The following is a 57,671-nucleotide window of genomic DNA, read 5'->3' on the forward strand; positions in this document are numbered from 1 at the left end:
GCGGGCCGCGGCGTCGGCCGGCGACGGGTCGCCTGCGCGCTGGCGGCGGCACGCCCGTCCGACCCGCAGGCGGCGGAGACCGTCGCCGAGAACTGGCTGATGGGCGGCTACGCCTTCGACGCCTACCGCACGACCGCCGGCCGTACGGTCTGCGAAGAGCTGACGATGTGGCGCTGCGACGCGCGTTCGGTCGAGACCGGAGTGATCATTGGGGAAGCGGCGAACCACGCACGCGACCTCGTCAACACCCCGGCCGGTGACCTGGTGCCGCTGGATCTGGCCGCTCGATGCCAGGACCTGGCCGACACGTACGGGTTCACCGTACGGCTCGTTCAGGGACAGGAACTCATCGACGGTGGCTTCGGCGGCCTGCTGGGCGTCGGCGCGGGCAGCGCGCACCCCCCGGTGCTCATCGAGATCGAACGCGGGCGGCCCGACCTGCCCCACGTCGCCCTGGTCGGGAAGGGCATCACGTTCGACTCCGGCGGGCTCTCCCTCAAGTCCACGAGCGAGATGCTCACCATGAAGGCCGACATGTCGGGCGCGGCGAGCATCATCGGCGCGCTGGTCGCGCTGGAACGACTCGGCTCACCGACCCACGTCCGTGCCTATCTGGCGTGCGCGGAGAACATGCCGGGCACCACCGCGATGCGGGTCGGCGACGTCCTTCGCCATCGCAACGGGCTCACGACCGAGGTGGTCGACACCGACTGCGAGGGTCGGCTCGTCCTGGGGGACGCGCTCGCGTACGCGGCCGAGGCCGCCCCGGCGGAGATCATCGACATCGCGACGCTGTCCTCGAGCTCCGGGCTGGGGCCGGACATGTGGGCGGTTCTCGGCACCGACCCGGGCATCGTCGAACGCCTGCTCCAGGCGGGTGCCGCCTCCGGCGAGCCGGGGTGGGAGCTCCCGCTGTGGGACGCGTACGCGAGCCGGCTGCGGTCCGACGTCGCCGACATCCGCAACTACGACCTGAGCATCGTCACCCCGTTCGGCGCGATACTCGCCGCGCTGTACCTGCGCCGGTTCGTCACCGGGGTGCCGTGGGCCCACATCGACCTGGCCCTCACCGTGATGCGGAGCGAGCGCACCGCCGCCTGGAGCACCGGGGCGAACGGCAACGGCACCCGTACCCTCGCCCGCTACCTGGCGGACCGGCCGGGCTGACCCTCAGACGAATCGGCACCGCGGCGCCCTACGGAGGTGGCATGGAGAACACCAGGGTCGAGGGACCCTACTTCGACGAACTGCGCGTGGGGCAGGTCTTCGACGCCGCACCGTCGGTGACCTTGACCGACGGCGGCGCGGCGATCCACCGGGCGATCGTCGGGGACCGCCTCGCGCTGGCGCTGGATGAGGATCTCTCCCGCCGTGTCATCGGCTCACCGGGGTTCGCGCACCCGGCCCTGGTCTGGGACACGGCGATCGGCCAGTCGACGGTCGCGACCCAGCAGGTCGTGGCGAACCTGTTCTACCGCGGGCTCGTCTTCCGGCGCGCGCCGGTCATCGGCGACACGCTTCGTACGGTGACCCGGGTCGATGGCCTGCGGCAGAACACCCGGCGTCCGGGCCGCGCGCCGACCGGGCTCGCCGCGTTGCGCATCACGACGGTCGACCAGCACGGCCGGGCCGTCCTGGACTTCTGGCGGTGCGCGATGCTCCCCGTACGTGACGCCGGCCGAACCGACCTGCCCGTTGAGGATCTGGCCTCGGTCGGCGTGTCCGACGTCGACGGGCCCGCCGGCGAACTCGTAGCCGGGTGGGATCTCGCACCGCTCCGGCGGACGGCCGGCGCGTCCCGGGCGGACGGTCTCGCGGCCGGGACGATCTATGAGGTCACCACGGGTGACGTCGTGTCCAGCGGGCCTGAGCTGGCGCGGTCGACGCTCAACGTCGCGAAGGTGCATCACGACGCCGAGGCCGCCGGCGGCGAGCGCCTCGTCTACGGCGGCCACACGATCGGACTCGCCCTCAGCCAGGCGGCCCGCGCGTTGCCGTCCCTCGTCACGGTCGCCGCGTGGCTGTCCTGCGACCACACCGGGCCGGTGCGCGAGGGCGACACGCTGCGCAGCACCGTCGAGGTCGAGGACGTCGGCGCGCTGCGGGACGGCGCCGTCCTGGCCCGGCTTCGGTCACGGGTGCACGTGGTGGAGGATCGCCGTCCAGTGCTCGACTGGCGTTACCTCGCGGTCGTCGCGTGACGGGTACGCCGGCGCCGGCCGCGATCACGTGGCTCTTCGTGCCAGGGGATCGCCCGGACCGCTTCGACAAGGCACGCGGCAGCGGCGCTGATGAGGTGATCTGCGACCTGGAGGACGCCGTCGCCGCGCACGCCAAGGATCGTGCCCGTGGCGACGTCGTCGGCTGGCTCGCCGCCTCGGGATCGGCGTGGGTACGCATCAACGCACCCGGCACGCCGTGGCACGCGGGCGACGTCGCGGCGCTCGCCGGACTGCCCGGACTGCGCGGCGTCGTCGTACCCAAGGCGGAGACGGCCGCGGCCCTGCACGCGATCGGCCACGGCGTCCACGCCGACGTGATCGCCCTTATCGAGACCGCGGTGGGCGTCCACCGGGCCCACGAGATCGCGGGTGCCGAGGTCGTACGGCGGCTCGCGTTCGGCTCCATCGACTATGCCCTGGACATCGACGCGGACGAGTCGGACGAGTCGCTCATGCTCGCTCGCGCCACCCTCGTCCTCGCCTCACGTGTCGCGCGCAAGCCGCCGCCGATCGACGGGGTGACCATGAATCTCACCGACGCGGCCGTCACGGAGGCCGCGGCACGGCGGGCTCGACGCACCGGTTTCGGCGGTAAACTCTGCGTTCATCCTGCCCAGCTCGTACCGGCCGCGATGGCGTTCCAGCCGACGCGGGAGGAGCTGCGGTGGGCCAAGGACGTCCTTCGCCGGGCCGCCGAGAGCGGGACGGGCGCGTCCGCGGCGGACGGCGACATGATCGACAGGCCGCTCCTGGAGCGCGCGCGACGCATCGCCGGACACGCGGCGGGGCGCGGCACAGTCGTATAGCCGCACCATCCGCCTGCCGATAATTGGTCCGCGCACACGAGACGCCGACCCGCTGCCACGCGGTCTAATCGGTACCCTCACGCCCACGCCGACGTGGAACGACTCTCGGATTAACAGCAGAGGAAACCGTTGCCATGGAGCTCTTTCGCACCCGCGTCACCGCGGCGGCCGCCACAACTCTGACAATGCTCGCCGCCGCGGCGTGTGCGGGCGGGGGAACGTCAGGCTCGTCCGGGAGGCCGGTGAGCGGCGCCTCACTCACGGTCGGGATCGGCGCCGCCCCCGGAAACCTCGACCCGCAACGCTCGGTCAACGGCCCCAACCTGCTGCTCGGGATCTTCGCCTACGACACCCCCGTGACGCTGCTCGACTCGGGCCGGCCGGCGCCGCAGGTGGTCACCTCATGGAAGCCGGGCAAGCGCTCCTACTCCCTGACGGTGCGGCCGGGCGTCACGTGCTCCGACGGCAGCCCGATGGACGCCAAGACCGTCGCGGACAACATCAACTACGTCGCCGATCCGAAACACGGCTCGCCGATGGCCGGTGTGGCCGTGCCCTCCGGTGCCACCGCCAAGAGTGACGCCGCCGGGGTCGTCCACGTATCGCTGCCCTCCGACGCACCGTTCTTCATGCAGAACCTCGCCGAACTCCCGCTGGTCTGTCAGGCGGGTCTGCGGAACCGGAAGATGCTCGCCGGCGCCAGCAGTGGGTCCGGACCGTACGTCCTGTCGAAGGCCGTCCCGGGCGACAACTTCACGTACACACTGCGCAAGGGATACACGTGGGGGCCCAACGGGGCGAGCACGAGCGCTGTGGGAATGCCGGAAAAGTTGACCTTCAAGGTGGTCACGAGCCCGACGACGACGGCGAACCTGCTGCTCAACGGCCAGCTCAACATCTCGCAGATCTCCGGCTCGGACACGACGCGCCTGAAGTCCGCAGGCGTGTTCTCCGCCGGCTCACAGTTCATCGGGCAGGAACTCGCCTTCAACGAGTCACGCGGTGAGGCCGGATCCGACGTCGCGGTACGCCGGGCGCTGATCGCCGACCTCGACCTTACCGACCTCGCGAAGGTGGACAGCGGCGGCGGCGGAAAGCGGGCGAACGGCCTGATCGCCGATCCCAAGATCTGCGCTGGCGACACCATGACCGGCAGCGTCCCGAACTTCGATCCGAACCAGGCCAAGGCGATGCTGGACCAGGCGGGCTGGGTCGCCGGACCCGGCGGGATCCGGCACAAGGATGGCGCGGCGCTGTCCATCTCCCTGATCTTCGCGAACGAGGAGCCGACCACTGCGGCGACCGCCGAGTACATCGCCACCCAGTGGAAGAAACTCGGCGTGGACGTCAAGCTCAACGAACAGTCGTTCGACCAGACGTCGGCGGTGGTGTTCGGCAAGGGGGCGTGGGGCGCCACCCTGATCGGTCTCGGCGTCAGCAATCCCGCCACCCTGGTGCCCTTCTTCTCCAGCCCGTCGCCCACCGCAGGGAACAACTTCGGACATTTCGCCAACGCCCAGTACGATGACCTGGTCCGCAAGGCGGCTTCACAGGACGGCACCGCCGGTTGCCCGGACTGGAACGCCGCGGAGTCGGCGCTGTTCAAGGACGCGGACATCACCCCCATCTCAACCAAGCCCCTTCTGTACTGGGGAAAAAAAGCAAAATTCCAGGTCATCGCGCACGTGCTAATCCCCACCTCGATCCGCGCCCTGGCGGGATGACCACTCTCGTAGGCACCCCGGCGAGTAAGTGGAGACACCGGACGGAGGGATACAGGTGATGACCCTGAGAGACTGGGCGCCGATTTCCGGCGCCCACTCGTGGATCGCCTTCCTCGCCCGGCGCTCTGTCCGGTTTCTGGTGTCGATGTTCCTGCTGGTGACCGCGTCGTTCGCGATGGTGCACGCGCTTCCGGGCGACCCGGTGCGCGACGCCCTAGGCGTGAAGGCCGCGCCGGACGTCATCGCGGCCACCCGGCACCGGCTGGGGCTCGACCAGTCTCTGTGGCGCCAGTACCTGCACTACCTGCACGGTCTCGTCACAGGAGACTTCGGCGAGTCATTGATCAGCAGCACGCCGGTGCGCAACATCATGGCGCAGCTCGTGCCGTCCACTCTGGCGCTGGGATCGGTCGCCTTCCTCGTGGCGATCGTCGTGTCGATTCCCCTGGGTGTCGTGGTGGGCATCGCGGCGCGGGACGGCAGGCGCCGCGGCGTGCATCTGACCTTCGCCGGGGCGACCGGTCTGCTGCTGTCGGTGCCCGACTACGTGCTCAGCGTGGGCCTGGTGTTCGTGTTCGCCGTGACGTTCCGCGTGTTCCCGGTGGCGGGACAGAGCGGCCCGTCCTCCTATGTCTTGCCGGTCATCGCGCTGGCCACGGGGCCGATCGCCTACCTCGCCCGGATCGTCCGGGCCGAGACACAGCGGGTGCTCGCCGAGGACTACATGCGAACCGCACGGTCCAAGCGACTGCCCCGGCGCCTCCTGTACGTACGGCACGCCGTTCCGAACATCCTCACCGCGACGCTGACCGTCAGCGGGCTCATCCTGGCCTCGCTGCTCGCCGGCACCGTACTCGTGGAGGCCGTGTTCGCCTGGCCCGGCGTCGGCCACGAGCTGGTGCAGTCCGTGCTCGCGACGGACTTTCCCGTCGTCCAGGCGACCGCGCTCTTCTTCGGCTCCGCCGTGCTCCTGATCAACCTCGCCGTCGACATCATCATCGCGCTCGTCGACCCGCGCTCGACTATCCGGGAGAGCTGATGTCCCGTCCCCGCCGGCCGGGCATGCCGCGCAGCGCGCTCAGCCTGATCACCCTGGTCCTGCTCGTGGTGCTGGTGTGCGTCGCGGTGGTCGCCCCGCTGATCTTCGCCGGCCAGGCCAAGAGCATCGACGTGAACGCCATCCAGGGCGGCATGTCGGGCCGCCACCCGTTCGGCACCGACGCTCTCGGCCGAGACATCCTGGCCCGTACGCTCGTCGCCACCCGGTTGTCCATCTGGCTCGCGCTGCTGGCCACCCTGCTCGGCACGCTGTGCGGCGTGATCGTCGGATCGCTGCCGATCATCGTCGGCCGCCGGCTCGGGCGCCTGATCGTGGCGGGCTTCAACCTGCTGGTGGCCTTCCCCGGCCTGCTGCTCGCACTGTTCCTGGCACTCGTCTTCGGTGTCGGCGCTCGCGGTGCCGTACTGGCGTTGGCGGTGGGGATGGCGCCGTCGTTCGCGCGGCTCACCCACACGACCGCGAGCGGCATCGCCAAGGCCGACTACGTGTCGGCGGCGAAGCTGCTGGGCGTGTCGCGCCGCAGGATGCTCCTGCGGCACGTGCTGCCGAACATCGCCGAGCCCCTGGTCGTGAACGCGACCAGCCAGGTCAGCTCCGCGCTGCTCAGCCTGTCGGCCCTGTCCTACCTGGGCTTCGGCGTCCAGCCCCCGGCCTTCGACTGGGGCCGGATGCTGTCGGACGGCCTGTCCAGTATCTACACCAACCCAGCCGCCGCCCTGGCGCCGTGCGTCGCGATCGTCCTCGCCGGCGTCACCTTCGTGCTGGCCGGTGAGCTCCTCACCCTGCTCGTCGCCGGGCACCGGGCCGCCCCGCGCCGCCGGGCGGCGGCCGTCACGGCGAGCGGCCCAGGAGACGATCTGCCCCCGGCCGGCCCCGGCGACGTACTGCGCGTCGAGGACCTGACAGTCGGCTTCCCGTCCGCAGGCGCGCCGCTGGTCCCGGTCGCCGGCGTCTCCCTGAACGTACGAGCCGGCGAGATCGTCGGCATCGTCGGCGAGTCGGGTTCGGGCAAGAGCCTCACCGCGCTGGCCATCGGTTCGCTCGTCGCGTACCCGGGCACCGCACACGCCGCCGTCCACGAGCTCGGGGGCAACGACCTGCGCGGCATGCGACCCGCGGCGCGGGAACGCTTCCTCGGCACCTCGCTGGCGATGGTCTTCCAGGACCCTCTGTCGGCGCTGAACCCGGCGATCCGCGTCGGTCGGCAGCTGGCCGAGGTGTCCGAGGTCCACGGAGGCCTGCGCCGTGACAAGGCGATGGCGCGTGCCGTGGAGCGGCTCCGATCGGTACGCATTCCGGCGCCGGAGCAGCGCGCCCGCAAGTATCCGATGGAGTTCTCCGGCGGCATGCGGCAGCGCGCCGCGATCGGCATGGGCCTGATGGCCGAGCCGCTCCTGATCATCGCGGACGAACCCACCACCGCACTGGACGTGACCGTACAGCGCGATGTGCTGACACTGCTGCGTCAGGTCAGCGACGAGCGGGGCGCCGCCGTGCTGTTCATCAGTCACGACATCGCCGTCATCGCCGAGATCGCGTCGCGCGTACTGGTCATGTACGGCGGTCGCGTCGTCGAGGACCTGCCGGTGACCGCTCTCGCCGACGACGCCGCACACCCGTACACGCGTGCGCTCGTCGCGAGCATCCCCGACATGACCACGGACCGGGCGCTGCCGCTGGCGACGATCCCCGGCCGGCCGCCGGACCCGTCGGCCCGGCCGGACGGCTGCTCGTTCGCGCCGCGATGCACGTTCGCGGACGACACGTGCCGATCCACCCGGCCGCCTCTGGCCGAGACGCCGGACGGTCGGCGCGTTGCCTGCTGGCATCCACGAACTGAAGCGGACGACGCGGACCCGACGGTGATCGAGTTCGGCGCGGAAGGCGGGCGATGAGCGTTCTCGAGGTATGTGACCTGGTCGTACGGTTCGGGACCGGAAGCCAGGCGATCACCGCGGTGGACGGCGTCAGCCTGGCCGTCCACGCCTCGTCGGTGGTGGGTCTCGTCGGTGAGTCCGGATCGGGAAAGTCCACGCTGGCCAAGGCGATGGTCGGCCTGGCCCCGATCAGTTCCGGCGAGGTCCGGTGGGACGGCGAGCCGATCCGCACCACGGGCCTGGCCGGGCGCCGGGCTGCACGCGACCGCCGGCGCCGGGTGCAGTTCGTGTTCCAGGACCCCTACGCGTCGCTGAACCCGCGCATGAGCGTTGGCGCCTCGATCGGCGAGGGCGTCGCCACGGGCGGCCGGGCCGCTCGCACCGCCGAAGTGCGGCGGCTGCTCGATCTCGTCCGCCTCGATCCCGACTGCGGGCGGCTGCGGCCGCGGCAGCTCTCGGGAGGTCAGCGCCAGCGAGTCGCCATCGCGCGGGCGCTGGCGGCTCGCCCCGAGATCCTGATCGCCGACGAGATCACGTCGGCGCTCGATGTCTCGGTCCAGGGCGCGGTGCTGAACCTGCTGCGCGACATCCAACGCGAGACCGGCGTGGGCGTGCTCTTCATCTCCCACAACCTCGCGGTGGTGCGCTACCTCGCCGACACCATCGCGGTCATGCACGAGGGCAGACTGGTCGAGTCGGCCCCGTCCGAGGACATCATCACCGACCCCCGCGACCCTTACACCCAGAGGCTGCTCGCCGCGGTCCCGTCCATCCGGCCGCACACCCCACTGGATCAGCCGTGAACCGGGTCAGGCCATGATCACGATCAGGTCGTAGCCGCCCTTCCAGCGCGCGACCGGTTGGAGCCGTATCAGCTCAGGTCGGGGGTTGGCTCGTGCCAGCCGGACACGGCCTGGATCGCGGCGCCGATCGCGAGAAGCCGCCAGTCGGAACCCACCGCGCCGATGAGCTGTGCCCCGACGGGCAGCCCGTTGTCGGCCGGTGTGACAGGCAGGCCCAGTGCCGGGGTGCCCGCCGGTGACCAGCATCCGGTGAACCGGTTGATGCGCCGGCTGAGGGCCACGAGGTCGCCGGCGGCGACCGGCGGGGCGGTGAACGGTGTCGCGGGCGTGATGACGGCCGTGACCTGCTCGAACGTGGAGTTCACGGTCTGCCGCCAGGCGTCGGTGACACGGGAGGCGAGTCGTTCCTCCTCGGCCGTGACGCTCCGGCCGAGCAGCATGCGGTCGCGGATGCCGTTGGTCAGCCTCGGGTCGTCCCAGTAGTCGCGCAGCGTTCGGGCCGCCTCGGCGTTCTGCAGTGCCGACATGGCGTCGGGAACGTCTGCGACGCCGGGCAGCGTCACGGTCCGCAGGCGTGCACCGTGGCCGCGCAGGAGCAGCAGGACGTCCTCGAAGCCGCGTGCCACGTCGGGCTCAAGGTCGTCGAGGAAGTACGTCGCCGGCACCCCGACCGTCAGGCCGTCGAGCGTCAGACCGTCGCGCGGCTCTTCGGCGGCCAAGGCGGGCAGGCCGGTGAGCGCGGCGAGCAGTCGGCGCAGGTCCGTCACGCGGCGGGCCATCGGGCCGACGACGTCGAGGCTCGGGCTGAGCGGCGTCACCCCGTCCACCGGCACCAGGCCGTGACTCGGCCGCAGGGTGCCGACCCCGCAGAACGAGGCGGGGTTGCGCAGCGATCCGCCCGTGTCGGTGCCGAGGGCGGCGTCGACCAGCCCGGCCGCCACCGCGACCGCCGAGCCGCCGCTCGACCCGCCGGGGATCCTCGACCGGTCCCACGGGTTGCGGCACGATCCCCACGTCGGGTTCTGGGTCGTGGCACCGAAGCTCAACTGTTCCAGGTTGGTCTTCGCGACGATGACCGCGCCGGCGGCCCGCAGCCGGCGTACGGACTCGCTGTCCCGGTCCGCCGGCGGCCGGTGCGGGGGCCCCAGCCCGTCGGAACGGATCGTTCCGGCGACGTCCATGTTGTCCTTCACCGCGACCGTCCAGCCGGCGAGCGGGCCCGGGTCCGGCGCCCGGTCGATCCGCGCGGCCTCCTCGCCGGCCTCGGTGTGCACCCAGGTGCAGGCGCGCAGCCGGTCGTCCAAGTGCTCGATCATGGCCAAGCTGTGCGCCACGCGAGCTCGCGCCGTCGCGGTGGTCATGCGGTCTCGTCCCGCGCGGCGTCAGCGGGCGTCGTACTTTGAGTGGTGCCGAACGCTCCGTCTCGTGCCAGCTCGGCGATCTGAGCGTCGTCGAGGCCTACCAGGTCGCGCAGCACGTCGTCGCGGTCCTCGCCGAGCTCCGGCGCGCGGCGCGGCGCCGGCAGCGGCCACCATCCGCGCCCCGCGGTGCGGACGTGCCGGACGGTGCCCCAGTGCGGATGTGGGGTCTCGACGACCAGCTCGCGGTGCCGCGTCTGCGGGTCCTTCAGCGCCTCCTTGAGTGTGTTGACCGGCCCGCACGGGACCCCGGCCGCGTTCAGCCGCGTGACCCACTCCCCGGTCGTCCGGGTACGCAGCGCGGCGTCGAGCAGCGGGATCAGCTCGTCGTTGTTCCGCTGCCGGGCCTCCAGGGTGGCGAACCGCGGATCCGCCGCCAGCTCACCGCGGCCGATCGCCTCGGTGAGGCGGCCGAAGAACTTCGGCTTGGCGCAGGCGAGCATGAGCCAGCCGTCGGCCGTGGGAAAGGCGCCGAACGGAACGATGGACGGATGCGCCGAACGCGTCCGCCGCGTCGTCTCGTGTCCCTTGGTGAGGTGCCAGGTCGCGGGGTAGGAGAGCATCGCGACGGCCGTCTCGAACAGACTCAGGTCACAGTCGCCGCCGACGCCGTCGCGCCGGGCGACGTGAATGCCGGCGAGCAACGACATCGCCGCCGCCAGCCCTCCGCAGTAGTCCACCAGGGACAGGCCGCTCTTGGTCGGCGGCCCGTCGGGCTCGCCGGTCAGCTCCATCCAGCCGGCCAGCCCCTGGACGACGTAGTCATACGCCGGCTGTTCGCGTCGCGGGCCGGTCATCCCGAAGCCGGACAGCGAGCAGACGACGACGCGCTCGTTGTACGGGGCGAGATCCTCGTACCGCAGGCCGAGCTTTTCGGGCACGTCGCCACGCAGGTTGTGCAACACGCCGTCGCACTCCGACACGAGCCGGTGGAGCACGTCCCGCCCGCCGTCGACCGACAGGTCCAGCGCGATGCTGCGCTTGTTCCGGTTGAAGCTCTGGTAGAAGAGGCTGTCGTCCTCGCTCTGGAACGGCGGCACGTGTCGCCCGATGTCACCGCCGGTCCGCGCGTCTTCCACCTTGATGACGTCGGCGCCGAGCTCGGCGAGGTGCAGGCTGCCGAACGGACCGGCGCCGTACTGTTCGATCGCGACGATGCGGATGTCGCCAAGTCCGATCACAGACTGCTCCTAGCGTTGATGAGTGCCGAGGTACGGTGCATCTCGTTGCGGACGACCATGATCGCTTCGTCGACGCCCATTCCCGGGCGGGCCAGCAGCAGGTCGGCCGCGACGCCCATCGCGACGTTGGCCGCGGTCTGGGCGGCGCCTTCGGTCTCGGTGCACGAGCCGCCGCAGTAAGCGGCCAGCCCCACCGCCTTACAGGCGAGCAGGGCCTGGACCGAGGCGTCGAGGCCGCCGAGGTCCGGCAGCTTGACCTGGAGCATGTCCGCCGCCTCGGCGGCGGCGAAGGCCCTGACGTCCTCCAGCGTGTTGCACCATTCGTCCGCGACGAGCTGCACCGTCGAGCCGTGGCCGCGCAGCAGCTCGCGAAGCGTGGACAGGGCGCGGATCTGCTCCTCACGGGACCCCGCGTGCACCGGCTGCTCGACGCGCAGCGTGAACGGCGCCGCGATCTCGCCGAGCTCGGCGAGGAACCGCGCGCACGCGTCGAGGTGACCGAACGTCTCTCCGATGGTGCCGTAGCAGTCGAAGTGCAGGATCGGCTGGTAGCCGCCGTCGTCCCGCTGGTCCAGAATCCGGTTTCGTACCCAGCGGACGTAACGCTTGAGAAGCGCTCCGTCGTCCCCGACGAGCGTATGGGCGTTGTTGATCAGGCCGTGCGGGAGCTCGTCGACCCGGCGCAGGATCATCCGGTCCACGCCGTCGTGCCGGTTCTCGCCGCACTGCGCGAAGATGGGGACCTCCTGAAAGGCCGTGGCCGTCTGGTATTCGGCGGCCACGGTCTCGGCGAGCGTCCACCGGCGGGCGTGCGCCGCTGCGGCGAGCAGCGCCTGGCTGACGCCGTACTCGACGGACACGGGGAGGGCCAGCCACCGCAGCCGCTCGCTGGACTCGCGGAAAGAGTCCGCCGTCACGCCCTTGAAGGCGCTGTGCAGCACGGGCCCGTACCGGGCGCAGGCGTCGGCGGCGTCGAGGACCGGCTCGCGGCCCGCGGTGCCGGCGTACTGCACCGTCACGCCGGCTCCGCTCACGACCGTGCCGTCATCCAGCGAGACCAAGATGCCGATCGACTCGCTCGGCTGCCGGATCCGCCGGTAGCCGGGAGTGCTGGGCGGGCCCGCGTAGAAGTGCCCGTCGCGCGTCGCGCCGTGCCGGATCGCCTCCTGATCGTCGGTGGAGAAGGCGCCGAGCCCGGCGACGCACAAGATGCCGTCGATGTTCATCTCAGCCCGCGAACCTCTCCACCCACTCGACCACGCGCCGGTTGTAGTCCAGCCGGTGGGAGGGCCGCCCGTTGACGACGAAGATGTGGCCGCTGCCGGGGTAGATGACCAGACGGGCCGGTACGCCGCGCTCGCGCAGCGCGGTGTGCCACTGCTGGGCCTGGCCGAAGGGCGAGCGGATGTCGTCCGCGCCGTGCAGGACCAGCGTCGGTGTGCGCACCTTCTCGACGGTGGTCAACGGCGCCGACGCCGCGTAGCGCTCGCGTTCGGCCCACGGCCGTCCGCCGAACTCCGACACGCTGAGCGCCCGCCGGTTGTCGGCCGTCCCGGCCGTACTGGTGAGATCGCAGATCAGCCCGCCCGCGACGGCCGCGGCGAACCGGTCGTCGCGGCTGGTCAGATAGCAGGTCATGTATCCGCCGTAGCTGTAGCCGGTCACCGCCAGCCGGGCCGGGTCGGCGATCCCCTCGGCGACGAGCGCGTCGATCGGCTCCAGGAAGTCCCTGGCGTCCGCCACGCCCCACGCTCCGGACGCGGCGGTCAGGAACCACTCGCCGTAACCATCGCTGGCGCGCGGGTTCACCAGCAGGACGCTCCACCCATGTGCGACGAGCTCGTGATGGTAGAGATGCACCTCGTCGAGGGAGGGGTGCCAGGCGTTGTGGGGCCCGCCGTGTACGTCGAGCAGCAGCGGCTGCGGGCCCTCGGCGTCCGGGTCGCGCATCAGCCAGCCCTGCACCTTCGTGCCGTCACTGATCGTGAATTCGCGCTCGACGCGCTCGAACGGCTCGACGCCCTCCAGCGCCGCGCCGTGGTCGGTGTGGACCGACTCGGCGCCGGTGGCCAGGTCCACCGTGACGATCTCACCGAACGACGTCGGGGTGCCCAGCACGAAGGCGGCCCGGCCGGCCGCGACCGAAAGGCCCGCGACGTTGCTTCCGGCGCTGGTGACCACCGGCTGTGGCTCGCCGCCCGCGTCGCTGACGGCGTAAAGGTGTGTACGGCCTCGGTCGCCGACGCAGAACAGGACGGTGTGCCCGTCGCCGGTCAGTTGTGGCAGTCCCCCGGGGTAGCCGGGAAAGCTGAGCGAGACGCTGCGGTCCAGTGGCGCGGCGAGGTTGATCGTCTCGCCACCGTCCAGCGGGACGCGCAGCAGCGCCGTGCCACCGTCCCGTGCCTCGGCGGTGGTGCCCGAGACCAGCAGGGCCTCACCGTCGGCCGTCCATCCGACCGCCGCCGCCCAGCCACCCTCGGTGCCGACCAGCCGCGGTGTCCCGCCGGTGGCCTTCGCGTCGATCACGTGCGCGGCCACGTTACGGGTCAGGTCGGCGTCGGCTTCGATCGCGGCCGGGAACGCCAGCCGGTCACCGTCCGGGGACCAGGACGGCCGGCCGGCGTTCCAGTCACCGTCGGTGACCCGCCGGCACTCGCCCGAGGCGAGGTCGAGGACGTGCACGTGTCGGCGCGTCGACCGCACCAGGCCCACGCCCTCCGCGTGGTAGTCGAGGCGGTCGGCCACTATGGGTTCCCGCTCGCGCCGGGCACGCGCGGCGTCATCCTCTCCGGGCGTGGCCCTCGTGTCGACCGGCGCCGAGAACGCGATCTGGGTTCCGTCCGGGCTCCAGACCGGATCGCCGGCGCCGAGCGGAAGCGCGGTGAGCCGCCGGGCGTCGCCGCCGCTCGCGGGCAGCAGCCAGATCTGCGCCGGGCCCTCCGCCGCGCGCAGGAAGGCGAGGTTCTCCCCGTCGGGTGACCAGGCAGGTGAGGAGTCGGACGGCCCGTGAGTCAGGCGGCTGGGCGCCCCTCCGCCCAGGACGACCCGCCACAGATCGCGGAAATTCACGTCGGCGTCGAGGTCGACGCGGCGCAGCACGTAGACGACCTGCGTCCCGTCGGGCGACAGTGCCGGCTGTTCCGGCAGCGCGATGGCCGCCAGATCGTCGATCCGAAGGTGCCGTGTCATGGGGACTCCTCTACGTCGGTGTGCCACCGCGCCCGTGCCATGGCGGTGGTGAGAGCCGATGTCACGGCACCGATGCTGGCACGCCGTGCGGCTCGCGGGTTCGTCCGCGCACACGAGCCGGACCGGCCCTGGCTGGTCACGGCCACGAAGGTCACCCGGCCGGCGTGATCACCGGACCGTTCGCCTCTCGTCCATCATCAACCGCAGCTGGAGCATCATCGTGAGGCGCGTTTCGGCGTCGGCCAGATCGATCTGCCCGACCTCGACCAGCCGGCGGAGCCGATAGCGGAACGTGTTGGGGTGGACGTTCACCGTCTGCGAGGCCGCGATGACGTCTCCGAACGCGTCGAGCCAGGCCCGCATCGTCTCGACCAGGCTGGTCCGGTGCTTCTCGTCGTAGGCCAGGAGCCGGGCGATCGGGCCGGTGAGCGGATCGCCACGCTTGGCGATCAGGTCGGCGAGCTCGATCAGCGACGCGTCGAAGCCCACGTCGCCGATGCACGCCACACGCTTGCCCGTCCGGTTCGACAACATGACGCGGAGCGCGCGGTCCGCGCCGTCACGCGACCGGGACAGGCCCGAGGCGTCACTCGTGACCGCGCCGATGCCGATCACGGCGCGCGCCCGTGCGCCGGTACGGTCCAGGAACTCGGTGGCCAGCCGGGCCATCCGGCGTTCAGCGCCGTCGAGCGACCCGCTGACCGGGACGATGCCGTAGGCCACGTCACCCACGATGGCCGCCGCCGAGCCGGGGTGCGCCGCGGTGAGGTGCATCGCGAGCGCGTCCCCCATCCGGTGGCGCTCGGCGACGCGGTCGGCGTGATCCGCCGCCGACGAGCCCGGGTCCTCGGCCAGGGCGAGCGCGAGCACGACCGCCGGCTGGTGCAACAGCCCGAGCCGGCTCGCGGCCTGGGTCGCCTCGGGCCCGCCCTCCAGCACGGTGGCGACCAGGTCGGCGCGCAGCCTCCGCTCGACGTCGGCGCCCGCCCGGTGCCGGAGCAGATGCAGCGCCACCAGCTTGCCGGCGTCACGGAAGGTCTGCGCGCGCTCCTCGGACAGCGGCTCACGTACGGCTGCCCAGATCGACCCGAGGATCTCGTCGCCGGCGCGGATGGCCAGCGAGACCCGCGGCATCGTGAACCCCTCCAGGCCGCTTTCCGGCGGCTCGACGAACAGCGGCTGGTCGGTGCGGTACAGCTCGCGGAACACGCCGCGTTCCTCGAGGTCGCGGGTGCGCGCCGCCGACACCTGACGGTTCAGGATGGTCCCGATACGCGAGGGGTCCGCCTCGTCCTGGCGGCCGGAGAAGGCCAGGACGCGTGAGCCTCGGTCCTCGATCGTGATCGGCGCGTCGAGCAGCGCGGCCATCGCGTTCGCCAGCGCGAACAGATCGCCGGACGGGATGCCGCCGAGCATCTCGGTGCTGGTCTCCCCGAAGTCGTCGTACGCGAGCAGCGACCGCAGCATCGAGGCGAGCTGGACCCACGAGGCGCCCCGGGTGAGGCCGAGGACCGCCACCTTGTTTCGCCGCGCGGCGGCGGCGATCTCTTCGGTGACACGCATCGGGGCGCGGAGGATCAGGCCGGCGCAGCCCCTGGTCCCCATCTCGTCCAGCAGCGCGACGACGTCTTCTGGGTCGTTGACGCCGACGCCGAGTACGAGGGCGTGGCGGGGCCAGGCCGGCTCGTCGAACGGATCATGGATGATGATGCCGTCGATGTCACCGGGCTGGTCGGCGTCGCCGCACAGCAACTCGAGCAGCGTCCGGCCGAGATCCTCCAGGACCCGCCCGAGGCTGGCGCGTGGATGTTCCGTCACCGAGGCCAACACGACTCGGACGGTAGCGAGTCCGCGACCGGCGGAACCGGTCCGATCCGACGAATTTGCGCTACGGGTTGGTTCGCCGGAACAAGCAGGCCCGGGACCGCGGTGCACGGGGCGTGCACCACAAAACGCCTAAAAAGAGACATGCCACACAATATCTCTATCTCTGCCTGTGACGGCGGCCAAAGGGGCCGCCGACCAGGAAGATCAGCTCACAGCTCGATCCACTCCGACGACGTCGTGACGGCGTCCAGCAGCCCCGGGATCGGCGCCACGCCCAGTCCCGGACCGGCCGGTACGTCAAGGTGGCCATCGTCGAGGACGAACGGCTCGGTGATGTCCGTGGTGTAGAACCGGTCCGAGCCGGAAGTGTCCCCCGGCAGCGTGAATCCGGGAAGGGCGGCGAGCGCGACGTTCGCGGCGCGGCCGAGACCGGTCTCGACCATGCCTCCGCACCAGACCGGCACGTCGTGGGCACGGCAGACGTCGTGGATCCGACGAGCCTCGAGATAGCCGCCGACGCGGCCGGACTTGATGTTGACGATCCGGCACGCGCCCAGGCGGATCGCATCGGCCGCCGCGCGCGCCGAGGTGATCGACTCGTCCAGGCAGATCGGGGTGCGGATCAGGCCGGCCAGGTCGGCATGGCCGAGGATGTCCTCCTCGGGCAACGGCTGTTCGATCAGCACCAGGTCGAACGGGTCGAGCCGGGCGAGCCGGCGCGCGTCACCGAGGGAGTACGCCGCGTTGGCGTCGACCTGGAGCATGACGTCGTCCCCGAAGCGCTCGCGCACGGCGCGGACCGGCGCCACGTCCCAGCCGGGCTCGATCTTCAGCTTGATGCGCACGTAGCCCGCGTCGAGATATCCGCCGACCGTGTCGAGCAACGCGTCGACAGAGTCCATGATCCCTACCGACACGCCGCACGGCACACGCCGGCGTACCGCGCCGAGCTCGCGGCTCAGCGGCATACCGCGGGTGCGCAGCTCGGCGTCCAGCACCGCCATCTCGAGCGCCGCCTTCGCCATCCGGTGGCCGTGGAACCGGGAGAGCAGCGGGCCGACTCCCTTCGCGTCCAGCGTTCCGTCCAGGTGACCCGCCTCCGCGACGGCGGGAATGAAGAATCGGCGGAGCACGTCCACGGACGCCTCGACGTACTCGGAGGAGTACAGCGGATCGGCTGGGGCGACACACTCGCCCCAGCCCTCCACGTCGTCCGTGACGGCCCGCAGCAGCAGAGCGTCTTTGATCCACTGTGTCCCGAACGAGGTCCGGAACGGCGCGACGAGCGGCATCTCGATCCGGCGCAGCTCGATGGCCCGCAGCCGCACGCCGTACTCGCCGCCGGTCACCGCACGCCCCTGTGCGCGGGACCGGAGCCGGGACGGCCTGACACATGAAGGCCGGACGGGACGCCGGCAACCCTGCATCTCATGGGGATCTGACTTTCTGTGTGAGGCTCGTCGCGCGCCGGCGCGGAAGGTGCCCGCGCCGTCCGAATTCGATTAGACCCGGTCCCCGCCGGTCCGCGCGCCGTCGATTCCGACGAATCGGCGACCGGCGGTTGGTGCCGCCCTCCGACACCACGGACACTCCTGCGGAGCCGCGCAGCGGTTACTCGCGCACGCGGGTCAGCGGGATGTTCGCGTAGGTCGGAGGCGCCGAGCCGAGATCGAGCACCTCGCCCATGGCGGACAGGTACAGGTGCGGCCCGATCGCCGTGAGCCGGAGCGCGATGGCGTCCTCGTCATCGTCCAGCCGCCCGATGACCGGCGATTCGCCGTCCTGGAAGATCCGGTACGTCGCCACCGGCACGCCCCAGGCCGCCGCGACGTAGGTTCCGGCGTGCTTCGGATCGAGCGTCGACGGTGGTGTCGTGGCGGCGTCGTTCCGGTAGCGGACCTGCCCGTCGCGCAGGGTCTGCAGGTAGCGCACCCGGCCGTCCGCGTCACGGAGGAACCGGAGGCGGTCGCGCCGGGCGTTCCACAGCGTCATCGCGTCGGCGCCGGTCAGCGTCGCCTCGCTCATCTCCGCGCCGCGGAGGCGGAGCCGCCCGTTCTCGGCGAGCACCCGCACCCGGTCATCCAGCCGCCCGACGTACTCGCCCGCCAGCGCGCCGAGGTCGGCACTGCTCGTGTCGGCACCGCTCGTCTCGCCGCCGTCGTTCGGCGCGGGTGCCACCCTTCTGGTCGGCGCCGGGGCGAGCCACTCGACGATCCGGTGCGCGGTCTCGTTCTGCAGCGAATGGTCGAAGGAGTTCGTGAGCATCACGATGCCGACGTCAAGGTCGGGGACCCAGCACAGCTGCGCCTGGAAGCCGAATCCCGACCCGCCGTGGTGCCGCACGAGCACGCCCGGCTCCCATTCGTCGGCGTAAAGTCCCAGCCCGTACCCGAAAGACTGGCCCGGCGCGGGATAGGCGATCCGGTACTGCTCCTGGAGCAGCGCGCCGTCGAGCAGGTCCTCCCCGTCCCGCAGATGGTTCTGGACGTAGCGAAGCGCGTCCGCGACGCTCGTGTAAAGTCCGCCCGCCGCGACCATCGGAACCTTCACCGGAAGGGGCTTTCCGGCTTCTTCGAATGGCTTCCAGTGTCCGATGGCGCGCTTTTCGTCGGCCTCGATCACGTCAAGGTCGAACGTGGACCGCCTCAGCCCCAAAGGCTCGAACAACTCCTGGCGGACATACTCCTCGAACGGCATTCCGTGGGTGCGCTGGATTATGTATCCGGCGAGATCGATACCCAAATTCGAGTACTCGTGGTGGTGGCCGACCGGAAAACGCAGCCAGGTGTCGCTGATGCTCTGGCAGTGCGCCTCGAAGTCGCCTTCCCCGATCGAATAGTTCGACCCGATGGGCGCCTCATGGGTGAATCCTGCGGTGTGGCTCAGCAGATGCCGCAGGGTGATCTTCGTGGCCGGGGCGTTCTCGAAGACGCTGCGTACCGTGAACTCCGGCAGGTAGCTCGTTATCGGCTCGTCAAGGTCCAGCTCCGACGCCTCCACCGCGAGCAGCACGCTCGTGGCCGTATAGAGCTTGGACGTCGACTGCACACTGAATCGCGTCGAGGTGTCGATCGGCGTTCCCTGATGGCGAGCCGTCGTCCCGAATCCGGCACACCACAATATTTCCTCGGAATCGCAGATACCCACCGCGGCTCCGGGAACATCGTGTTGCTCCAACGCGTGCGGAAGCGTCTGCTCGAGGTTGTTGACCAGGGCGTCGATCCTCGGTGTCACGTGCGCTTCTCCCGTCCGGAGGTGGAGATGGTCACGATAGCGATCGGCGCATTGCACGGTTTGTTCGAGAGTACATATCCAGGACGTCCGCTTTGGCGTCCGCCACCACCTGGTCGGTGCCCGCGCGGTGGTTCGGACGCCCGGACGAACGCGCCGCCGGATCCTGTCCGTACTCACGACCATCGGGCCACGCCGGTACGAGAGCCTGGCGCGGTCGATGCGGTCACACGCGACCACGTGAACACGCGAACGGGTGAGGCGTCATGAATGCGCTGCACGAGATCGATCCGGCCTTCCGCGCCCTTCCCGCGCGCGTGCTCGCGGACGCCGCCCTCGGCCGGGCACGAGAGCTCTCCGCCGAACACGCCGACTTCCGCCTCGAACGCGTACGGACCGGCCGGCTGCGCCTGCGCGACGGCCACCTCGAATCCTCCTCCGACGAAGAGGCCACCGGCCTGGCGGTCCGGGTGGTGCACGAGGGCACGTGGGGGTTCGCCGCCGGCATCGCGCGGACGGCCGGGGCGGCGCGGGCGCTGGCCGAGCAGGCGGTGGCGACCGCGCGCCTGAGCCGCCCGCTGCGCGGAGATCCGGTCGAGCCGGCCGGCGAACCGGTCCATGACGACGTCACCTGGATCTCCTCCTACACGGTGAACCCGTTCGACGTACAAGAGGCCGAGCGGGCCGAGAGGATGGCCGAACTGTCTCGGCGGCTCCTGACCGCAGACGGCGTCGACCATGTCGACGCCGTCCTGACCCAGGTCATCGAGAACAAGTTCTATGCCGACACGGCGGGCACGATGACCACCCAGCAGCGCGTACGGGTGCATCCGGAGCTCACGGCGCTCACCATCGGCGCCGGCTCCTTCTCCACCATGCGAACCCTCGCTCCGCCGACCGGCCGCGGCTGGGAGTACCTGACCGGCACGGGCTGGGACTTCGACGCCGAGCTCGCCGAACTGCCCGAGCTGCTGATGGCGCATGCGACGGCGCCGAGCGTGGAACCGGGCTCGTACGACCTGGTCATCGCCCCGTCGAACCTCTGGCTGACGATCCACGAGTCGATCGGGCACGCCACCGAGCTGGACCGCGCGCTGGGGCATGAGGCCGCCTTCGCGGGGACGAGCTTCGCGACCCCCGACCGGCTGGACTCGCTGCGCTATGGCAGCGCGGCGATGAACGTGACCGGCGACCGCACCGCCGGGCACGGCCTCGCCACCATCGGCTACGACGACGAGGGTGTGGCGGCCCAGCGTTTCGACATCGTGCGTGACGGTGTGCTGGTGGGCTACCAGCTCAACCGGGAGCTGGCGCGGGCCGGCCGGTTCGGGCGGTCGAACGGCTGCGCGTACGCCGACTCGAGCGGGCGCGTCCCGTTGCAGCGGATGGCGAACGTGTCGCTGCGGCCGGCCCCGGACGGGCCCTCGACGGAAGAGCTGATCTCGGGGGTGGAGCACGGCATCTACGTCGAGGGCGACCGGTCGTGGTCGATCGACATGCAGCGGTTCAACTTCCAGTTCACCGGCCAACGATTCCACCGCATCGAGCACGGCCGGCTGGCCGGGCCGCTGCGCGACGTCGCCTACCAGGCCACGACCACCGATTTCTGGGGCTCGATGGAGGCCGTCGGCGGCCCGGCCACGTATGTCATGGGGGGTTCCTTCGGCTGCGGGAAGGGCCAGCCGGGACAGTCCGCGCCGGTGTCGCACGGCTGCCCCGCCGCGCTGTTCCGCAGCGTCAACGTCCTCAACACCAACAGGGAGGGGGGCCGGTGACCACTCACGCCGGAAACAGAGCGGTGGACAGCGCCCAGGAGCTCGCCGAGGCCGCGCTCGCGGAGTCCGCCGCCGACGGCTGCGTCGTCGTGGTCGAGGAGCACAGCGAGACGAACCTGCGGTGGGCCGCGAACGCCCTCACCACCAACGGGCAGGCACGGACCCGCTCGCTCACCGTCATCTCGACCTTCGAGCGCGCCGACGGCGCGAGCGCGGGCGTGGTCACGCGGGCCGTCACCACGGCCCGCGAGGTCGCGGATCTCGTCCACGCGTCGGAGGCCGCGGGCCGCACGGCCAGGCCGACCTCCGAGGCGAGCCCGCTCGTCGAGCCGTACGAGCACGACGACGACTGGGCCGCAGCCGCCGCCGAGACCAGCGCCGCGGTGTTCGAGGACCTCGTGCCCGCGCTCGGCGCGGCCTTCGGCCGTTGGCGTCGCGAAGGCCGGCTGCTGTTCGGCTACGCCGAGCACCAGATGAGCTCCTGCTTCCTCGCCACGTCCACTGGCCTGCGGCGACGCTTCGACCAGCCCGACGGCCGGCTCGAACTGACCGGCAAGTCGGGCGACCTCACCCGCGCGACGTGGTCCGGGGCGCACGTCCCGGACTTCGCCGGCGTCGACGTCACCACGGTCGCCGAGGCGCTCGGACAGCGCCTGGACCAGTCGCCGGAACGCGTCGCGCTGCCGGCCGGACGGTACGAGACGATCCTGCCGCCCGCCGCGGTCGCCGACCTGATGATCTGTGCCTACCAGAAGGCGTCCGCCCGCGACGCCGACGAGGGACGCAACGTGTACGGCGCGGGCGGCGGCAGCCGCATCGGCGAGCGGCTCTCCACCTTGCCGCTCACGTTGCGCTCCGACCCGGCCGAGCCGGGCCTGCGATGCTCGCCGTTCGCCATCATCACCGCACCGGAGAGCGGCATGGAGTCGGTGTTCGACAACGGGCAGCCGGTGTCCGCGGTGCCGTGGATCAGCCGGGGTCACCTCACGGACCTGGTGCGCACCCGGTCGTGGGCACGGCACACCGGTTCACGGCCACGCCCGAGGGTCGGCAACCTGATCCTCGACGGAGGCGGCGACGCGACGCTCGAACAGATGATCGCCACGACCGAACGCGGGCTCCTGCTGACCAGTCTGTGGTACGTCCGCGAGGTCGACCCGCGGACCCTGCTGTCCACCGGCCTGACCCGCGACGGCGTGTACCTCGTGGAGAACGGCCGGATACGCGGCACGGTGAACAACTTCCGCTTCAACGAGTCGCCGACCGACCTGCTGGGCCGGCTCACCGAGGCCGGGCGGAGCGAGCACACGCTTCCCCGGGAGCGCAGCGACCGCTTCCGGCGTACGAAAATGCCGGCGATCCGGGTCCCCGACTTCAACATGTCGACGGTCAGCGACGCCGTCTGACCGGCGGCACGTGCTGACCGGCGCGCGTGTTCGTCAGCGCCGGACGATCGTCCGGTACGCGTCCGGGTCGGTCACGCCCTCGGTGACGAGCAGCAGGACCGTACGGTGGCGGCCCGACGACAGCAGCCGTACGCCGGCCGGGTCTTCGGCCAGCACCGCGAGCCCGGCCAGGCTGGCCGCGCCGCTCTCCCCGGCGGCGATGCCTTCGTCGGCCAGCCGTCGCATCGCGTCCATCACCTCATCGTCGGACACCGCCACTGCGGCGCGCACCCCACCGCGCAGCACCGGCCAGGCGACACGAGACACCTCGCCGCAGTTCAGCCCCGCCATGATCGACTCGTGCGGACCGGGCACCGTGACGGGCCGGCCGGCGGCGAGTGATCGCCGGACGCAGTCCGCGGCCCGCGGTTCGACAGTGACCACGTCGCAGCCCTCGCCGCGCGTCAGGTTCCGCACCGCGGCGGAGGCGAACGCGCCCACGCCCGCCGGCACCACAGCCAGGTCGAACGCGGCCGGCTCCCCGGTCGCCTCCGCGAGCTGGGCGTACGCCTCACGAAAGATCGTGCCGTAGCCCGCCGCGACCGCCGAGGGCACCGTCTCATAACCCGGCCAGGACGTGTCGGAGACGAGGAGGTGGTGCGGATTCTCGCGTGCGTCGGCGGCGGACCGGCGAACCGTGTCGTCATACGAGCCGTCGACGACCGTCACCTCGGCGCCCTCTTTCTTGATCACGGCGATCCTCGCCGGCAGCATCCCGCTGGGAACGTAGATCCGGCAGGCGATCCCGAGCCGCCGCCCGATGTGGGCGACGGCCCGCCCGTGGTTGCCGTCGGTCGCCGTGGTGAGGACCATGCCGGCGGGCAGCGACCGCGCGGCGGCCGCGGTCGCCTCGAACCGAGGCGGGACGGTCCCGCCGCACTTGTCGGCGACCACGCGGTGGATGGCCCAGCTCGCGCCGACGACCTTGAACGACGGGAGGCCAAGCCGCTCCCGCTCGTGTTTGACGAAGACGCGCCTGCCGTCCTGGCCCGGCAGAGCGATCAGTGGCGTGCGCTGGAAGCCCGGCATGGACGCGTGGAACGCCTCGATCTCGGCGGCGTCCGGCGCCGAGCCGGGCGCCCGTCCTCCGGCCCAGGCGGGGTTCACCGAGACTCTTTCCACCGCAGGCACCTCCATGAGCGCCGCCCGCGCGTCGGCCGGCTGTCGTCGACAGCCAGCTTCGCATTCACAGCCCAGCAGGATCTTCGTCGGCCGGCCCGAATCGGCGTCCGGGCTTTGGTCGTCCGGTCCGTGCGCACCCTGAGGCAGACCGTGATCAGTATGGGGTGCAACGAGTAAGTCGCTGATCTGCACGAACGGGTGAGTTTGTAGACCAACTCGCAGGTTCGAGTTCTCTGGGGGAAGCGGATGGGAACCGGTCGGGAGCAGCGGGATCATGGTGGTCAGCCACATGAGATCCGCAGCCGATGCTCTGTCGACTGCCGCGAGCGGGTGTGTTCTCGCGCCCGTGGCACGGCGGCCCTTCCGACCTGATGGCGGTGGTGTCAGGTCGGGGTCGCGGCGGTCGCCCTTCCAGGTGTAGTGGCCGCCGTCAGGGTTTGTCGAGGTGTAGTCCTTCTTGGCCGACACGCCTCTGGCGGATGTGGCGATCGGTCTGCACCGACGCCCGGCCATGCCCTCATCGTAGGAGGGGGCGTGAGATCACTGTGGCGCGCCGAGTCACGCGCCGGTGCATCCCGCGCGCGCCGAGGGCGGCGTCAGCGGGTCATGAGCGTGCGCAGCCGGCCGGTGAGCTAGTCCTGGAGATCGACCAGCCCCTCGGTGTTGCCGAGGTAATTAATGTAGCGGTGGTGGCGCAGGTCAAAGGGTACGTCGTCGGGCGATTGCGTGATGAGCACGACCTCGCGACCCAGGGTGTGCGATGCCGGCCTCGTAAAAGACGTTCGCGTTGCGTCCGGTCAGGTCGCAGACGACGACCACGGGCCCGCATCCACGGCGGGAAGGCATTCGCTGGGGCGGACGGCCCTTCGTTACCGCGGCCTGACTCGCCTATGCGTTGAGAGCGCTGGAGTTTGGGGGACGTCCTCGGACGGCGTCAGCTTCGAGCGAAGCGATGCAGGGCGTCGAGCACGGGCAGCGCTAGCGTGCTCGGGTGGTCGGTGTCGTGCATCAGATGGTCCACTCCCGGCAGCACCACTCGGCCCGGTCCACCGGCATGCGCGTGACGCAGGGCGGTCTTCAGGGCGTTCGTTGTGTCACAAGGGACCTGGACGTCGTTCGTGCCGCACGTCAGCAGCACCTTGGTTCCCGGCCGGAGTGCGGCGGCGGTGTCCGGTGGGTAGACGGCGTCGTCGCTTTCCACGAACCGGGCGTTCGGTCCTTGGAACGCCTCGAAGAGCTGGGCGATCGGGGAGGGGAGATCGGTGGTGTCGACCGGTCGGCGTTCGCGCAGAGAGGTGACGGCGGCATCAATGGCCGCGTTGACAGTGCGTTGCTGCTCCGGTGTGAACTGGCCCTGCCGGGTCGCTTCGGCGATCTGAGCTTTGAGTTGGAGCGCGACCAGGTCCAGCATGCGGATCGCCTGTGGTTGCAGAAGCGCTAGGCCGGCCGGGCGCGGGCGGACGGTGCCGCTCAGCAGCAGTCCCGTCATCGCGCCCTCGCTGTGCCCAACGACAAGCAGCGCGTGCGGGTCGGTCTCCGGCTGATCGCGCAACGACTCGTAGGCGGCCCGTGCCTGGCGGACGAACGCCGGGTAGTCGAGTTCCTCCGGGTGGTCTTGGTAGGCGCCGAGCCCGGTGCGGCCGGTGCCGTACTTGTCGAACCGCAGCGTGGCGATTCCGTCTTTGTCGAGCGCATCGGCCAACTGCGCCAGGGTGTCCGGTGAGGACGCGGGCGGTTGGTCGCCGTCGCGGTCGGTGGGTCCGCTGCCGGGCAGCAGCAGTGCTGCCCGCAGCCGTTGCCCGGCGCGATGCTGGGGAACGTGCAGGGTGCCGTACGTGGTCGTACCGTCGGCCGTGAAGACGACCTCGCGGTCGGCGGCACGCACCAGACCGGGCGTCGCCTCGGCCGGAGTGGCGGTGACGACGGCCAGCGCCACCACGCCCGCTGCCAAGTGGCGAAACATCGGCCTACCTCCTTTCAGCGAGGGTGCTCTCGATCAGGGCGACAGTCGCGCGGGGGTCATCGACCTGGAGAACCAGGCGCGCGTACTGCTCGTCGGCGAGTTCGATCACGAGAGCCTTCGACCGATCCTTGACGTCCCAGAAGACCTTTTCGCCATCCTGATGAAATGTGCCCGCGATGATCACACCGGGTACGTGGGAGCCCTGCGCGCGGATTCCCTTGGGTTCGGTGGCGATACCGGGGTCGACGGTCGCGCCACGGACGTTGGCCAGCGGGATGGTCAGGCTGCCTTTGAAGGCCCAGAGCTTGTCGAGACCCTCGATCACGACGACGAGGTCGTCGCCTTCGATACGTATGAGTGCCATGTCGGTTTCCTTTTCAGGTCAGAGGGTGGAGGCATTGGGCCAGCGCGGTGGTGGCGTTGTCGGGGTTGCCGCGCAGGATGATGCCCAGCGCGGCGGCCGTGAGGGCGGCCGCCAGGTCGGTGGAAACGCCGAGCGCGTCGGCGATCGCCTGGTCGACGGCGGCCAACGCGGCCTTCACCTCGGCGGCGACCTCCTCGTCGACCGGTGCGCGTTCGGTCGCCGCGAGTAGAAGCAGGTCGAGGTCGGCCGACGTGACGAGCCGCAGCGCGGCCGCGGCGTCCGATGCGCCAGCAAGGGCGTCGAGCAACGGGCGGACGTCGTCGACGAGGTGGCGGCGCAGAGCGACCAGGTAGAGGCCGCGTTTGCTGCCGAACGTCTTGTACAGGCTGTTGCGGTGCACGCCGAGGTGGCTGACGAGGTCGTCAACGGACACGCCGTCATACGCACGTCCGCCGAACAGAGCCACGGCGGCACGCACCGCTTCGTCCTCGTCGAATGCTCTTGGCCTGCCCATGATCACTACAGTAGACAGTTGAGGAACGATCAGTCAAGAACGATCGTTCCTCAATCGCTGTCCCCCTCCGAGGCCCGGCCTTCCAGCGGTTGCGGGACGGTCCCGAGACTGCTGCGCCGTGTCCAGCCACTTTGAACCGGTCGGCTCGATCGGTCCAGGGCCATGCCGGATTCTTCGTTGTAGAGGTAATCGGGTTTCGGTGTGATCAGGCCATGCGGCGGCGGATGTACGAGGGGGCGTTGTCACGGTGTTCCCGTTCGGGGAGGCCGGAGCGGATCTTCGGGTTCGATGCGATGTGATCATCTGCCCAGAAGTCGATGAGGTCGGGGACGCTGAGGTCGTGGAACATCGGCACGTCGCGCAGCCGGCGTCCGGTGGTCAGCATCCATGTGGCGGTGAGCGCCATGGCGATCACCCGGTCGTCGGCTGTGTGGGGGCCTCGGACGTTGTCGGCGGGCGGTAGCGCCTCAGGAGGTTTGGTGCGCGGTTCTTCATTCTCGGAATCGCCGATATTGGGGGACGCCATGATGTCCGTGGTCGCGGTCTTGGGGAGGACCGCGTCTCGGTGGAGTGCGTGAGAGATGGTGAAGCGGCACGCGTGTGGAAGCCGTTGCCGTCTTCGCCGACGCACCCGTGACCTGCAGGGCGAAGCGTGTGTGGATGAAGGAGACATCGATACTCCGTGGGCGGTGTACGTCGTTAACGCCGCCGACGATGGCCCACCGCCCGGACCCTTCGTGTGGATTCAGTGCCTATCCGGAATAAACGGGATACCGGCGGAAGATGACGGACGTCTGTCCGGTTTCGTCCGAGCTGTAACAGCACATCGGTATGTGTCGTATGCAACATCCGGTGGCGATGGAATCGGAGACGATGACCCGCGCGCTGAAACGCGGAGGATCCCTCCGTGCGGCCATGCCGATGTAACCAAGTGCTTATCCTGTGTGCGGTTCTGGAAGGCACTCCCATATCGGGCGAAACAAAAAACCGGCTTGATCACATCCCGGTCCAACGATGTCGGACCGGCCGGTATGAGGCGTTTTTGCATGGCAGTATGCGACGCGTCCCTGTTAACACCGAAGAAAGATGATCACTATGAGCCCAATGTGCGGGTGCGATGAGTAAGAGCGCCAACGACCGCTGGCAGCGGCAGATCCTCGAGAGCGTAATCAGCGAACTGTGGCGTCTGTATCTGCAATCCGGTCGACCGGCGTACCAGGAGATGGAGGCGATCGCTGAGAAGACCGACGGAATACGAGACCTCCCGCACAGCACGATTTACGACGTACTGAAGACGAAACGCCTCCGGCTCCCCGACCTGCAGTTCGTCATCGCCTTCGTCACGGTATGCCGGGTCTACGCCGCACGGATCGGTGTGCCCCTTGACCAACTCGCGACGGTGGAGGACTGGCGACGACGGTGGTATCTGGCCTCCCGCGCATGCACCGATACCGCCCCCTGGCCCGTCAATGCCGTGGACATCTTCGAACTCGAAGCCCAGGCCGCCGCACGGGACACCAGCCGCCGCGCTCGGACCCCGTGGCCATCACTGCGAGCACGGGCGGAGACGCTCGCGGCCCCGGCCGGCCTGCACCCGCGACAGGGACCGGGTAGCCGGGCGACCTTGCTCGCGATGGCTCGGCATACCCGCACGATGAGCTGGTGGCATCCCTATGGCGACGTCGTCGCGGACTGGTTCACGACCTACCTGAGCCTGGAGCCGGCGGCCGACCTCATCCGTGTGTACGAGACCCGCCACGTCCCTGACCTGCTTCAGACCGACGAATACGCTCGCGCCATGATCCGGTACGAGCACCCGGAAGCGGGCACGAACGAGATCGACCACCGGCTCGAACTGCGGATGCGTCGTCAGCAGATCCTCCACCGCCCCAACGCCACCACGCTGTGGGGCATCCTTGATGAGGGTTGCTTTCACCACCCTGCCGTTCCCCGGAAAATCGTGAGGCGCCAGGTCGAACACCTCCTTGGCGTCGCCCAACAGCCCAACATCGCAGTCCAGCTGATGACGGGCGGCCTGGAGGCTTCTGCCTGCGACGCTATAGCCGGTGGCCCCATCGCGACCCTGCGTTTCCCTCAACCCGAACTCCCGGACATGGTGTATCTGCCCCAGAATGATCACGCGCTGTATCCAGACAAGCCGGACGACATCGACCATTACACTCAGGTCTTGGACCGTCTGGGAATCGAGGCCACAAAAAGGACCGCGATCATCACCATCCTCAACCAGCTCCTCACCAACCTCTAGGCCAACACCGCGTACGCACGACACCGGCCGACCTTTCAGAAAAAGGGGTCACGGTTCCCGATGGAACCGTCACCGTCCCAGCGGTCACCCCCACCTGATGGAGGTAGCCGTGGACAGCCAAGACTCCGACTTCCCCTGGCACGAGGCAGAAAAGGACCTGATGGCGGGGATCGACAGCTCGGTTCCCCATTCGGCCCGCATCTGGAACTACTGGCTGGGCGGCAAAGACAACTACGCCATCGACAGAAGCACCGGCGACCGCTACTGCGAGATCTTCCCCGGGATCGTCGGGATCGCCCGCGCGGCCCGTATCTTCCACACCCGCGCCGTCCGCTACCTGGCCGGCGAACGGAGCATCCACCAGTTCCTCGACATCGGCACCGGTCTGCCCACCGCCAACAACACCCACGAAGTCGCCCAGCAGACAACCCCCCACAGCCGCGTCGTGTACGTCGACAACGACCCGCTGGTCCTCGCGCACGCCAACGCGCTCCTGACCAGCACGCCACCAGGCGTAACCGACTACATCGAGGCCGACATCCGTGAACCGGACGCGATACTGCGCGCCGCCGCCGACACCCTCGATTTCACCCGGCCGATCGCGCTCATGCTCATGGGCATCATGGGTCACATCACCGACGACGCCCACGCCTACTCCATCGTCGGACACCTCTTGGCCGGGCTCCCGCCGGGAAGCTTCCTGGTACTACGAGACGCCACCAACACCGACACGACCTTCGGCGGCGCCCAGGAGCTCTACAACCAAAGCGGAGCAGCGCCCTACAAGCTTCGCAGCCCCCAACAGATCGCCCGCTTCTTCGACACCCTCCAACTCATCGAGCCCGGCCTGGTCACCCCGCTGGAATGGAAACCCGATCCAGGCGAGGAACCAGTCCGAGTAGAAATGGCCTGCGGCGTCGGCCAAAAGAAATGAGCCCAGCACATGCTGTGCGTACGGTCCTGGAGTTCGACGCCTGACCCGCCGCGCACCGCGGGCCCGCGCCCTACCTCGCCGGTGACACGGCGGTCGCGAGGAACTCCCGGAACGACACCGGCGGGCGCCCGCGATGGTTCAGAGGGCCACGACCGAGCGGGTGAGGTGCACCGGGAGGTCGGCATCGCGGCCTACGGAGGCCGCCCAGGCGACCGCGTGGCGTTGGAGGAGTACGAGTTCGGCCAGCGGCTCCGTGCCGCCGTGGTGGACGCGTGCCCCCGTCGCCTCGATGGCGGTGATCTCCACGGCCGACAGCGGGGTCATCGCCCACACGAGGGTGTCCGGTCCGGCGACACTGATCGGTCCGTGACGGTACTCGCCGGTCGCGTACGCCTCCGCCCACATGCCCGCGGACTCGCGGCACTTCAGCGCGGCCTCCTGGGCGAGTGCGGCGGCCCATCCCGAGGCGAGGACGACCAGTTGCCGGGGCAGTGTCTCGGTGACCTCGGCGTTCACCGCCCGCTCGCCGCTGTCGACGAGTTCCGCCTGGGCCCGCGCGCCGAGCTGGGCGCGCAGCAGAGCCAGCAGAGTCGTCGGAAACCGGGTCTGCACGACGCTTCGCTCGTCGGCGTACGAAAGGTCGACGATGTCGGTGGCCAGAGAGGCGATCGGCGTGTCGAGAGCGCCGAGTACGGCCGTTATCGGGGTGTCGTCCCCGAGCCGCCGCAGTGCCCGGTGAACCTCGGTGGTGGTGCCCGACCGGCTGATCGCCACCACCCGGTCGTACGGGCGGAGCACCTCGGGCAGCTCCGAGGCGATGACGGCGTCAGTCGGTCCGTGTCCGCGCTGCTCACGTAGCCACGCGTACGCCGCGGCGACGTAGTAGGACGTGCCGCAACCCAGGACGAGGACCTTCTCGCCCGCCTCCGGCAACCCACCAGGCCCGGAACGGCTCTGCGCCTGGGCGCGGATCCAGGAGCCGGGCTGGCTGGCGATTTCGGCAGAGGTGATCCGCCCGAGGGCTGGTGCGGTTCCGGGCATGTCAGAGTTCCCCTTCTCTGGGACGTCGGTTCTGGGGGTCGTGGCCGTCGACGGTGCCGAACTGGTCCAGGAGTGGTGCGTGCGCGACGACCGCGGGCACCTCCACGACGGCCGTGGCCGGCAGATCGGGAAGCCTGCCCTCGTTCGGCAGGTTCACGGCCGGTTCGACGATGTCCCGGTCGCCGAGCAGGGCCGCGGCGATGCTCACGGCGCGCTCGGCCTCCTGACCGGAGGAGATCTGGAGGGGAACATCGCCGTTCGCCTGGGCTCGCGGGTCGTCCCAGAACCGGCTCTTGTCGTCGATGTACTCGTGCGTCATGTCCTGGCCGCCCCGCAGTCCCCACGCCAGCTCACCGGAGCCCGCCGCGGACAGGTATCGGAAAAGAACTCCGCGACATGACGGTCACCCGGCGCGGGGTGGCGACCGAAGGTTCGCATCAGGCCGGCCGAGACCGCGGCGTGGACGCCCTCGGTGCGCGAGGACGGGGCGTCCCGGCCGCCGGCGTGGGCCTCGACGAGCTCCCGCAGCCGCGGGTACAGGTCGGTGCCGCCGGACCGGATGTCGAGCAGCCGGCAGAGATGGTCGAGGCCGGCGTACACCGCGTGTACGTCATCGGGACCGACGCTGTCGCCCACGGTCTGGCGGATCCCGTACCGCGCTGGGATCTCCAGCTCCGCCCGCCATCCGCCGGCCCCGCCGACCGCGATGGTCGTGATCACGAACCTCGCGCCGGGCAGCGCGGCGCGCCGGTCCGTGTGCGCCTCGATCCGTACGCCGTGGCCCCGCCGCACCGCGAGCCGGCGGCCGATCGCCGTCATGGTCTCGGCGGCCTCGCCGTTCGTGTCCACCAGGTGCACGGTGTAGTCCTCGAACGCCGGTGCGGACGTGAGGTCGCGCAGGAGCCCGGGCGTGAACACCGTGCTGCCGGCCCCGATGAGCACGAGTCCCCGGCCGGCCGCGCCGCGGGCCGACCGGGTCACTTCACGCTCCCGGTCAGCAGGCCGTTCACGATGTAGCGGTTGAGCGTCAGCCCGATGACCGCCGGCACCACGATGGCGATCACCCCGGCCGCGCTGAGCAGAGTCGTGGGCACGACGTGCTGTCCCTGCAGCGACTGGACGACCACGGTGAGCGGCTGGGTCGACAGGTCGGTCGACAGGACCAGCGGGAAGAGGAACTGCGTCCAGGAGAAGAGGAACGTGATGATCGCCGTCGAGATGATGCCAGGCAGGGCCAGCGGAAGCAGCACGTGCCAGAGGATCTGCATGCGGCCGGCCCCGTCGACCTGGCCGGCCTCCTCGATCGCGGTCGGCAGGCTCACGAGGTAGTTGTGCATGATCCACGTCGCCAGCGGCAGGAAGCCGGAGACGTACACCAGCACGATGCCGGTGTAGGTGTTGACCAGGCCGAAGTCGCTCATGATCCGGTACAGCGGGATCAGCGTCGTGTACGCCGGGAAGGCCATCGTGGCCAGTACAGAGTAGAACAGCAGGTTGCGTCCGCGAAAGCGCATCCGCGCGAACGCGTAGGCCGCCAGCGTGGACAGCGCCACGGTGACGATCGTCGCGGCGCCGCACTCGACGAGGATGTTGATCGTCGACCGGCGGATCTGGTCGGGGACCGTTCCATCGCTGCCGAGCAGAGTGATGTAGTGCTTCAGCGTCGGGGTCGGCGGCACGTAGTGCGCCGGTTTGCTCCCGGCCTGTGCCTCCGTCTGCAGGCTGGTGTTGATCGTCCAGTAGATCGGCACCAGCGACCACAACAGGATGAACGCCACGCCGATCCAGCGCGCGCGTATCCGGAGACGCCCGCGGATGACACTCACAGCTCCACCGCCCGGTACACGAGTTTGACGACGCAGAATGACACGACCAGCGTGACCAGCGTGACCAGCAGCGACAGCGCGTACCCCTCGCCGAAGTCCAGGTTCTGGAAGCTGACGGAGTAGGTCTGCACCATCACCGACGAGCCGGTCGGCGCGGCGCCGTTGAGCACGTACGGCTGGTCGAAGACGTTCAGGGTCGCGATCACCGCCTGAACCATGGCCACCGCGATCCCCGGGCGGGCCAGCGGCAGCGTGATCCGCCGGAACGCCCCCCACGCGGAGCATCCGTCCAGGCGCGCCGCCTCGTACAGGTCACCGGGGATGTTCTGCAACGAGGCCAGCACCAGCAACGCCGACAGGGGTGTGATCTGCCATACCTGGACGATCTCGATCAGCGCGATCGTCTGCCAGCGGTTCCGGCCGAGGAAGACGTGGTAGTGATCGACCAGGTGGAGCGAGGTGAGCACGCTGTTCAGCAGACCGGTGTTGGCGTCCCAGATGCCGGTCCACACGATTCCCTCGACCACTCCGGGCAGTGCCCACGGCAGGATCAGGACCGCGATCAGCGCCGCGCGGCCGCGGAATCTGTGCTGCAGGGTGATCGCCATCGCGATGCCGAGAATCGTCGACAGCCCGACGCCGATCACCACGTAGACCAGCGTGTTCTCCGCGGTGATCCGGAAGGTGTGGTCGCCGAACAGCCGGCGGAAGTTACCCAGGCCGGTGAAGCGCGTCGGCGGATCGAGGCTGTCGACCCGGAAGAACGCCTCGATGATCGTGAAGGCCGCCGGTACCAACGCCAGGCCGACGATGAATATCGCCAACGGCGAGACGAGCAGATAGGGGAGCGGATCGAACCGGCGGCGGCGACGCCGGCCGGTCGGCGTCCCCGCGGGCGGGGCCGTCACCGGGAGCGTATCGAGTCGTGGTCCCGTCATGGAAGACACCTCGTGGTCGCGAAGTACCCGGTCACCCGCCGTTCGCCAGCCGGTTCGCGGTGCCGGCGATCGCCTTGATCGCGGCATCGACGGTCAGTGAACCCGTGGCGGCCGAATGCAGGTTCGTGTAGACGGCGTTGGAGAACTGCGGGTACCACGTCGGCGCTCCCGCCGGGAACACCGGCCGGGCACTGGACTTGAGCATCGCGCCGAGCGAGGAGCCGCCGATGAGCTTCCCCTTGGCGGCGAGCTGGTCGACCACGCTCAGCCGGGACGGGAAGTTGTAGCTCGGCAGTGCCTTGTCCGGCCCGTTGAGACCCGCGAAGTCGGCCTGGTTGGCGCCTTCGGTGAACCACTGGATGAACTTCGCCGCGGCCTGGGGGTGCTTGGCCGTCCGCGGGATGCCGATGCCGTCCGGGTTGCTGAGGTTCGGTCCCGGGCCCGTCACGCCCGGAGTGCGGAGGTAGTCGACCTGTTTGACCACGGTAGAGGAGGACGGCACCTCGTACAGGCTGCCGATGTTGCCGGAGTAGTCGCCGAAGACGCTCGCGATCTGGCCATGCGCCATCAGCTTCTGCTGGCCCTGGCTGTCGGTGACGTTGATGTTGCCGGGCGGGACCAGGCCCTGCTTGAACGCGTCGACCATCCACTGCGCGGCCTTGTACCCGGGCGAGTCAGGGCTCGTGAACTGCGGTCTGCCCTGGCCGTCGAGGATCGTCCCGCCGAACGCCCCCGTCGTCTGGTACCAGTACGTCGACAGACCTTCGGCGGCGGCGAACGGGATGTTCAAGGGGTACTGGACGACGCCCTTCGTCTTGATCTGTTTGAGGTCCTGGGTGTACTGGTCGATCGTCTTCGGCATGGTCGTCACGCCGGCCTTGGCGAACATCTTCTTGTTCACGGTGGTCACCAGGAAGGACGCGTCGAACGGGATGCCCACGACGTGGCCGCCGATGGTGAACGAGGACAGCTGCGGCATGTCCGCGGCGAGCGACTTGGTGTCGACGTAGCGCTCCATCGGGTAGAACCAGTTGAGCTTCCCCAACTGGCCCACCCGAGACCAGTCGACGTCGGTCGCGTCCGCGAAGTACGTCTTGGCGGTCGATCCGGCCGCGATCTTCGTCTGAAGACTGTCCCAGTCGATGTCGGTCCACTTGACGGTGATGCCGGTGGACTTGGTGAACGCGTCCAGCGAGGCCTTGGGCGGAGACGGTATGGCCAGGGAGACATTGATCGTCACGCCGCTGGTCGCGGACGAGGCCGCGCCGCCGCCGGAGCACGAGGTGGCGAGCAGAGCCAGACATGACAGCGTGCCGACCACCGCGGCGGGTCTGGCCTGTCGAATGGAAAGCATGGCTACGCCTCTCTTCCAAAAGACGACCCGTCGCTGCGGGTGCCCGGAACCCCGCGTCGGGCGGTGGTTCGGCACCAGCCGGGCCGGGAGGCTCGCGGACGAGACGGACAATCCGATCATCGTCCGTGAGCATTTCGCGCAGTATCTGAACAGTCTGCTGCGCGTGTATCGATCACTATGCTTGATGTGGCAGAGACTTTGGCAGCTTGTTCACCGGGCGTCAACAGTCCTATTCACAAAATTTCCCCGTTATGGGCGGATGTTCGCGCGCCTCACCGGGTACGCGCAGTTTGCATGCAGCCAGGGCATCTAATGCGCAATCTGATCGTTCGTGCGCTAGCCTCGGGGCATGCGACGCAACCAACGCATCCACCAGATCCTGTCCGCGATCGTCGCGCACGGGTCGCTGGAAGTGCCCGAGCTCGCCGAGCGGTTCGGTGTGTCGCATGCGACGATCCGGCGCGATCTCGAGGTGCTCGAACAGCAACGTCTGGTCAGCCGCACCCGTGGTGGTGCCACCACCCACGCCGCGTTCAACGACATGCCGCTGAGCTACAAGACGACCCAGGACCTGGTCGAGAAGCGCAGGATCGCGCATGCGGCCCGTCGGCACCTCGCCGGCGCCCGGGTCATCGGCATGACGGGCGGGACCACGGTGACCGAGTTCGCGCATCTGCTGCTGGAGTCCGACGGTCTCACCGTGGTCACCAACGCCCTCAACGTCGCGCTCCACCTGCTGGACAATCCGCGGCTCCGCGTGTTCACCGCGGGCGGTGAGGTGCGGAGCAGTAGCCAGGAGACGGTCGGGCACAGTGCGGAGGAGTTCCTGGCCGAGTACAACGTCGACGTCGCTTTCGTGGGGGTCGACGGCGTCGACGCCTCGGCGGGATGCACGAACTACGATCCGGTCGGCGCCCGCGTGAACGCCGCCCTGCTCCAGCGCGCCCGCAAGACGATCGTGCTCGCGGACGCGACGAAGATCGGCCGCGTGGCGCTCGCGCAGGTCTGCCCGATGACGTCGGTCGACCTTCTGATCACGGACGGGCGGGCGCCCGAGGCGCAGATCGAACAGATCCGGGAGCGCGACTGCGAGGTCTCGCTCGTCTGACGTTTCGCGCAATCACGCACACGAAAATTGCGTGTTTCCTGCTTGTCATTGTGCGTTTGCCCGCGCCGGTGTCATAGTCCGAGCATGACGAAGGTAGCGTTCATCGGCGCCGGCAGCGTCGAGTTCACCCGTAACATCGTCACCGACCTGTGCGAATTCGCCGAGCTGCACGGCCGGTTCGAGCTGGCGCTCCACGACATCGACGCCGACCGGCTCGCTTACGCCGAAGCGTTGGTGCGCCGCATCAACGAGCAGACCGGCGCCGGCGCCCGAGTGAGCTCCAGCACCGACCGGCTCACCGTCGTCGAAGGTGCCGACTACGTGATCAATGAGATCCAGGTCGGCGGCTACCGCGCCACCCGCGCCGACTTCGGCATTCCGGCCCGCTATGGCGTACGTCAGACGATCTCGGACACGATCGGCATCGGAGGCGTTTTCCGAGGCCTGCGCACGATCCCTGTGCTGATCCAGATCGGCGAGGACCTGGCCAAGGTCGCGCCGGACGCGTACCTGCTCAACTACAGCAACCCGATGGCGATGCTGCCGTGGGCCGTCTACGCCGGTTCACCGTTCCAGCGGGTCGTCGGCATGTGCCATTCGGTCCGCGACACGCACCGGCTCCTCGCCGAGCTGGTCGGCGTACCGCTCGCGGAGATCGACTTCCGCACGGCCGGCTTCAACCACCAGGCGTTCGTCCTCCGTTTCGAGCACGAGGGTCAGGATCTGTACCCGGCGCTGCGCGCGGCCATCGACGCCGATCCGGAGCTCCAGCGCCGGGTCCGCGTCGAGCTGTTCCGGCGCTTCGGCTACTTTCCCACCGAGTCCAGCGAGCACAGCGCCGAATACGTGCCCTGGTTCATGCGCCACGACGAGGAGATCGAGCAGTTCCGAGTCCCGGTCGGTGAATACCTTCGGCGTTCGGAGCGCAACATTGAGGAGTACGAGTCGACCCGCCGGGAACTCGCCGATGAGGGACCTCTGATTCTAGAAGCGACGTCCGAACTGGCCTCGGAGTTCATCCACGCCCACCAGACCGGCCGGGAACGCGAGATCTACCTCAACGTCCGCAACGACGGCCTGATCACCAACCTGCCCGACGAATGCTGCGTCGAGGTCCCGGCCCTGATCGACGGATCGGGTCCGCGTCCACAGCCGATCGGGGCCCTGCCGCCGCAGCTGGCCGCCCTGAACCGTACCTTCCTCAACGTGGTGGAACTCACCGTACGAGCCGTCCTGGACGGCGACCGCCGCCATGTCTACCAGGCCGTTCTCCTGGATCCGAACGCCGGAAGCGTCCTGACCACTCGTCGTGCCGAGGCACTGTGCGACGAACTCCTCGACGCACACCGCGACCTGCTCCCCAGGTCCCTGCGCCGATGACGCGGCACGGCCATGCGATTTCGCGTGCATGAGTGGCGCTGGGGGCCTCGACCTCGTCGACCATCTCGGCGTCGGCGGGCCGGTACGTCTCCCATGCCTCGCGGAACCACGACAGCGGATCCTCGAGACAGGCTCGGCCGGCGATGGGACCGCCTGCCACCGCCATAGGCTCCGGTACACCCAGGGCGCTGAGAGGATGGCGGCACCGGCGGCGAACGCGGCGTCGCCGAGGCCGTTCCAGGCGACGCCCCAGGCGCTGGCGTAGCTGATGGCGGTAGCGGCGTAGATCCGGCGGTCGGCGGTGCCCATGTGCCCGTGGGCGCTGGCCCAGATGATGCCGCCGACGACGGGCGCGGTGACGGCGGCCGCCCAGGAGCTGGGGTGCGCGGTGTGCGCGGTATGGAGGATCTCGCCGGTGGCGGGTGCGGCCGCGACGGTGTTCGCGAGCGCGAGGCGGGTGAGGCGGCTGGAGTTGATGAAGTAGTCGCGTGCGGCGGCTCGCCGTTCTTTGCCTGCGCTCCCGGTCGGCGATCCGGGAGGCGAGGTCACGTTCGATGTCGGCGAGGACGAAGTCCGTGATCGCGCTGACGATCTACCTCGAGCAGCAGGCGAAGGAACGTGAAGAGTGGGAGGAGGCGTGGGTTGACTCCGGCAAGATCTTCACAAAGGAGAACGGCGAGCCGCTCCATCACGCGTGGGTGACAACGTCCTTCCTGCACATCGCCTTCGAGGCCGGCCTGCCGCCCATCCGGCTGCACGACCTCCGGCACGGCGCGGCGACGCTCGCCCGGTCGCGTTGCGGCCGTACGGTGTGCTTTCCGAGTTCGCTGATGTGCGCGTTGGAAGTTCGCGGGGATGGCGAACATCTGCGGGCCGTCGCGCACGTGATCCTCCATCGCTCGTCGGTTATGGGCTTGGTGGCGGAAGCGGAGGCTGGTGCGCAGGCCGCCAAGGCCGTCGCCGCGGGCATAGGCAGGCTTGAAGTACAGGGAGTGTCCTGCTGAGCGAGCGTTTGTCTTGAGCTGTAGCGTTTCTGAGGCTCCTGGGCGAATGAAGCTGCGATTAAAAGTCCACAGCTCTATGAGAATCCCCTACTCGACGCGCTACCGCGTTTTATTTCACAGTGCCACTATGTGCCATTTAATCCGCATTCGCCATTCGCTTCACCGCATATCAGCCCGACATCGTGCCGGGTGCTGCCGGGCGGTACCGCGACATACGAGCACCCACGGAGCAACCGAACCGGCCGTTGGGCCTGGAAAACTATGCATCGCCCGTAGTCTTAACCAGGTCATCCTGTATGGAATGCAACCATCCGTGTGGTCCGCTACGGCTTGTCGTCGCTGCAGGTGGAGCCGTATGGCGGCGCACGCGGTTCGGGCCGGCGAGGGCGAGGTATTCGTGTGCGCCGGCCTCGAGACGGTGAGCCGTTACGAGAGCGACGGCCGGGCCGACGACGGCCCGCACAACCCACTCTTCGCCGCGGCGGAGGAGCGACCGGCCCGCCTGGTGGTCGGCGGCTCGGAGTGGCAGCCGTTGGCGTCGAGGTCCACGAGCCCTGCGATTGGTTATGCGGCTGCCGTTGCAAGAGTGGCGACCAGGTCCAGCCGGAAACCTCGCCTACTCCTACATGAAGTGGATATCACTTCCACCAATGATGACAAACGTCAGTGCGTCCATTATGTTGTCGCCAAGTTTCCACTCACCGCCAGGGCCAACAGCGATCACTCGACCACCTGATCCAACATAGGTCCGATACTGCAGGGACCACAGACCCAAAGGAGAATGCACTTCTCCGTATTTCCGCCCCAGTCGTGCAGCCTCCCCTGCGGCATCAATGCAGGCATCTACAGGGTCGATACGAAGGGATGACCTCGGCTCTCGTCGACTGGAACTTTTTATGTCTAGCCCTCCAAGCTCCTGCCAAATTAGGCTGGCGCTGGCGTTTATTTCAAAGCCGGCTGTTTCCAGGATTTCCACCCAAGGGGAAATATCTATGGATCGGCTCTGACTCCAGCCAGCCCTCTCTAGGGCCGCGCGAATGTCGGGGGCCGCGTCCATTAGCAGTTGACTAATAGGTCCCATATATCCGGCCAATCAATGGCTGACAGAAGTCTTCGCATGGGTCGGCGGGAGTCCCACTTCGGAGCGGAGAGCCTTGTGGCCGTACGCGAAGTGTCCGGAAACTACCACCATAGATGGCGAGTCCCCCCTCTGCTTTCTGCGCCTCATTGAGTGCACAGACCTCCGAGCAACCTGCATGATGGTCCCGCAGAGCGTCGTCAAGATTCGAGCCGGGCTCGACATCTACCGAAGGCTTGGTCGTGCGACCCCAGTATCTGTTTCCGGAGGGAGCAGTGTATTCGGTGACAAAATCTGGCGTTGCTTCCTGGTTGGCCCCACGATTCGCTTCGGCGTATTGCTCAAGGGTTGATCCTTTCGGCGCATGGCCCGGCTCGGCACTGACACCGCAGTTGTGGACGAGGACGGGTGTGGTGCCTGCTTGTACATAGTAGGTGTGGAGGCCATTGATGGTGAGGTCATAGGTGTTGGCGGTGGCGGTGTAGCGATGGACGTCGAGGACCTCGGCGACCTGGCCCCCAGGTTTCTGGAGGCGATCACCCGGCCGTAGGCGGGCGGCTTCGACGAAGGTTGCTTGGGTGATGTCGTAGAAGGGGTGGTGGTCGGTGGTGGTGAGCTTGCCGATGCCGGCGGCCTGGCCGTGGGTGTCGTGGGTGGCGATGGTCAGGTCGACGAAGTCGTGGTCGGTCTTGGTGATGATGACCTTTTCGACCCGGTGGGTCTCGGTCTTCTTACCGTCGCCTGGGACCGCGTCGGCGACCTTGTCGCCCACCTTCACTTCACTGATCGGCTTGGAGCTGCCGTCGCCCATCAGCACCAGCGTCGAAGCGACGAAACTGTGCGTCGCGCCGCAGCCCTCGTTGCCGCCCACGGGTTCGCCCTCGTCTCCGCGGAAGCGGGCCCGTGCCGCCGAGGCTGCGGTCCCCAGTGCCCCGCCTGCGGCGCCGCCGATCGCGCCGACCGCCGCGCCACGTGCGGTTGCGTGTTCCAGGCCCGACCATGAACACCCGGCTGACGAGTCCGAGCACGTCAGCCCGTACTGCGCGGCCGCGGTCGCGCCACCGGAGATGGCGCCGATCCCAGCGCCTTCCAAGGTGTTGGTGACCAGCTTGGGCAGCACGTCGCCCAATGCGGACTCGGCGAGCTTGCCGCCGAGGCTCCCGCCGATCCCTCCGCCGATCGCACCGCCCACGGCGCCGAGGACGGCCGACCCGGCGAAGGCGTCCGCGGAGCAGGCGCCCTTCTGGCCGTCCAGGCACTTGCCGGCCTGGTCGATCGCTCCGCCGACCGCGCCGGCCAGCGCGCCGCAGGCGATCGCGCCCGGGACCGCGCCCACGCCTCCCGTGGCAGCCGACACCGCCGCCTCACATCCCATGAACACCAACGTCGACGCGGCGAACGAGGCGATCGCGGCGGCGTGGTTCTTGAAGAACGTGGTGGTCGTCCGTACCGCCTTCGCTGTGGCGTGGTAGGCGTATTTGCCCAGGCCCAGCGCCTTGTCGTAGGCGTCTTTGGCCGCTTTTCGTGCCGCGGCGGCGGCACGGGCGGCTCGGCGGCTTGCGACCTCGAACGCGTGGATCTGGTTCTCGATCGCGGCGATCTGGCGATCGAGCGCCTGTACCGATCGGTCGAGGGCGTCGGCCACGACGTGCACGACCGTCCGGACCGCCTTCGTCGTCGCGTGCCAGGCGTACTTCAAGCCGTTCCACACCCACGAGGCCGCCGAGGCGACCGCATGCGCGGTGGCCTTCGCGGCCGACTTCACGCCGTTCCACACATCTCCCAACCAGCTGTGTCCGGTCGGGTCGGTACGGGTCAGCGGATCGTCGTCGACGTAGGCGAAAGGGTTCGCGGCGGCCGAGTTCGGGACCGGGTTGTTGGTGACGGTGTCCTTGTTCTGGAACTGGCCGGCGGCCGGGTTGTACCAGCGGGAGCCCATGTCGACCTTGCCGGTGGTGTCGTCGGTCCAGCCGGACTGGAATCCGAGCTTGCCGACCGCCCCAGTGGTCGCCGCGACATTGCCCAACGGGTCGTAGGCCGTCGATCCGGTCAGGGACGTACCGGTCGCGGTGAAGTCGCCGACCACGTCGTCGTGCCGGTCGGTGTAGGCGAGCACGGCGCTGCCTCCGCCAGGTGTGCCGATCCCCACCAGAGAGCCGTCCGGCGTATGCGTGTAGGTGTTCGCTCCGTCCGAGGCGAGGTCGTTGCCCACGCCGGAGTAGGAGAAGGTCGCGGTGACACCGGATCCGTTGGTCGTGGCCGTCAGGACCCGCCCGGTCGCGTCGTTGAGGTAGGTCTCGGTGCCCTGGGTGACCTGCTGTCCGTACGCGTCGCTCGTCGAGGAGACGGTGCCCTGTGCCGAGGTCTGGGAGGCCAGCGTGCCCCGCGCGGTGTAGCTGTAGGTGTTCACCCCATCGCTGGTCAGCTCGTCGCGGGCGTCGTAGGTGTAGACGTTCGCGCCCACGCGCGTTCGGTTACCGGACGCGTCGTAGGCGTACGCCGTCGTGGTGTTGCCGTCGTTCCACGAGGTGAGCCGGTCGGCCTTGTCGTAGGTGTAGGTGTTGCTCGACGGGCCGGTGAAGCCGGTCGTGGTCTTGGACGTCTCGTTGCCGTTGGCGTCGTAGCCATAGCCGATCGAGGCGACCGTGGAATTACCGGAGGTCTTCAGCGTGTCGCTGGTCAGGCGATGCAGGTGGTCATAGCCGTAGGTTCGGGTGTCGCCGCCTGTGCCGTACTGCACGGTCTTGAGCTGGGACAGCTGGTCGTACCCGTAGGTGAGCCGCGTCCCGGTGGCCGGGTCGGTGAGCGTGTCCAGGCGATCGGCTCCGTCGTAGGTGTAGGAGGTCGTACCGGCCGCGTCCGTACGCGAGGTCAACAGTCCGTCGCCGTTGTAGCCGAATGAGCCGGCGCCGCCCGACCCGGCTGCGGTGAGCAGCAGGCCACGGTCGTCGTAGGTGAACGTCTCGCTGGTGGCCGCCGTGGTGGTGCCGATCGCGGAGGTCGAGGCGGTACGGACGCGGCTGTCGCCGTCGTAGGTGAAGCTGCGGTTCGCGGTGGCGGCGTCGGCGCCCGTGCCCGACTGGCTGGTCACATTGTTCAGGGCGTCGTAGCCGGTCGTGATCGAAACGCCGCCGGGAAGGGTCTCGGTGGTGGCACGGCCGGCCGCGTCATAGACGAGCGTGGATGTGCGATCGGCGTCCGTCGTGTAGCCCGTGGTCGCCGGTTCGACCGCCGACTCGGGCAGGTTCCAGGAGTTGTAGGTGTAGAGCCAGCTGTTGCCTCGCCCATCGGTGTAGCGGGTCCGGTTCCCCTGGCCGTCGTAGCCGAACGAGGTGGTGATCCCACTGGTGTCGTCCACCGGCTGGACCTCCTGGGTGATCAGCCCGTTGGCGTCGCGCATGAAAGTCGTCGTGTTTCCGCGGGCGTCAGTGGCCGACCGTTGCCGACCGGCGGCATCGAAGGTGGCCGACCGCTCAGCCAGAACGGTATGGCCGTCGGTGTCGAGTTGCCGGGTCCGTACGGGGTCGCCGAGCTGGTCATAGGACGTCGTCGTGGCGGTACCGTCGGCGAGGGTGACGGCGGTCTTGCGGCCGAGCAGGTCGTAGGCGGTGCGGGTGGTGGCACCGGCGGGATCGGTGACCTGCGTGGCCTCGCCGACGTTGTCGTAGCCGTAGGAGGTGGTGGCACCGTCCTGGGTCGTGGTCGAAGCCAGGAACGTCCCGCCCGGGTTGGCCGCCGAGGCCGTGTACGACGAGGTCGTGGTCGAGGACGTCGGGGTGGGATGGCGATCCAGCACGGTCGAGGTGAGCTGACGGCCCAGGAAGTCATAGGTCGCCTGGGTCTGCGCGCCGGTCGGGTCGGTCATCGACAGTTGCTGACCGTTGGTGTCGTAGGTGTTGTGCGTCACGCCGTTCGCGGGGTCGGTGACCTGTGCGACGTCGCCGAGCTGGTCGTAGACGTAGTGCGTGTCGTGCTGAAGAGGGTCGATGACGTGGGCGATGTTGCCGGCGTCGTCGTAGGACCAGTGGGCGGCCGCGGTGATCGGGGTGGAGGAGCCGAGCGGGGTGTAGTCGGGCTGTGTCTCCGACACCTTCCGCCCGCCGGCGTCATACGCCGTGGTGGTGATGTTCCCGCTGGGGTCCTGTGTCTCGACCGGGGCGCCGAACGTGTCGTAGCCGGTGGTCGTGACCGGGTGCTCGAGGGCGGGGGTGCCGCCGCCGGTCTCGACGTTGACGGCGGGCGCGCTGGTGACGGCCTGCTGCCCGGCCTCGTCGTAGATGTAGTCGGTGGTGGCGCCGTTCGGGTCGGTCATCGCGGTGGGCAGGCCGCGTTGGTCCAGCTTCCAGGTCGCCGTAGCCGTGCTGGAGGAGGCGACGGTGTCGCTGGTGCGGCCGGCGTCGTGCAGTGTCGCGACCTCGGTGGCGGACAGCGCCCGCGGGTAGACCTGCACGTTGGCGACCGAGCCTTCGAAGAAGCCGGTGCGAAAGCCGTTGAACTTGCCGTTGCCGATAACGAGCGGGCCGGAGGCGTTGATCGGGGTGGAGTCGGTGACCGTACGGTTCGCGGTGCCGTCGACGTACAGGGTCATCTTGCCGGTGTTCGCGTCGTACACACCGGCCAAGTGCGTCCACGTGTCGACGGTCGCGGTGTTGGTGGAAGAGGCGTTGGCCGTGCCCGGGTCCATGGTGTCGGTGAACGGCCGGGTGAACGTCCACTTGCCCGAGGTGCCGCTGTACTTCAGGTAGAAGCCGGCGCCGATGCTCGCGTCCTGGCTGATGATCGTCTGGTTGTGCGTGGTGGAGGGCACCTTCGCCCATGCCGAGACCGTGAAGCTCTGAGAGGTGTCCACCACCGGCCCGCGGGTGGCGATCTGCTGGTCGCTGGCGCCGGAGAACGATGCACCGGAGTCAGCCCAGGTCACGTCGCTGCTGGCGGTCGCATCATTGCCGGTGCCGGTCGCATCGGTGACCGCCGTGCCGGAGGTCTGGCTCAGCGACAGTCGCGCCACCGGCGAGCCGACTCCGTCCATCTGGACGCTGCGGCTCGTCACATGCCCCATCGGGTCGTAGGTCGTGCTCGTGACGTTGGTCGCGCCGCTGCCGTCGCTGATCGTGCTGGAGGCGACCTCGTCATCCGGCGTGTAGGAGATGGACGTGGTGCGGTCGACCCCGCCGGGGTCGACGGTCGTGGAAGACGTGCGGTCGGCCGCGTCCACGGCGGAGGTGGTCGTGGTCGCGCCGTTGTTGGTGACCTGGCGGGTCAGATTCCCCGCGCCGTCGTAGGTGTTGGCCTGCTGCACGAACGGGTTTTGACCTTGTGCGTCCCTGCGAGTGATCGTCGCGGTCAGGCCGTTGTCGGTATAGGTGTAGCCGGTCGTGGCGCCCATCGAGTCGGTGATGGACGCCAGCCGCCCGGCCGGGTCGTACGCGCGGGAGGACTCCACCAGGTCGCGGGAGGGCGAGGGATCCACCGGGTCGCCGATGTAGTCCTTGAGCGTCTGGGTGAGCAGGTTCCCGTTCGGGTCGTAGGCGTAGGCGATGGTCGTGCCGGCCGGGTCCGTCTCGGTCGCCTTGTTGCCGTAGGCGTCGTAGGTGAAGCTCGTCGTCTTGTGGTTCGCGTCGGTGGTCGTCTCGACCTGCTCGTAGGCGGTGTAGGTGTTGGAGATCGTCCGCGACGCATCGCCGCCGGTGGTGTCGGCGACGGTCTGGGACTGGATCTGCCCGTCGGCGTCGTAGACGGTCGTGGTCTTCGCGGTGTGGATCGCCCCGGTGACGTGATCGGTCACGGGCGGATCGGTCTGAGTGGTGAGCTCGTCGGCGCCGTCGTAGGCATAGGTGGTGGTCAGGCCGCCGGGATAGGAGTCGGAGACCGTCGTCTTGGTCAGCACCCGGCCGAGATTGTCGTAGGTGAACTTCGTCACCTGCCCGTCCGCGTCAGTGGCCTGCGCGACGTCGCCGTTGTGGAAGTAGCCGACGATCGTGATCGCGCCGCCGGGCGAGGTCGTCTTGTACGGCAGGCCGGCCGGCGCGAAGCCGGTGTCGGCCGCGGCCACCGTGGTGCCGTCGGTGTAGGCGATCGTGGTCGTACGCCCGCCGGCGAAACCCGCGACCGGCGGCGTCGTCACACCCGTGCGGTCACCTGCCGCGTTGTAGGCGTAGGAGGTCAGGTAGGTGTTGTCGGTCGCGCTTGCCGACCGGCCGTCGCGGGATGTGGCCATCAGGTCGTTCTTGGGGCCCGGGGTCAGTTGGGTGCTGGTGTCGTCGGGCAGGTAGGTGAAGTACGAGGTCGAGCACGCCTGTGTGGTCTGGTTCTGACAGGTGGTCTTGGAGACCTCGTTGCCGCGTACGTCGTGCCCGATGGTGGTCACGTCGCCGTTCGGGTCGGTGATGGTGTGGTTGAACCCGGCGGTGTCGTAGCCGTACGCCGTCTTGTTGCCCAGGGCATCGATGCGGCCGATCAGGCGGTACCCGTTCAGCACGTCGTACTGGTACTTGACCGTCTTGCCGCCCGGGTCGGTCACCGCGACCGTCTCCATCGGTGCCAGGCCGGTCGAGTTCTGCCCCGCCGCCCACTGCGCGGCAGCGTCCTGAGAGGACAACTGCGAGTGGTAATAAGCGACGTCGGAGATCTGTCCGTTGAAGTAGGTGGGCGTGCCGGCGGCACCGCTGTGGGACTCATCCGGCCAGTAGCCGCCGAGGAACCCCGTCCCGACATAGACATTCGACTGACCGGCGATGTTCACGGTGCCGGTCAGCGAGCCGACGAGACGTCCGTCGAGGTACATCGACTGGGTACCGGCCGCCGACGCCAAAATGACGTGGTGCCAGTTCCCGTCCGCGACCGACGAGGAAGACGTGATCGGATTGTCCGAGCCGGTGGAGTACCAGAACTCCCCATGCAGTTTCCCGCTGCTGCCCACGTACAGCATCGGCGTGTAAGCGGTGGTCGTCGTCCCAGCGCTGAGCGGATCCTTCTGCGCGCTGAACAGCACGCCGTTCGTCGCCGTGGTCTTGAACCACATGCTGACCGACTCATCACCGGTCCCCGGAATGAGCCCGGAAGGCGCCTGCGCGTAGGAACTGGTCCCGTCGAACGAGGCCGCCGTGGCATCGGCGAACGGCCCGGCCGTCCCAAGGGTCGCGTTGTTGTACGTGGCGGTGGGGCCCGTCACCTCGTTGACGGCTTGGAGGGCGCCGGCCGCGTCACCGAGCCGCCAGTAGTCCTGCGGATTCGCACCGAGTACCGAGGCCCGGTACACCTGGCTGGAACCGGTCACCACCGGCGCCGCCGGGTTCCACGTCCCGCCGTCCGCGTCGGTCACGTGGGTGACCCGCGTCGTGACCGGGTCGTAGGAGACCGAGGCGTAGCCCTTGCCCGACGGGCGGGTGATCGAGGTGAGCAGGTTCGCCGGATGGGTTCCGGCGGCGTACAGGTCGGTCACGTCCGCTTGGACAAGCGGGCGGTCGAAGACCGCGGCGTCCGCGATCGAGCCGTTGAAGTAGGTGCCGTACAGCGTCTGCGATCCTGTGTGCGGCTGGTCGGGCCAGGCCGCGCCGAGGAAGCCGGTGCCAAGGTAGACGTCACTGAAGCTGGTGGGCAGATAGTTGAAGTCATACGACGAAGAGCCCGCGGCCGTGCCCACTTTCGCGCCGTCGAGCCACATGGTCTGCGCGGAGCCGGACCCGGTCAGCACGACGTGGTGCCACTTGCCGTCGGCGACCGAGCCCGTGGTGCTGATCGGGCTGGGCGTGTCGCCGTACCAGAACAGGCCCTTCAGCTTGCCGTCGGTGCCCACGTACAGGGCGGGCGTGAAGTTCCCCTCGGACGCGGTCGCGCTGATCGGCATGTCGGAGTAGGAGAACAGCACGCCGGGGCCGCCCGAGGTCTTGAACCACATCGACACCGACGTCGAGGCTCCGCTGCGCATGTTCAGGTCGGGCAGCTTCACCGAGGAACTCGTGCCGTTGAAGCCGGCCGCCGTGGCCGAGCCGCCGGCGAGCGGGCCAGGCTGGCCGAGCGTCACGTTGCCGAATGTGCCGTTGTCGACGCCTTCGTTGGCCAGCACGGCGCCGGCCGCAGTGGTACCGGACGACTCGGCGAGCGGCCAGAAGGACCGCGCGCCCTCGTCGAGGACTTGGTTGTGGTACTGCGATCCGGACTGGTAGCCGTACTGTGTGCAGCCGGTGCTGTCGACCGGCGAGCACATCTTCGTGAGCTGGTCGCCGGTGTAGGAGTAGGTCCAGGTCTGCGCCGTCGAGCTGTCGCCGGCCGTCGCTGGATCGGTGACGACGGTCGCCACGTGCGCGCTGGTCGCGCCGGCCGGCGTCTGCCACGTCAGGTGCAGCGCCCGGCCGGAGACGGCGGAGGTCAGCGCGGTGACGTGGCCCGATGTCCAGGTGAAGTTCTCCGCGCGGCCGTCCGGATCGGTGATCGCGGTGATGCCGTACGCGCCCGAGCCGAGCGACTGGGTGAAGGTGTAGACGGTGTCGTTCTTGTCGGTGAGCGTGTAGCCGCCGGTCACGCTCTTGAACGTGGCGAACCGGCCCTGTGGCGGGGAGAACGACCCGTCGGAGTTCTTGCCGTAGCCGACCTCCGAGCCGTCGGGATAGGTGACCCGAACGCTCTGCACCGCCCCCGAGGCGTCGTACTGCTCGGCGGCCTTCGCATCGAATGCCGAGGACCATCCCGCGCCGAACGCGCCCGTCGTCCGCGGGTCACGGGAGTTGTAGTCCCGTACGACCGAGAGCGGCGGCCCTGCCGTCTCCACGTCGGCATCGGTGTCGGAGGTCGTGTAGTTCCCGATCGAGGGGTCGAACCCATGGCCGTCGTTGTTCTGCGACAGACCCGAGGTGACGGCAGGCTGCGGCACCAGGGTGGTCAGGGAGTTCCACACCGTGCCGCTCGAATAGTTCGTCCCGTCGTAGGACTGGACCTCCCAGTAGTAGGTCTGGCCCCACTTCAGCTTGCCCGCGGGAACCGTCCACAGGCCCTTCGTCAGCAGCCCCGAGTCCGCGACCTTCGTGCCGCCGGTGTCGTAGATCTGGAAGTCGAACTTCGGGTTCACCGCGAGGTTGGGATCGATGGCGCCGGTCGCCGACAGCTGCGGAGTGAGCGTGCCCGCCGAGGAACCGTTCGGCGGGTTCTGGGCGTACACCTGCGGCAGCACGGCGCCGGTGTAGGTCAGGATCAGGTACGGCGGGGCCGGAGAGTAGATCGAGTCGATCTGCTTCCAGTGCAGGCTGTCGGTGGTCGACGCATATACCGCCAGCCCGTAGTCGGTGCCGGACGTCGCCCAGGAGTTGATCGTGGACGTCGACAGGCTGACCTCCACGTCGTCGCTCTTGGTGAGGTCTCCGCCGGTGTTCGCACAGGCGTTCGGCACGCTCGGCGTCGCGTTGCCGATGGAGGCGCCGTACGTCGGGCCCGGATAGGACGTCACCTTCGACGGCGTCCACGCCTGCGTCACCGGCGCGACATCCAGGCGCTCCGCCGTACAGGTCGACGCGTAGGTGATGCCCAGCTCCAGCTTGGCCGCCGTGACGCTGATGTGCGAGCCGTCGATACCGGCGTTCGGGAACTGCAGGTAGGAGACGGCCTTGTGGGTACCCGAGTCGTAGGAGCCGATGTTGATCCGTGGCTCCGTCGAGTGGTCGCCGGACAGGCCCGACTCCGCGTACGTAGTCGCCGCCCAGGCACCGTCAGTCGAGCTGAACGTCGGGTCCACCGTCACCGGGAAGACCCGGTGCGGATCATGTAGCCACGTCGCGTCCAGCGTCATGACCAGCGCGGTACGGCCGCCCACGCTCGTCAGCCTGTAGCCGACCGCATGCGTCATCGCGGGCTCACCCGACCGGCGGTCCACCTTCGCGTCGTACGCGTACGGAGCGGGGATCCGCCCTGCGGTCTTTCCGCCGGCGCCCACCAGGCTGATCGACCCGTCGGCCTGCGCGACGGCCTTGACTCCCTTGAGGTCCAGCGGGAAGACCCAGGAGTTCGCCGCGTTCGACTGGTGCAGGACCAGCGACTCCTTCACCCCCATCGCGGTCACCTGCGCGGTCAGATCCGTACCGGGGAGCAGGCCCGGATAGGTCGCTGTCGAACCCGACACCTGCGGTGCGACGGCGGCCGCGCCCTGGAGACCGTAGGAGAGCTCGCGACCGCTCCCGATCGCGATGTGGGCGAGCGCGGGGTCCGCCGCCGACGGCGCGAGGTCCACCGCCGGGGAGTCGGCGGTCTCATGCCAACGACCATCCGCTCCCGACCGCAGACGGGTGTCGATCGGCTGCCACGTTCCGTCGGCCGCCCGATAATTGATCGGCTGCTCCGCCAGCCTGCGGGTGTAGGAGCCGTCCGTGTTCCGGTAGTAGTCCGAGGTCGCGGTGGATTTGGCGGCGACCCGCTTACTCGTACGCGCGCTGAATCCCACGGTCGCCCTCGCGCTGCGCCCCTTGGTCACACGCGGGGCGTGCGCGGTGTAAGCGGGCAACTCACCCTTGCCCTTGCCGGGCTCGCGTCCGTTCCCGCCCCTGGCCTTTGTGCTGGCGGCAGATGCGGAGTGCGAGCGGCCCTTCGCCGTTCCGGACGCCTGCCGTGGCAGGTGGTCCCAGTGCGGAGCGGGCGGCTTGCCCTGGACGAGTCGCGACAGGCCGTTCGCCAGACCGGCCAGATGGGGCTCGGGCAGCGTGCCGACGTCGGCCATCGCCGGCTCCGAGGCGAACCCGAGGACCAGCACCGAGACGAGCAGGACCGCCACCCGCCGCTGCATGCGACGGCGGGCGGCGACCCGGTAGCGGAACGGTCGTGGGGTCGGACGTCCCTCCCGCCGTTGAAACCGGATGGCAAGCCCTCGCAACGGCGTGCGGGCAGCATGACAAAAACGCGTGACCAGGCCCTTCACGGTGTCCCCTCAATCTGGGCCGCACCCGAAGGGCGGACAGGTCGATCACGACAAACCAGTCGTTCGGGGATATAGCTAACATTCGCGCCACAGCATGGGAATAGCCCCGACCCGCTTCGGCCACGGCCGCCTCCCGCAGCCCCGAAGAGGCCGAATGTAAAGCAACGGTAAAGCGTGCACACCAACCAGGTAGGCCCAACACACCGGCACGAAAACGATCCGAAGTCAACGTGATGTAAACCACTAAAAGACCGGGAACCTGCCCCGGAAGACGACGGATGGCGGGTGGCTTCCGGACATTTGGGACGGTTAAGCTCCGCGCCACCGACGCATGGCCCGGCACCCGAGGCGACGAGGTGGCACATGGGGCAGGATCAACGACGGACCGCCGTCAAGGAACGGATCACCCGGCCATCCACCCCGGCCGGCTGGCGGGCGCGGATGTCACATGGTCTGCGGGGACGGCGCCTCGTGGCGGCTGCAGTGGCCGTGGCCGTGGCGGCGGCTGTCGCGATCTGGGCGGTAATAGCCACGAGCGGCCCGAAACCGCGCGTGCGGCACTACCTGGCCTTCAAGGCATGCCTGCTGACCGACGCTCAGGGCGTAGCCGGAAAACAGGCGGCACCGGTATGGGCCGGAATGGAAGAAGCATCCCTTAAAACACATGCCAAGGTGCAGAACCTCCCCGCCTTCGGTCCACCGACAACGGCCAATACCCAGCCCTATCTGAGAACCTTGATCAGCCAGGGCTGCAACGTCATCGTTGCAGTTGGCACGGGACCCGTGGCATCCGTCATCCCCGAAGCACAGGCACGCCCGAAGACGCAGTTCATCGTGGTCGGCAAAGCAACTCCCGCACACAACGTCACCGTCGTCAATCCGCACTCAGTAGATATCTCCACAGACATTTCCAACGGCCTGACCCGCCAAGTCCATGCCAACTGAACGACATTGAAGTTGCCGCATGACCGCGAGGCCACAAAAGGGCTGCTCAGGGGCTCCCAAGCCGGATTCAGCTCCGTACGGTCGCGGGTGCGGAACGGGCGCGGAGACACGCGGTATACGCGTTTCCCTGCCGGAAGCGGCGCCCTTGCTCACCCCCGGGGCGGCCCGGGTGTTCTTGCGGGTCCTCCTCAAGGCCTGCGTCCGTTCCGCCGGAGAGGAGGGCACGTAAGCGAAAAGCAGCACAAATCATTCTGCTGATTTCCGCTTACTCGCTTCACCCCGCGCGGCCGCCACCGAGTCCTTCGACGAGACACCGACCGTGACCGGTGAACAGCTACTACGCGCGCCGTCGGCCACGCGATCCCAACTGATCATGATGCTGGAGGACGCCACTCCGTGAAGACTGCCGAACGCACTCGGGACAAGCTCACTCTCGCGGAGGTCTGCGCCGAACTCGGCATCTCCCGCTCGACCTTTTACGACTGGCGCGCCAAACAGAAGGCCCCACCCTGCCCAACGGCAGCCTCCGCGTCCGCCGCGCCGAACTCGACCGCTGACTCGACGCACGTGAGGACGCCGCCCGATGAACGAGATCACTTACGACGTCCGCATCTACAAGACCGACATCTACAAGGGAAAGAACGCGACGACCTAGAGAGCCGGCTGGAAAGCCGGCCCAAAGCAGTGGAGGGAATCGTTCCGCCTCCGAGCGCAGGCGGACAGCTTCCTCGCCGAGCTCCGGTCCGCAGCGAAGAAGGGCGAGGCGTTCAGCGGCCGGACTGGTCGGCCGGTCTCCTGGCAGCGAATCCAGAACGAGGTGACCTGGTACGCCTTCGCGCACGACGTCGCGTACGCGCTGACGCAGGCCACACCGGCGATGTACACGAGCGAGAAGGGCAAACCGGAGGCCGCCGCTCTGCGCCGGGCGCTGTTCCGGTGGGCGTTCAACGCGAAGCAGCGCGATTCGCCGCCCGATGATGTCGCGCGCGTATTGCGCTGGGTGGCTGATAACACCGCGCCCGTCTCGGAGTTGTCGGATCCGGCGCTTGCCCGCCGGGTTCTGGACCTCGCGACGACCCGGTTGGACGGGAAGCGTTCCGCGGCCAACGTCGCCCGGCGGAACCGGATGATCCTCGCCAACGCCATGGACTATGCCGTCAGCGAGCGGAAGCCGTTGGAGACCAACCCGATTCGCGATCTGAAGTGGAGCGTCCCCAAGACATCCACCGAGGTCGATCGGCGGAGCGTCATCAACCCACGCCAAGCGTGCGCCCTGCTGAGCGCCGTCGGGGCGCAACAGCCCAGCGGTCCGCGGCTCGTGGCGTTCTTCGCGGTGATGTACTACTCCGCCCTACGTCCAGAAGAGGCGATCAGCCTGACCCGCAGCGACGTCACGTTGCCGGACCTGGTTTGGGACGAAGATGGCCAGGAGTGGCAGGAGCCAGGCGAGTGGTGTGAGTTGCATTTTCGCGAACCCACACCGGACGCCGGCCGGGAGCGGACCGACGACGGCGGCCACCGCGAGGCGCGCAAGCAGCTCAAGCACCGGGCCGAAGGACTCGGACGCCGTGTCCCCGGTCCTCTGGAGCTGACCGTCATCCTGCGGGCACACCTGCGAGACCATGTCGCCGACGACCCAGACGCGCGCCTGTTCACCGGAGTTCGGGGCGGAGACCTTCCGACGATCGCCTCTAGGCGCGCCTGGAGGCAGGCACGCCGGAGGGTGTTGACGGATCAGCAGCACGAGTCGCCGCTGGCGAGGCAACCGTACGACCTGCGTCACGCCGTCGACGTGGCTCAGAGGGGGAGTGCCGCCGACCCAGGTGGCCCAAGTGGGCGGGCCACACGGTGGACGTGCTGTTGCGGATCTACGCGTCGTGTCTCGAAGGCCAGGACGAGATCGCCAAGCGACGGATCGTCGAGGCGCTGGCCTGAAACTTCAGCACGTATTCGGCACAGATGGCCGCCGAGAGCCGGAGACGGCCGAACATCACGCAAACGGCGCCTGACCATGTAGCCGCAGTTCAGGCGCTGTTTCGCATGTTGATCAAGCGGTGGGCACAGCTGGATTCGAACCAGCGACTCCTGGTTTGTAAGACCAGTGCGATCAAGGATCTAAGGGCCCCGCTGACCTGCGCAAACACATGCCGATCAGTCAGCCCGACGGGATTTCGGCACGTATTCGGCACGGTAGTCAGGAAAGGGCGGACGGCACCTCGAAGCGCCAGTCATCGAGCGGTCGTCGCACGATAGCCACATCGCGCAGGCCCTCGGTAAGGCCGGCGGAGGGTGAGTTGTGGCGGACCAGTTGCAGCTTGATCGTCTCGTGTCGGCCGGCCCAGTCGCGTTGCAGCCGTACGGTGTGCTTTCCGAGATCGCACCACCTGTGCGGATCAAGACACCGAGCTCGCACTCATGATCGAACCGTCGCTTTGAACCGTACGGCAGCATGATCGTGTCGTCGTGGCCGCTGATGGAGCCTGCCGCCTTGAGGAAGAACCGGGCGTCAGCGCCGGATTACCGGCGGGAGTGATCGCCCGGTCACCGAGTTCGCCGATGTGCGCGTGGAAGTTCGCGGGGATGGCGAACACTTGTGGGCCGTCACGCACGTCATCCTCTATCGCTCGTCGGCTCCGGGCTTGGCGGCGAAAGCGGAGGCTGGCGCGCAGCCTGCCAAGGCCATCGTCCGTGGACATGAGCAGGCTTGAAGTAGAGGGAGTGTCCTGCCGAGCGAGCCTGCGTCCCGAGTTGCAGCGTTTCTGAAGCTCCTGGACGAATGAAGCTGCGGATTAAAAGTATACATCTCTACACGAATCCTCTACTCGACGCGCTACCGCGTCCTATTTCATAGCACCATTACGTGTCATTTGATCCGCGTTCGCTAGTCACTTCACGGCATATTAGCCCGACGGCGCACCGATTGTTGCCGGGCGGCATATGTGACATGCGAGCACCTATGGAGCACACAAACCGGCCGTTGGGCTTGGAAAATTATGCATCGCATCTCTCCTAGTGAGGAGATTTAGCGTCAGTGGTAGCAGCGTAGAGAACTAAGCGCTGGTGGTCGGGCTGGTTAGTCGTGGGCTTGGAGCCAGTTGAGGATTTTGGTGTGGATTCCGTCGATTTTGAGGATGGCGCTGGCGTGTCCGCTGCCGGTGACGATGGTGAGGGTGCAGGAGACGTTTTTGGCTTTCAGCGCGGTGCACAGGTCGGATGAATGTGTTGAGGGGACGAAGTCGCCTTGGGAGTGGAGGAGGTACATGGGGGCGTCGCCGCTGCTGGTGTGGTTTTTCACGACGGCGTCGGTCCAGCGGTTCCAGCAGGTGGTGTCGGTTTTGGTGGGGTAGCAGCGGGCGAGCAGGGTGGAGTTGTCGCGGAGTTTCTGTTTCGAGGCGCTGGCACCGGATTTTTGGCCGTCGTCGTAGGCGCGGTAGGGGGAGGCGACGGGGGAGAGGGCGACGACGCCTTTGACGTATTTGGTGCCGGCGCCGTAGGTGCCCACGGCGGTGGCGATCTGTCCGCCGGCGGATGAGCCGAGCAGCAGGACCCGGTTCGGGTCGGTGTTGAATTGGGCGGCGTGAGCTTTGACCCAGGCGATGGCGTTGAGGGCGTCGGTGCGCTGGGCGGTCCAGCCGGATTGGGCGTTGAGGCGGTAGTTGATGGAGAAGACGGCGTAGCCGCGTTCGGCGTACCATTGGCTGGTGGCGACCCAGCTTGATTTGTCGTCTTCGTACCAGTAGCCGCCGTGGATGATGACGAGCGCCGGTTGCTTGGTGCCCGGGATGTAGTACGCGTCCAGTTGCTGTTTGGGGTCGGTGCCGTAGGCGTAGGTGCCGGTGGTGACGGTGGCCGCGGCGGTGCGCACCGTGTTCCCGTCGGCCGGGGGCGGTGGCACCGGGTCGTCCTCGTAGGGTGCCGTCTTGGTGGTGCCGGGTGCGGTTCGCGGCGTTGGGGCGTCGGAGGCGGGCGGGTTCTCGGGGTCCTGGGGCGGCGGCGTGGTGTGGGTGTGGGCTTTGAGCCAGATGACGAGGGCGTTTTTGAGGGTGGTGGTCAGGAGGGGGCCGCCGGAGGAGTTGCCGGAGACGGTGTCGACGGTGATGTCGGTGGGGTTGGCGCCTTTCGCGGTTTCGGCGTCGCGCAGGTCGGTGGAGTGCGCGGCCGGGACCGGATCGCCGATGGAGTGCACCAGGTACATGGGGGCGTCGTCGGCGCCGGAAGCATGAGTTTCGGCGACCGAATCGGTCCAGCGCGCCCAGCAGTTGGTGTCGGCGGAGTCGGGGTAGCAGCGGTGGAGGATGACGGTTTCGTCGCGGATTTTGCGGCGGGTGGCGGTGGCGCTGGTGGTGGGGGCCTGGGTCCAGGCGCGGTAGGGGGAGTTGATGGGGGAGAGGCCGACGGCGGCGTCGACCTGGTCGCGTCCGGCGCCGTAGGTGGCCAGGCTGGTGGCCAGTTGCCCGCCGGCTTGGGAGCCGAGGACGGCGACGTGGGCGGGGTCGGCGTCGAAGTCGTCCGCGTGGGTTTTGATCCATGCGACGGCGGCGAGGGCGTCGTCGCGGGGGCCGGGCCAGGCGACATCGGTGTTGTAGCGGTAGTCGGCGGAGAAGACCGCGAAGCCGTGGTCGGCGAAGTAGCGGGCCGTACTCGCCCAGTCGGTCTTGCTGCCGGAGTTGAAGTAGCCGCCGTGCAGGATCAGCAGCGCGGGCTGCGGAGTGCGGGAGCCGTACCAGTAGGCGTCGATGCCCTGTCGGGTGCCGATGCCGTAGGTGTAAGAGGCCTCGTGCCGGGTCGCCGCGTGTGACCCGGAGGTGACCGCCGTGACTGCGGTCGCGGCGGCGAGCAGGACCAGCCCAGGCCGGGTCAACAATTTGCGCACGTGACATCCCCTTTTAGGCCGTCGTACGCGCGATCGCCCGGCGTACCGGAGGTGAGAGCCGCCAGATCGTGACAGGTGACATGACCTTCAGCAACGTGACTCAAATCACAGTGCATTCGGGAACTGATAACGATCTTGCGCAGGAATGTCTGAGGCTGGGGTGCTGTGGTTGCGGCCGTACGTCGACGTTCCAGCGCATTATGTGACCACCGCAGGTCACAGCACATGCCAACTTTGGTATGGAAGAGCGTATTAAAAGGAGACGTCTGGGTTTTCTGTCCGGTTTACATGGTCCCGTGACTTCCTCTGGCCAATCGGTCGGCGTTGCGGCAGGTTGAGCTCTGTACGAGGTTCGCGCCGCTTGTTACTGTCCGTCCGTTTGTTTACCTCTGGATTACCTTCTGTGGAGGCGGACGTGACCCGCTGGCGTCGTCCCGATGGCTCGTACCATCCCGGCGGGAGACCGTTTCGCAGGCTGCGGGCCAGCCTGATTGCCACGGCCCTCGCCGCCGCGCTGACGTCCACGGTCGCTTCCACGGTTCCGGCGCAGGCCGCCTCCGGGTCTGGTGATCCGTCCGTACGGGCGGGGGAGTCGGCGGCGCTGAAGCAGGCACGCACCTCGGATAAGCCGGTCGAGGTTGGGGCGCTGCGGGGGGAGGCCCGGGAGGTGTACGCCCAGCCGGACGGCACGTTCGAGGCGGTCGAACACTTGCGTCCGGTCCGCACGAGGCAGGGTGGCAAGTGGGTCGACATCGATACGACCCTGCACAAGCACGACGACGGCACGGTGAGCCCGGCCGCCTCGACTGTCGACCTGGCGTTCTCCGGTGGCGGCACCGGCCCGATGGCGACGATGGTCAAGGCGGGCCGCAAGCTGTCCTTTTCCTGGCCCGGTACTCTGCCCGCGCCGGAGCTGTCGGGGGCGACCGCGACGTACAAGGACGTCATCGACGGCGTGGACCTGCAACTGAACGCCGACAACGACGGGTTCTCCGACCTTCTGGTCGTCAAGACCCGCGAAGCCGCCCAGGACCCCAAGCTCGCCCAGTTGAAGTTCACCACCGCCGCGGCTGGGGTGAGCCTGGCCGAGGATGAGGCCGGTGGCTTGAAGGCGACCGATGTCGGCGGCGGCGGTGTGGTCTTCGAGGCGCCCCAGCCGATGATGTGGGACTCGACCACCGGTTCGGCCGCTCCGAAGGCCACCAAGTCGATGGCCGCGGCAGCCGGTGACCTGGCGGACGGAGGCGAGGGATCCTCCCACCGTGCCCCGATCGACGTGCAGGTCTCCTCGGATGCGGTGACGTTGACGCCGGACCAGACGATGCTGGCCGACCCGGCCACGACGTTCCCGGTCTACATCGACCCGGTGTACAAGACGGTGAAGGACTCGGCCTGGCTGATGGTCTCCAGCGGCGGCTGGAAGGACTATGACTTCAAGACCGACGAGGGCATGGGGTTCTGTCCGTACGACTACACCTCGTCGTGTGGTTCCCACCACACAAAGCG

39 protein-coding genes and 1 pseudogene (1 of these 40 running past the window's edge) are annotated in these 57,671 nt (G+C 68.8%); 19 read left to right on the forward strand and 21 right to left on the reverse strand.

The window, feature by feature from the left end:
- The 7 genes from ACFFNX_RS04320 to ACFFNX_RS04350 all read left to right on the forward strand — a co-directional run.
- A partial coding sequence (locus tag ACFFNX_RS04320; RefSeq protein ID WP_378195440.1) for a leucyl aminopeptidase family protein occupies positions 1 to 1,167 on the forward strand: 1,167 nt, incomplete at its 5' end.
- Between the two features lie 41 nt (positions 1,168 to 1,208).
- Positions 1,209 to 2,201, forward strand: coding sequence for a MaoC family dehydratase (locus tag ACFFNX_RS04325; protein WP_378195443.1), 993 nt, complete (start codon positions 1,209 to 1,211; stop codon positions 2,199 to 2,201).
- Entirely contained in the window at positions 2,198 to 3,028 is an 831-nt protein-coding gene (locus ACFFNX_RS04330) for an HpcH/HpaI aldolase/citrate lyase family protein (protein WP_378195446.1), read from the forward strand. Before ACFFNX_RS04325 ends, ACFFNX_RS04330 begins: the two co-directional genes overlap by 4 nt.
- A 242-nt stretch (positions 3,029 to 3,270) precedes the next feature.
- Positions 3,271 to 4,752, forward strand: coding sequence for an ABC transporter substrate-binding protein (locus ACFFNX_RS04335; RefSeq protein ID WP_378195449.1), 1,482 nt, complete (start codon positions 3,271 to 3,273; stop codon positions 4,750 to 4,752).
- A gap of 58 nt (positions 4,753 to 4,810) precedes the next feature.
- On the forward strand, positions 4,811 to 5,791 hold the full coding sequence (locus tag ACFFNX_RS04340) for an ABC transporter permease (RefSeq protein WP_378195453.1): 981 nt from the start codon (positions 4,811 to 4,813) through the stop codon (positions 5,789 to 5,791).
- A complete protein-coding gene (locus ACFFNX_RS04345; RefSeq protein WP_378195456.1) occupies positions 5,791 to 7,707 on the forward strand; it encodes a dipeptide/oligopeptide/nickel ABC transporter permease/ATP-binding protein in 1,917 nt (638 codons plus the stop codon). Before ACFFNX_RS04340 ends, ACFFNX_RS04345 begins: the two co-directional genes overlap by 1 nt.
- Complete coding sequence (locus ACFFNX_RS04350) at positions 7,704 to 8,492, forward strand: ABC transporter ATP-binding protein (protein WP_378195459.1); 789 nt, start codon at positions 7,704 to 7,706, stop codon at positions 8,490 to 8,492. Before ACFFNX_RS04345 ends, ACFFNX_RS04350 begins: the two co-directional genes overlap by 4 nt.
- Before the next feature lie 68 nt (positions 8,493 to 8,560).
- Here the strand turns inward: ACFFNX_RS04350 and ACFFNX_RS04355 are convergent, their stop codons facing one another.
- From ACFFNX_RS04355 to ACFFNX_RS04385, 7 genes are all read right to left on the reverse strand, one after another.
- Positions 8,561 to 9,853 (reverse strand): amidase, encoded by a 1,293-nt coding sequence (locus ACFFNX_RS04355; RefSeq protein WP_378195462.1) that lies wholly within the window; start codon positions 9,851 to 9,853, stop codon positions 8,561 to 8,563.
- Positions 9,850 to 11,091 (reverse strand): CaiB/BaiF CoA transferase family protein, encoded by a 1,242-nt coding sequence (locus tag ACFFNX_RS04360; RefSeq protein ID WP_378195465.1) that lies wholly within the window; start codon positions 11,089 to 11,091, stop codon positions 9,850 to 9,852. The genes ACFFNX_RS04355 and ACFFNX_RS04360 overlap by 4 nt, the downstream gene beginning before the upstream one ends.
- The gene (locus ACFFNX_RS04365; protein ID WP_378195468.1) at positions 11,088 to 12,317 is read right to left on the reverse strand and encodes a methylaspartate ammonia-lyase; all 1,230 of its coding nucleotides are present in this window, start codon (positions 12,315 to 12,317) and stop codon (positions 11,088 to 11,090) included. The genes ACFFNX_RS04360 and ACFFNX_RS04365 overlap by 4 nt, the downstream gene beginning before the upstream one ends.
- 1 nt (position 12,318) lies before the next feature.
- The gene (locus ACFFNX_RS04370; RefSeq protein WP_378195471.1) at positions 12,319 to 14,280 is read right to left on the reverse strand and encodes a S9 family peptidase; all 1,962 of its coding nucleotides are present in this window, start codon (positions 14,278 to 14,280) and stop codon (positions 12,319 to 12,321) included.
- Positions 14,281 to 14,448: 168 nt separating this feature from the next.
- Positions 14,449 to 16,110 (reverse strand): PucR family transcriptional regulator, encoded by a 1,662-nt coding sequence (locus ACFFNX_RS04375; protein ID WP_378195474.1) that lies wholly within the window; start codon positions 16,108 to 16,110, stop codon positions 14,449 to 14,451.
- A 206-nt stretch (positions 16,111 to 16,316) separates the two neighbouring features.
- Positions 16,317 to 17,399 carry an o-succinylbenzoate synthase gene (menC, locus tag ACFFNX_RS04380; RefSeq protein ID WP_378195563.1) on the reverse strand — a complete coding sequence of 361 codons (1,083 nt, stop codon included), beginning with the start codon at positions 17,397 to 17,399 and terminating at the stop codon, positions 16,317 to 16,319.
- A 319-nt stretch (positions 17,400 to 17,718) separates the two neighbouring features.
- The gene (locus ACFFNX_RS04385; RefSeq protein ID WP_378195477.1) at positions 17,719 to 19,341 is read right to left on the reverse strand and encodes a serine hydrolase domain-containing protein; all 1,623 of its coding nucleotides are present in this window, start codon (positions 19,339 to 19,341) and stop codon (positions 17,719 to 17,721) included.
- 263 nt (positions 19,342 to 19,604) lie between these two features.
- Here ACFFNX_RS04385 and ACFFNX_RS04390 point away from each other — a divergent pair, with 263 nt between their 5' ends.
- The gene (locus ACFFNX_RS04390; protein WP_378195480.1) at positions 19,605 to 21,113 is read left to right on the forward strand and encodes a TldD/PmbA family protein; all 1,509 of its coding nucleotides are present in this window, start codon (positions 19,605 to 19,607) and stop codon (positions 21,111 to 21,113) included.
- Positions 21,110 to 22,519 (forward strand): metallopeptidase TldD-related protein, encoded by a 1,410-nt coding sequence (locus ACFFNX_RS04395; protein WP_378195483.1) that lies wholly within the window; start codon positions 21,110 to 21,112, stop codon positions 22,517 to 22,519. Before ACFFNX_RS04390 ends, ACFFNX_RS04395 begins: the two co-directional genes overlap by 4 nt.
- 33 nt (positions 22,520 to 22,552) lie before the next feature.
- On the opposite strand, the gene ACFFNX_RS04400 is transcribed toward ACFFNX_RS04395, so the two are convergent.
- The 5 genes from ACFFNX_RS04400 to ACFFNX_RS04420 form a co-directional block, all read right to left on the reverse strand.
- On the reverse strand, positions 22,553 to 23,680 hold the full coding sequence (locus ACFFNX_RS04400; protein WP_378195486.1) for a diaminopropionate ammonia-lyase: 1,128 nt from the start codon (positions 23,678 to 23,680) through the stop codon (positions 22,553 to 22,555).
- A gap of 934 nt (positions 23,681 to 24,614) precedes the next feature.
- Positions 24,615 to 25,643 (reverse strand): alpha/beta hydrolase family protein, encoded by a 1,029-nt coding sequence (locus ACFFNX_RS04405; RefSeq protein ID WP_378195489.1) that lies wholly within the window; start codon positions 25,641 to 25,643, stop codon positions 24,615 to 24,617.
- 4 nt (positions 25,644 to 25,647) lie between these two features.
- The gene (locus ACFFNX_RS04410; RefSeq protein ID WP_378195491.1) at positions 25,648 to 26,007 is read right to left on the reverse strand and encodes a hypothetical protein; all 360 of its coding nucleotides are present in this window, start codon (positions 26,005 to 26,007) and stop codon (positions 25,648 to 25,650) included.
- Between the two features lie 13 nt (positions 26,008 to 26,020).
- Positions 26,021 to 26,521: a helix-turn-helix domain-containing protein gene (locus ACFFNX_RS04415; RefSeq protein WP_378195566.1), complete on the reverse strand. Its 501-nt coding sequence runs from the start codon at positions 26,519 to 26,521 to the stop codon at positions 26,021 to 26,023.
- Positions 26,522 to 26,726: 205 nt separating this feature from the next.
- On the reverse strand, positions 26,727 to 27,047 hold the full coding sequence (locus ACFFNX_RS04420) for a hypothetical protein (RefSeq protein ID WP_378195494.1): 321 nt from the start codon (positions 27,045 to 27,047) through the stop codon (positions 26,727 to 26,729).
- 591 nt (positions 27,048 to 27,638) lie between these two features.
- Here ACFFNX_RS04420 and ACFFNX_RS04425 point away from each other — a divergent pair.
- Together ACFFNX_RS04425 and ACFFNX_RS04430 are read left to right on the forward strand one after the other, a co-directional pair.
- On the forward strand, positions 27,639 to 28,787 hold the full coding sequence (locus ACFFNX_RS04425; protein WP_378195497.1) for a DUF5753 domain-containing protein: 1,149 nt from the start codon (positions 27,639 to 27,641) through the stop codon (positions 28,785 to 28,787).
- Positions 28,788 to 28,896: 109 nt separating this feature from the next.
- Positions 28,897 to 29,721 (forward strand): SAM-dependent methyltransferase, encoded by an 825-nt coding sequence (locus tag ACFFNX_RS04430; RefSeq protein ID WP_378195500.1) that lies wholly within the window; start codon positions 28,897 to 28,899, stop codon positions 29,719 to 29,721.
- Positions 29,722 to 29,859: 138 nt separating this feature from the next.
- Here the strand turns inward: ACFFNX_RS04430 and ACFFNX_RS04435 are convergent, their stop codons facing one another.
- The 6 genes from ACFFNX_RS04435 to ACFFNX_RS04460 are packed head-to-tail and all read right to left on the reverse strand — an operon-like array spanning position 29,860 to position 34,880.
- Positions 29,860 to 30,762: an SIS domain-containing protein gene (locus ACFFNX_RS04435; protein ID WP_378195502.1), complete on the reverse strand. Its 903-nt coding sequence runs from the start codon at positions 30,760 to 30,762 to the stop codon at positions 29,860 to 29,862.
- A gap of 1 nt (position 30,763) precedes the next feature.
- Positions 30,764 to 31,081: a family 4 glycosyl hydrolase gene (locus ACFFNX_RS04440; protein ID WP_378195505.1), complete on the reverse strand. Its 318-nt coding sequence runs from the start codon at positions 31,079 to 31,081 to the stop codon at positions 30,764 to 30,766.
- A complete protein-coding gene (locus ACFFNX_RS04445; protein WP_378195507.1) occupies positions 31,078 to 31,743 on the reverse strand; it encodes a family 4 glycosyl hydrolase in 666 nt (221 codons plus the stop codon). Before ACFFNX_RS04445 ends, ACFFNX_RS04440 begins: the two co-directional genes overlap by 4 nt.
- The gene (locus ACFFNX_RS04450; RefSeq protein WP_378195510.1) at positions 31,740 to 32,588 is read right to left on the reverse strand and encodes a carbohydrate ABC transporter permease; all 849 of its coding nucleotides are present in this window, start codon (positions 32,586 to 32,588) and stop codon (positions 31,740 to 31,742) included. Before ACFFNX_RS04450 ends, ACFFNX_RS04445 begins: the two co-directional genes overlap by 4 nt.
- Positions 32,585 to 33,526 carry a carbohydrate ABC transporter permease gene (locus tag ACFFNX_RS04455; RefSeq protein ID WP_378195513.1) on the reverse strand — a complete coding sequence of 314 codons (942 nt, stop codon included), beginning with the start codon at positions 33,524 to 33,526 and terminating at the stop codon, positions 32,585 to 32,587. The genes ACFFNX_RS04450 and ACFFNX_RS04455 overlap by 4 nt, the downstream gene beginning before the upstream one ends.
- Before the next feature lie 31 nt (positions 33,527 to 33,557).
- Entirely contained in the window at positions 33,558 to 34,880 is a 1,323-nt protein-coding gene (locus tag ACFFNX_RS04460; protein ID WP_378195516.1) for an extracellular solute-binding protein, read from the reverse strand.
- Between the two features lie 349 nt (positions 34,881 to 35,229).
- On the opposite strand from ACFFNX_RS04460, the gene ACFFNX_RS04465 reads away from it, so the two are divergent.
- From ACFFNX_RS04465 to ACFFNX_RS04480, 4 genes are all read left to right on the forward strand, one after another.
- Positions 35,230 to 35,988, forward strand: a complete 759-nt coding sequence (locus ACFFNX_RS04465; protein WP_378195519.1) for a DeoR/GlpR family DNA-binding transcription regulator — start codon at positions 35,230 to 35,232, stop codon at positions 35,986 to 35,988.
- An 84-nt stretch (positions 35,989 to 36,072) separates the two neighbouring features.
- The gene (locus ACFFNX_RS04470; RefSeq protein ID WP_378195522.1) at positions 36,073 to 37,368 is read left to right on the forward strand and encodes an alpha-glucosidase/alpha-galactosidase; all 1,296 of its coding nucleotides are present in this window, start codon (positions 36,073 to 36,075) and stop codon (positions 37,366 to 37,368) included.
- Between the two features lie 307 nt (positions 37,369 to 37,675).
- Positions 37,676 to 37,852 carry a hypothetical protein gene (locus ACFFNX_RS04475; RefSeq protein WP_378195527.1) on the forward strand — a complete coding sequence of 59 codons (177 nt, stop codon included), beginning with the start codon at positions 37,676 to 37,678 and terminating at the stop codon, positions 37,850 to 37,852.
- Between the two features lie 91 nt (positions 37,853 to 37,943).
- Positions 37,944 to 38,372 (forward strand): site-specific integrase, encoded by a 429-nt coding sequence (locus tag ACFFNX_RS04480; RefSeq protein ID WP_378195530.1) that lies wholly within the window; start codon positions 37,944 to 37,946, stop codon positions 38,370 to 38,372.
- Positions 38,373 to 38,994: 622 nt separating this feature from the next.
- Here the strand turns inward: ACFFNX_RS04480 and ACFFNX_RS04485 are convergent.
- Positions 38,995 to 39,453 carry an SUKH-3 domain-containing protein gene (locus ACFFNX_RS04485; protein ID WP_378195533.1) on the reverse strand — a complete coding sequence of 153 codons (459 nt, stop codon included), beginning with the start codon at positions 39,451 to 39,453 and terminating at the stop codon, positions 38,995 to 38,997.
- On the reverse strand, positions 39,440 to 50,215 hold the full coding sequence (locus tag ACFFNX_RS04490; protein WP_378195536.1) for a LamG-like jellyroll fold domain-containing protein: 10,776 nt from the start codon (positions 50,213 to 50,215) through the stop codon (positions 39,440 to 39,442). Before ACFFNX_RS04490 ends, ACFFNX_RS04485 begins: the two co-directional genes overlap by 14 nt.
- A 495-nt stretch (positions 50,216 to 50,710) precedes the next feature.
- On the opposite strand from ACFFNX_RS04490, the gene ACFFNX_RS04495 reads away from it, so the two are divergent.
- From ACFFNX_RS04495 to ACFFNX_RS04505, 3 genes and pseudogenes are all read left to right on the forward strand, one after another.
- Positions 50,711 to 51,292 (forward strand): type 1 periplasmic-binding domain-containing protein, encoded by a 582-nt coding sequence (locus ACFFNX_RS04495; protein ID WP_378195539.1) that lies wholly within the window; start codon positions 50,711 to 50,713, stop codon positions 51,290 to 51,292.
- Positions 51,293 to 51,688: 396 nt separating this feature from the next.
- Positions 51,689 to 51,748, forward strand: a pseudogene (locus ACFFNX_RS04500) (hypothetical protein); the annotation flags it as partial.
- A gap of 361 nt (positions 51,749 to 52,109) precedes the next feature.
- Positions 52,110 to 53,309, forward strand: coding sequence for a hypothetical protein (locus ACFFNX_RS04505; protein ID WP_378195542.1), 1,200 nt, complete (start codon positions 52,110 to 52,112; stop codon positions 53,307 to 53,309).
- Between the two features lie 1,056 nt (positions 53,310 to 54,365).
- Here the strand turns inward: ACFFNX_RS04505 and ACFFNX_RS04510 are convergent.
- Positions 54,366 to 56,165: an alpha/beta hydrolase gene (locus tag ACFFNX_RS04510; protein WP_378195545.1), complete on the reverse strand. Its 1,800-nt coding sequence runs from the start codon at positions 56,163 to 56,165 to the stop codon at positions 54,366 to 54,368.
- A 361-nt stretch (positions 56,166 to 56,526) separates the two neighbouring features.
- Here ACFFNX_RS04510 and ACFFNX_RS04515 point away from each other — a divergent pair, with 361 nt between their 5' ends.
- Positions 56,527 to 57,671: the 5' end (the start) of a LamG domain-containing protein gene (locus tag ACFFNX_RS04515; RefSeq protein WP_378195548.1), read on the forward strand. 3,103 nt of this gene lie beyond the right edge of the window; the window shows 1,145 of its 4,248 coding nt (coding positions 1-1,145); its start codon is at positions 56,527 to 56,529; its stop codon lies beyond the right edge, outside the window.

The sequence above is a fragment of the Actinoallomurus acaciae genome (assembly GCF_042429965.1).
In the GTDB taxonomy this organism is placed as follows: Bacteria; Actinomycetota; Actinomycetes; order Streptosporangiales; family Streptosporangiaceae; genus Actinoallomurus; species Actinoallomurus acaciae.

Bases quoted from the DNA above. Each gene is read 5' to 3' on its own strand.
- ACFFNX_RS04325 (WP_378195443.1), top strand. From the start codon at position 1,209: ATGGAGAACACCAGGGTCGAGGGACCCTACTTCGACGAACTGCGCGTG.
- ACFFNX_RS04340 (WP_378195453.1), top strand. From the start codon at position 4,811: ATGACCCTGAGAGACTGGGCGCCGATTTCCGGCGCCCACTCGTGGATC.
- ACFFNX_RS04345 (WP_378195456.1), top strand. From the start codon at position 5,791: ATGTCCCGTCCCCGCCGGCCGGGCATGCCGCGCAGCGCGCTCAGCCTG.
- ACFFNX_RS04350 (WP_378195459.1), top strand. From the start codon at position 7,704: ATGAGCGTTCTCGAGGTATGTGACCTGGTCGTACGGTTCGGGACCGGA.
- ACFFNX_RS04355 (WP_378195462.1), bottom strand. From the start codon at position 9,853: ATGACCACCGCGACGGCGCGAGCTCGCGTGGCGCACAGCTTGGCCATG.
- ACFFNX_RS04365 (WP_378195468.1), bottom strand. From the start codon at position 12,317: ATGAACATCGACGGCATCTTGTGCGTCGCCGGGCTCGGCGCCTTCTCC.
- ACFFNX_RS04370 (WP_378195471.1), bottom strand. From the start codon at position 14,280: ATGACACGGCACCTTCGGATCGACGATCTGGCGGCCATCGCGCTGCCG.
- menC (WP_378195563.1), bottom strand. From the start codon at position 17,399: ATGCCGCTCGTCGCGCCGTTCCGGACCTCGTTCGGGACACAGTGGATC.
- ACFFNX_RS04390 (WP_378195480.1), top strand. From the start codon at position 19,605: ATGAATGCGCTGCACGAGATCGATCCGGCCTTCCGCGCCCTTCCCGCG.
- ACFFNX_RS04405 (WP_378195489.1), bottom strand. From the start codon at position 25,643: ATGTTTCGCCACTTGGCAGCGGGCGTGGTGGCGCTGGCCGTCGTCACC.
- ACFFNX_RS04410 (WP_378195491.1), bottom strand. From the start codon at position 26,007: ATGGCACTCATACGTATCGAAGGCGACGACCTCGTCGTCGTGATCGAG.
- ACFFNX_RS04415 (WP_378195566.1), bottom strand. From the start codon at position 26,521: ATGGGCAGGCCAAGAGCATTCGACGAGGACGAAGCGGTGCGTGCCGCC.
- ACFFNX_RS04420 (WP_378195494.1), bottom strand. From the start codon at position 27,047: ATGGCGTCCCCCAATATCGGCGATTCCGAGAATGAAGAACCGCGCACC.
- ACFFNX_RS04425 (WP_378195497.1), top strand. From the start codon at position 27,639: ATGAGTAAGAGCGCCAACGACCGCTGGCAGCGGCAGATCCTCGAGAGC.
- ACFFNX_RS04435 (WP_378195502.1), bottom strand. From the start codon at position 30,762: ATGCCCGGAACCGCACCAGCCCTCGGGCGGATCACCTCTGCCGAAATC.
- ACFFNX_RS04440 (WP_378195505.1), bottom strand. From the start codon at position 31,081: ATGACGCACGAGTACATCGACGACAAGAGCCGGTTCTGGGACGACCCG.
- ACFFNX_RS04455 (WP_378195513.1), bottom strand. From the start codon at position 33,526: ATGACGGGACCACGACTCGATACGCTCCCGGTGACGGCCCCGCCCGCG.
- ACFFNX_RS04460 (WP_378195516.1), bottom strand. From the start codon at position 34,880: ATGCTTTCCATTCGACAGGCCAGACCCGCCGCGGTGGTCGGCACGCTG.
- ACFFNX_RS04465 (WP_378195519.1), top strand. From the start codon at position 35,230: ATGCGACGCAACCAACGCATCCACCAGATCCTGTCCGCGATCGTCGCG.
- ACFFNX_RS04470 (WP_378195522.1), top strand. From the start codon at position 36,073: ATGACGAAGGTAGCGTTCATCGGCGCCGGCAGCGTCGAGTTCACCCGT.
- ACFFNX_RS04475 (WP_378195527.1), top strand. From the start codon at position 37,676: ATGTGCCCGTGGGCGCTGGCCCAGATGATGCCGCCGACGACGGGCGCG.
- ACFFNX_RS04485 (WP_378195533.1), bottom strand. From the start codon at position 39,453: ATGGGACCTATTAGTCAACTGCTAATGGACGCGGCCCCCGACATTCGC.
- ACFFNX_RS04490 (WP_378195536.1), bottom strand. From the start codon at position 50,215: ATGCAGCGGCGGGTGGCGGTCCTGCTCGTCTCGGTGCTGGTCCTCGGG.
- ACFFNX_RS04495 (WP_378195539.1), top strand. From the start codon at position 50,711: ATGGGGCAGGATCAACGACGGACCGCCGTCAAGGAACGGATCACCCGG.